This window comes from Microbacterium sp. NPDC089695 (assembly GCF_044749085.1).
Taxonomy (GTDB): domain Bacteria; phylum Actinomycetota; class Actinomycetes; order Actinomycetales; family Microbacteriaceae; genus Microbacterium.
Map to the genome: position 1 here is coordinate 166125 of NZ_JBIVHG010000001.1, position 54985 is coordinate 221109.

Sequence of the window (54985 nt, forward strand, 5' to 3'; positions counted from 1 at the left end):
CCGCCCCGATCGTCGTGGCCGTCGCGGTCGATGCGCCGGCCGGACCCCTCATCGACTGGTGGGAGCATCGGCGCGCCGAAGACGGTGTCGCCTCGTTCCTCGCCGAGTCGGACGAGGGCGTCACGGTGTGCGTGTCGGCGGGCGACGAGGCGCTGCTCGACGACGCGGCCGCGCGGTTCGGCCTGCGCATGGGCGCTTCCGGCCCCGAATCCTACGACGCGTTCTCGCGTGCGCATGCGCAGGCCGTGACCGCGCTGCTGCAGCAGTCGGATGCCGGGGTCTTCCGCTACGCGGACGCGGTGAGCACCAGCATCCTGGGCGCGCTGGCGACAGACGAGGCCCGCCTGCTCGCGGACTCGCGTCTCGCCCCGGTGCGCGAGAGCGACGCGCGTTCGGGGAACGATCTCGAAGGCACGCTGCGCACCTGGTTGGAGCACGACGCGAAGGCGGAGTCGGCGGCGGCGGCGTTGGGCATCCACCGGCACACCCTGCGGGCACGCATCGCGCAGGCGGGGACTCTGCTCGGCGCCGACCTGTCGTCGTTCCCGGCCAGGGCCGAGCTCTGGGCGCTGCTGCAGACCGCCCGCGACTGACGCGCCGTTCGGCCTCGGCCGGATGGCTGACGATTCCCCGGGCGGCCGGCCACGGCATCCTGTTCGTCCAGCCATGCGGGGATCGGTCAGCCGCCCGTCCCGGGCATCGGCAGCAGATACCGGGCCACGAACTCCTCGAACAGCGCGACCATGTCGACGGTGTCGTCGAGCAGCCACTGCAGCTGGATGCCGTCCATCACCGCGCTGATGAGCCGCGCGGCGTGCGCGGGATCGATCTCCGGTCGTACTTCCCCGGCTGCCTGGCCGAGGCGGAGGATGGCCTCGGCCTCGGCCGCCCGGTCGCGGTAGCGCGCGGCGAAGTCGTCGTGCGAAGGATGCTCGGGGTCGGTCGCCTCGGCCGAGACGATCACGTACAGCGATGTGAGGCCGCGGGAGGTCCGGTTGTATGCGACCACGCGCGTCGCCTGCTCGAGCAGTGCGTGCTCGGCCGGGTCGCCCGCGGCGGCCCGCACCTTGGCGTCGCGCTGCTGGAGCACCTCCGCGAAGAGCTCCTCCTTGTCGGCGAAGTGGTGCAGCAGACCCGCCGGCGTCACGCCGACGCGTTTCGCGATCTCGCGCAGGGATCCGCCGCGGAATCCCGTGCGGGAGAACACCGAGAGCGCCTCGTCGACGATCGCCTGCCGTCGCGCCTGCCCTGCGGCATAGGGGCCGCGGGGCTTGCGCCCCGCGGCCCGCTGCTCATCCGCGCCCATCGTCCCGCTCCTGTCCTTCGACGAGGGCCGAGCCGGGATCAGCCGCCGTGGCCGTGTCCCGCTCCCCACGACGAGCCGAATACCTGCTGCTTCATCGCGGGCCGCAGCGTCTGCTCCATCTCGCGGTCCACGAAGTAGTCCTTGAGTGTATCTTTCGTCAGCTCGTTGCCGATCGCCGCCATGATCATCGACTGGTCGAGTGAGAGATAGCGCTCGGCGATCGCGCCGCTCTTCACGGCGACCGCGTCGTAGAAGCCGCCGGGACCGTAGGCGCCGAGATCCTGCTCGATGCCCTCGAGGTTCGCGATCGCGCCGTCGCGGTCGTAGGGCAGGGCGAGGAACGCCGCGTGCGGGGTGACGACGCCGTCGCCGAATGCGGGCTCGGGGTTCGTGCCCGTGGAGCATCCGGGCCGGTCGACGTCGACGTCGGTCTGCTCGGCATCCGAGGTGTAGCCGTCTGCCCGCATGCCGGCGATGTCGACGCCGTACTCGGCGTATCCGCCGAACGGGTTGCTGGCGGGTGAGAAGCCCCAGTACCCGTAGCCGGCCTCATCGAGCCCGTGCTGCTTCTGCACCGCGACCGTGATCGCGTGGTTGAGCTTCCACGACTTCGGACCCCACTTCGCCTCGGGCACGAGGAGGTCGGGCATCAGCGACTCGAACATGCTGCCGCCCCAACTGGGCACGAACGACATTCCGTCGTACTGGTACGTGCCCTCCCAGACCTCGACGCCGTCGTAGGTGCGGTACTCGCCCTGCGGGAGCTGCTCCTGCCAGGCCCAGTCGCATCCGGGCGGCATCGTGCGATGTGTGCCGTACAGCGCGGTCGCGGGGATCTGCCCGTTGGCGATCCCGAGGTAGGTCGCGATGCGGCTCTCGCTCACGGTCGTGTCGTAGTGGTGGCACGTGTAGTACGCGGTCTCGCCGGAGCCGTTGTACATCGGCGCCTCGACGCTGCAGTCCGGCGGCGCGGCATCCCAGAACCCTCCGCGGTTGGTGCCTGCCGGAAGGCCCGCGGCTCCGGCGGGGTCGAAGAACGCCCCGAAGTCCATCGAGTCGTACAGGGCGTCGGCCTCTGCCGCGAGCGCGGGCTCCGCCTCGCGCACGATGCGCAGGGATGCCGCAAGCCATCCGTTGTCGACCGTGCTGAGGAAGGGGTACACCGGATCGCCGGAGTCCGGCCACGTCGTGAGCTTCTCGCCCGTCGTCGGGGAGTACCAGTTGTAGAACATGCCGCTCGCATCGTTGCGCTCGAGTCCGGCCAGGGTGTCGAGGGTCGTGGCCATGCGGTCGTGCGCCTCATCCTCGCCGATGATGCCGAGGTCGCGAGCCGTCACGGTCGACCACAGGTACCCGCCGATGTTCGTGGGCGACGTGTAGGCGCCGATCGTCTGCAGATCACCCGAGGCGTTGTCGGACGGCAGACCGGTCGCCTCGTCGGTCATGGCGTCGAGGGAGGTCCAGGTGTCGACGGCCCAGCGGTTCAATTCCTCCGTGCCGGGCGTGCCACCGCCGTGCCCGCCGTTGCCGCCGGCCGCCGCCGGGCCTGCGAGTGCCAGCGCCGAGACGACCAGTCCCGCGGTCGCTGCCGCGCTCATCCATCGCTTCATCGTGTCTCCTCATCGAGAACGGCGCCGCCGATCGCAGCGCTCCGATTCGCGAAAACCTAACACGTGTTCGGTGTTGGCTCAACCCCCTCCGCGGAGATGGCCTGGTCCGGATGGCTGACGATTCCCCGCCCGGCGGGAGAACGGATGCCGGATCGGCGGCCATCCGGGCAACAGCCAGCCATCCGGCACGCCGCGACCGATCAGCGCGGGGCGTGCGCCTCGAGGAACTCGTACACGTCGGTCGTGTCGACGCCGGGGAAAGACCCGGTCGGCAGCGTCGCGAGCAGCGTGCGCGGCGTCTTGACGTTCGGCCAGGACTGCGCGCGCCACCGCTCCTCCAACTCGGCCGGAGCCCGGCGACAGCACACCTCGATCGAGTGCTTCGAGACGCCGCGATGCGGGGTGTCGCGCCCCACGAACCACTTCGTGTCGTCGAAGCGCACCCCCACGCTCACCGAGTGCAGTCCCTCGCTCGACGCCTCCACACGCGCGGTGCACCAATACGTGCCGTTGCCCGTGTCGGTGTACTGGTAGTACGGGTTGAATCGGTCGTCCTCCTCGAACACGACGCGGCTCGTCCACCGGCGGCAGCACATCTGCCCTTCGATGGCGCCGAGCCGATCGGTCGGGAAGTTCACGTCGTCGTTCTCGTACGCCTTCGTGATCGTGCCCGACTCGTGCACCTTGAGGAAGTGCACCGGGATGCCGAGATGGCGCGTCGCGAGGTTCGTGAAGCGGTGCGCCGCGGTCTCGTACGACACGGAGTAGGCGTCGCGCAGATCCTCGATCGAGATCGACCGGCGAGCCTTGGCGTCCTGCAGCGCGGGCACCACGTGCGCCTCCGGAATCAGCAGCGCCCCGGTGAGGTAGTTCGTCTCGACCCGCTGCCGCAGGAACTCGGCGTAGCTGCGGGGCTCCGAGTGCCCGAGGATGCGAGACGACAGCGCCTGCAGCACCGCGGTGCGGGCATCGCCCTTGGCCGGCACGGTGCTCGACAGGTACAGCCGCCCGTGCGCGAGGTCCGCGACGCTGCGCGTGGTCTGCGGCAGATCCGGTGCGTAGTGCAGCGTGAACCCGAGATGGGCCGCGATCTCGGATGCCGTGCGCTGCGTGAGCGGACCACCGGGGTGCCCCACGGCGGCGAGGATCTCGGACGCCTGGGCCTCGAGGTCAGCGAAGTGGTTGTCCTGCCGGCGCATCAGATGCCGCAGCTCGACGTTCGCACGCCGCGCCTCCTCGGGAGTGGCCGCGCGCTCATCGCGGAGGCGGTCGATCTCACCGTGCAGTGCGAGCATGGCCTTGAGCGCGTCGGTCGGCACGCTCTTGGCGATGCGGAACGGGTCGATCCCCAGAGCCTGGAACGTCTGTCCCTTCATGGCGCGCTCGAGGGCGATCTCGATCGCGCTGCGCTCGTCGAGCGGTTCCCCTTCGAGCAGCGCGTCGAGCGGGACGCCGAGCGCTCGGGCGATCGCCTGCAGCTGCGTGAGCTTGGGCTCGCGCTTGCCGGTCTCGATCATCGAGAGCTGACTCGGCGCACGGTCGACGGCCGCGGCGAGGTCGTCGAGTGTCATCCCGCGCGCGGTGCGCAGCTGACGGATGCGGCGCCCGATCGTGAGGGCGTCGGTGTCTTCCTCGTCCATGAGAGCCTCCTTCGCACGCCGGTCGTTGAGCGAGGAGCGGAGCGACGAGACGAAACGCGCGACGTTTCGTCTCGCTTCGCTCGCTCAACGACCGGGACTCGGGGCGATTCTGTCACAGAAACAGAATTTCGGCAGATCTTCACTCGCCGAATGGTCATTGTGGGCATCGATCTTCACACACAGTGGCTACACGCCATCCGGCACCGCCGCCGGCATCCGATGAAGGAGACAGCATGTCGAACACTGCCGAGAACCACACGCCCCGCCCCGCAGGACTCCGCGCCGGCGATCAGGTGCAGACGGCCGCCGAGCTGCAGGAGATCTGGGACACCGACCCTCGGTGGGACGGCGTCGAGCGCACCTACACGGCCGACGACGTCATCCGCATCCGCGGCTCCGTGCGTGAAGACGCCACGCTCGCCCACCGCGGCGCCGAGAACCTCTGGAACCTCCTGCACACCGAGGACTACGTCCGGGCGCTCGGCGCCTACACGGGCGGTCAGGCCGTGCAGCAGGTGCGCGCCGGCCTCAAGGCCATCTACCTCTCGGGCTGGCAGGTCGCGGCCGACGGCAACCTCGCCGGGCAGACCTACCCCGACCAGTCGCTCTACCCCGCGAACTCCGTGCCGGCCGTCGTGCGCCGCATCAACAACGCGCTGCTCCGCCAGGACCAGCTCGAGCACGCCGAGGGGAACGTCACGCAGGACTGGCTGGCACCGATCGTCGCCGACGCCGAGGCGGGGTTCGGCGGTCCGCTCAACGCCTACGAGCTCGCGCAGTCGCTCATCCAGGCCGGCGCCGCCGCGATCCACTGGGAAGACCAGCTGGCCAGTGAGAAGAAGTGCGGGCACCTGGGCGGCAAGGTCCTCGTGCCGACGCAGCAGCACATCCGCACCCTGAACGCGGCTCGCCTCGCGGCCGATGTCGCCGGCGTTCCGACCGTCATCATCGCGCGGACGGATGCTCTCGCCGCCGATCTCCTCACGAGCGACATCGACGAGCGCGATCAGGAGTTCACGACCGGCGAGCGCACCCCCGAGGGCTTCTACCGCATCCGCGCCGGTATCGAGTCGGTCATCAGCCGCGGCCTCGCGTTCGCCCCCTACGCCGACCTGCTGTGGGTCGAGACCGGCGAGCCCGACATCGAGCTGGCCCGCGAGTTCGCGGCGGCGATCCACGCCGAGTTCCCCGGCAAGATGCTCGCGTACAACTGCTCGCCGAGCTTCAACTGGAAGCGCCACCTCTCGGATGCCGAGATCGCGACGTTCCAGCAGGAGCTCGCCGACCTGGGCTACCGGTTCCAGTTCATCACCCTGGCCGGGTTCCACGCCCTGAACCACTCCATGTTCGACCTCGCCCGCGGCTACGCCGAGCGCGCCATGAGCGCGTACGTCGAGCTGCAGGAGGCCGAGTTCGCCGCCGAAGCCGACGGCTACACCGCCACCAAGCACCAGCGCGAGGCGGGCACCGGCTACTTCGACGTGATCTCGACGGCGCTCAACCCCGACAGCGTCACCCTCGCCCTCGCCGGCTCCACCGAGACCGCGCAGTTCCACTGACTCTCAAAGGACACCGATCATGACCACTCCCACCATCACCCAGCAGGGCCCGGCGATCACGGTCACCGGCCCCCTCCGCGAGCGCTACAGCGAGATCCTCACCCCCGAGGCGATCGCGTTCCTCACCGAGCTGCACCACCGTTTCGCCGCGCGACGCCACGATCGTCTCGCCGACCGGATGCGCCGGCGCTTCGAGATCGGCAACGGTCACGACCCGCGCTTCCGCGACGACACCCGGCACATCCGCGAGGACGCGTCCTGGCGGGTCGCCGGCGCCGGCCCCGGGCTGGAGGACCGCCGCGTCGAGATCACCGGGCCCACCGACCCGAAGATGACGATCAACGCGCTGAACTCCGGAGCGCGGGTCTGGCTCGCCGACCAGGAGGACGCCACGAGCCCGACCTGGAAGAACGTGATCGAGGGACAGTTGTCGCTCCGCGACGCCATCCGCGGCGAATTGTCGTTCACGGGCCCCGCGAGTGCCGACGGCCCCGGCAAGGAGTACCGCGTCACCGCCGAGCGCACCCCCACGATCGTGATGCGCCCGCGCGGCTGGCACCTGCCGGAGAAGCACGTGGAGTTCATCGACCGCGCGGGGCGCCGCACCGCGGCATCCGGTTCCCTCGTCGACTTCGGCCTGTACTTCCTGCACAACGCGCAGGAGTTGATCACCCGTGGGCGCGGCCCGTACTTCTACCTCGCGAAGATCGAGTCGAGCGAGGAGGCGAAGCTGTGGGACGACGTGTTCTCGTTCAGCGAGGAGTACATCGGGATCCCGCACGGCACGATCCGCGCGACCGTGCTGATCGAGACCCTGCCCGCCGCGTTCGAGATGGACGAGATCCTCTACGAGCTGCGCGACCACTGCGCGGGCCTCAACGCCGGACGCTGGGACTACATCTTCTCGATCATCAAGAACTACCGCGGTCGCGGTGCGCGCTTCGTGCTCCCCGACCGCAGCGAGGTCACGATGACGGTGCCGTTCATGCGGGCCTACACCGAGCTGCTCGTGCAGACGTGCCACAAGCGCGGGGCGTATGCCATCGGCGGCATGAGCGCCTTCATCCCCAATCGGCGCGATCCCGAGGTGACGGCGCGGGCGATCGAGAAGGTGTCGGCCGACAAGAAGCGGGAGGCCGGAGACGGCTTCGACGGCACCTGGGTCGCGCATCCCGACCTGATCTCCACGGCGCAGGCCGAGTTCGATGCGGTGCTCGGAGAGCGCCCGAACCAGCTCGACCGCCTGCGCCCCGAGGTGTCGGTCGCCCCGGAGGATCTGCTCGACCTGCACATCGGCCGCCCCATCACGGCGCAGGGCGTGCGCGACAACGTCTCGGTGGCGATCCGCTACCTCGAGGCGTGGCTGCGGGGCCTGGGCGCCGTGGCGATCGACAACCTCATGGAAGACGCCGCGACCGCCGAGATCAGCCGCTCGCAGGTGTGGCAGTGGATCCACCAGGACCGCACCACTGAGGACGGCACGCCGATCACCGCGGAGTACGTCGAGGGACTGATCGGGAGCGTGCTGGCGCAGGCGACGCGTTCGGCCGGCGACCGCTTCGACGACGCCGCCGAGGTGTTCCGCGAGGTGGCCCTGCAGCCCGAGTTCCCGGCGTTCCTCACGGTCGGCGCATACTCACGGTTCCTGATCGACGAGGCCTGACCCGATCGAAGGAGGGCCCGGATGCCGATGGCATCCGGGCCCCTTCCGCGTCGGCCCTCGACTCTCCGCACGGGCGTAGCCTGAATCCATGACCGACGTCTGGACCGGGGTCGCCTCGGAGTTCCTGCACCTCTACCCGCGCGGGAAGCGTCTGCTCGCGGTCGCCGGAGCGGATGCCGAGCGCTCGCGCCGTGCGGCCGACGACCTCGCCGCCGCTCTCGTCGCGGCCGGGCATCCGGTGGAGCGCGCGCACACCGCGGACGGCGACGGCTCCGCGCTGCGCGCCGACGCGATCGCCCCGTTCCGCGCCGACGGAGCCGAGGGCGCGGTGCTCGTCGTGTCGGGCCCGGCAGCGCTGCTGAACGAGGGCACCCGCGGCCTGTGGAACTTCACGCTGTGGCAGCTCGCCGGCGACGAGCAGCCGCACTCCGTGGCATCCGCCCTGGTGGACGTCACCGACCCCGAGCATCCGACCCGGCGCTTCGCCGACTACTGCGCCCTGCCGGCATCCTTCGGCGCTTGAGAGAACTGCCCCGCTCAGATGCATGCCCGATCGACGGATGCAGGTCGGACGCCGTCGGCTCGACCTGCATCCGCGGAATCGGCATGCAGGTGAGCGCCCCGCGACCGTCAGCGGAACGACGCGGCGACCGAGTTGCGGTGGTAGTCGAACACGATGCTCGTGCGGGTCGAGGCGACGCTGGCCTGCGCCGAGAGGTGCTCGAGCACGAACTCCCGCATCTCCGACGAGTCGGCGACCGCGATGTGCAGCAGGAAGTCGTCGTCGCCCCCGAGGAAGAACACCTGGATGACCTGCGGCAGCACCCGCACGCGGTCGGCGAACTCCACGATGCTCTCGCGTCGGCCGCTCGGTCGCAGCGTGACGCCGATCACGGCCTGCAGGCCTGCACCCAGCATCCGCTCGTCCACACTGGCGTGGAAGCCCGTGATGACCCCGCGGTCGACGAGCGCTCGGAGTCGCGCATGAGCCGTCGACGGGGCGACGCCGAGGTGGCCCGCGAGCTCCGCGTTGGTCATACGCCCATCGGCGCTGAGCAGCTGCACGATCCGCGCGTCGACGCGGTCGAGGGCGGGCGCCCGAAGACTGTTCGGCTCCGGGGCCTCGGATGTCGTCTCCATGCGAACGATTATGCAGGATCTGACTGTGCGGCGAAGCTTCTTCAGTGAATCTGTCACTGAGGCGATGTTTCTGCGATTCTGGTCGCACGAATCGTCACCAGGAGGATCGATGAAGATCGGCGTGCCCACCGAGGTCAAGAACAACGAGAACCGCACGGCGCTCACCCCCGCCGGGGCCGACCGTCTGGTACACGAAGGCCACCGCGTGCTCGTGCAGTCCGGTGCCGGCGTCGGCTCGGGGATCTCCGACGACGCCTACCGCGCCGCGGGCGCCGAGATCGTCGCGACCGCCGAGGAGACCTGGGGCGAGGCCGAGCTGCTCATCAAGGTCAAGGAGCCGATCGCCCAGGAGTACGGGTTCCTGCGCGACGACCTCATGCTCTTCACATACCTGCACCTCGCCGCCGACCGCGCTCTCACCACGGCGCTCGTCGACGCGGGCACCACCGCGGTGGCCTACGAGACCGTGCAGCTCCCCGACCGCAGCCTCCCTCTCCTCATCCCGATGAGCGAGATCGCCGGACGCCTCTCCGTCACGATGGGCTCGTACTCGCTGATGCGCTCGGCCGGCGGCCGCGGCGTGCTGATGGGCGGCATCGCGGGAGCGCCGCGCGCCCGCACGGTCGTGATCGGCGGCGGCGTCGCGGGCGAGCACGCGGCCGCGAACGCCCTGGGCCTCGGCTCGCAGGTGACCGTGATCGACATCTCTCTGCCGCGTCTGCGCGAGCTGGAGCACCGGTACGGCGGTGCGCTCGAGACGCGTGCCTCCAGCCGCTACGACATCGCCGAAGCCCTCACGACCGCCGACCTCGTGATCGGCTCGGTGCTGATCCCGGGCGCCGCCGCGCCCAAGCTCGTGACCGACGAGATGGTCGCGAACATGAAACCCGGCTCGGTGCTCGTCGACATCGCGATCGACCAGGGCGGATGCTTCGAGGGCTCGCGCCCCACGACGCACGACGATCCCACGTTCGCGGTGCACGACTCGATCTACTACTGCGTCGCGAACATGCCGGGCGCCGTCCCCGAGACCGCGACGCGCTCGCTCACGAACGCCACCCTCCCCTACGTGTCGGCGATCGCCGGCAAGGGCTGGGAGCGCGCGGCAGCCGAAGACCCGGCGCTCGCGAAGGGTCTGAACGTGCAGGGCGGACGCATCACCCTGGATGCCGTCGCGCAGGCGCACGGCTTCGCCACCGCCTGACGCGCTCGCCCGCGAAAGAACCGCGGTTCTTGATGACGACTCACCCCGCACTGCGCAGGTCTTCCCGAGTACGCTCGTAACCGTGACCGAACGCGCTCCCCTCTCCCGCAAGCTCTCCGCCATCGCCGAGTCGGCGACCCTCAAGGTCGACGCCAAGGCCAAGGCCCTCAAGGCCGAGGGCAAGGACGTCATCTCCTACGCCGCGGGCGAGCCGGACTTCTCGACGCCGCAGTTCATCGTCGATGCCGCCGCCGAGGCGCTGGCCGACCCGGCGAGCTACCGCTACACCCCGGCCACCGGCCTCCCGGCGCTGCGCGAAGCGGTCGCCGCCAAGACTCTCCGCGACTCGGGCCTCGAGATCTCGCCGTCGCAGGTCATCGTGACGAACGGCGGCAAGCAGTCCGTGTACCAGGCCTTCCAGGCCGTGGTGAACCCGGGCGACGAGGTGCTGCTGCCGGCGCCGTACTGGACGACCTACCCCGAGGCGATCCGTCTCGCCGACGGCATCCCGGTCGAGGTGTTCGCGGGCGCCGACCAGGAGTACAAGGTCACGGTCGAGCAGCTCGAGGCCGCACGCACCGACCGCACCACGGTGCTCGTCTTCGTCTCGCCGTCGAACCCGACGGGCTCGGTCTACACCGCCGAGGAGACGAAGGCCATCGGCGAATGGGCGCTCGAGCACGGCATCTGGGTGATCTCCGACGAGATCTACCAGAACCTCACGTACGAGGGTGCGTCGGCGACGTCCATCGTCGCGGCTGTGCCCGAGGTCGCCGGTCAGACCATCCTCGTGAACGGCGTCGCCAAGACGTACGCCATGACCGGATGGCGCGTGGGCTGGATGGTGGGCCCTGCCGACGCGATCAAGATCGCCGGCAACCTGCAGTCGCACCTGTCGAGCAACGTCAACAACGTGGCGCAGAAGGCCGCGATCGCCGCCCTGAACGGCCCGCAGACCGAAGCCGAGCAGATGCGCGAGGCGTTCGACCGCCGCCGTCGCCTGATCGTGTCGGAGCTGTCGAAGATCGACGGCCTCGTCGTGCCGAACCCGCTCGGCGCGTTCTACGTCTACCCCGACGTGCAGGGCCTCCTCGGCCGCACCTGGGGCGGCGTGACGCCGACCACCTCGCTGGAGCTCGCCGACCTCATCCTCGAGCAGGCCGAGGTCGCGGTGGTGCCGGGCGAGGCCTTCGGCCCCTCGGGCTACATCCGCATGTCGTACGCGCTGGGCGACGACCAGCTGTTCGAGGGCGTGCAGCGCCTGCAGCGGCTCTTCGCCTCCTGAGGCGCGCGCTCACACCACGATGTCGATGGTCGACGCCAGAACGCTGACGAGGGAACAGGCGCGAGACGCGGCGCAAGATCATCTCGACGGTGCGCGCACGCTGATCCCGAACGAGATCCCTGACGAGCTTCCCGGCTTCGTGAACTCCGAGGGTGTCTACATCCCCGGTTATCACGACTTCGAGCACACGCTGTGGCGGGTCGGCGCCGACATCTGGGAGATCCTCATCGCACATCCGTCGTTGCGGAAGGATGATGTCCTGTGTGCACAGATCGTCGCCGTCGCGACGAACCGTGCGGCGATGCGCGGCAGACGGTCATTCATCCTCGCGTGCGGGTCCGTGAAGCATGCGCGATACGCACCGCAGCTGGTCGCTCACCTCGACGACAACGCCGTCGACGGACAAGTCCTCGACACGCTCTTGAAGATGCGCGTCGGCGAGTACACGACGGAAGTGCGCCCGCTCCTCGACTCCCCTACGGCTTTCATCCGCCGACTCGCGAAGCGCTACGTCGAGAGGTACCCCGACACGCCCGCCCCCTGAGGCCGCCTCACTCCTCCTGGAAGCCGATCAGCCAGCGGATGCCGTAACGGTCGACGAGCGTGCCGTCGTAGTCGCCCCACGGACGCTTCTGCAGCGCGTCGATCACGCGGCCTCCCGCCGACAGCTGATCGAACCAGCTCGTGAGGGTCGTGGCGTCGGCGGTGCCCAGCAGCGACAGGAACATGCCGCTCATCTGCACCGCGTCGTCGTCGGCCCCGGCGTCCGCTCCGGCGAGCGCGACCGGTCCCGACAGCTGCCCGTGGGCGACCGCGTCGCCCGGACCGTCGTGCCGACCGGCATCCGCGTAGCTCATGGTCTGGAGCTCGCCGCCGAAGACGGTGCGGTACAGCTCGAGCGCCTCCGCGGCGTTGCCGGGGAACAGCAGGTACGGGATCAGTCCGCTCATCCCGCGAGTGTACGGCGAACCTCCGACGCGGGCTACAGCTCCACGCCGAGCAGCACGGGCTCGGGTTGCAGCACGAGACCGAACTCGGCGTGCACACGGCTCTGGATGAACCGGGCGAGCTCCGAGACCTCTGCGGCGGTCGCGCCGCCGCGGTTCGTGAGGGCGAGCGCGTGCTTGGTCGACACCGAGGCGCGCGAGCGGGGCAGCTTGAACCCCTTGCGGATGCCCGCCTGCTCGATCAGCCACGCCGCGCTGACCTTGACGTCGGGCGCCTCGGTCTTGGCCACCGGCACGAGGCCCTCGTACGACGACAACGGGATCACCGTGACCGCGTCGAGATCGGGCGCGACGGGCCACCGCGGGCATTCGGGCGGCAGCGTGCGCGCGACGGCGTCGGTCACGATCGCGTTCTGGAAGAACGACCCCACGCCGTGCGTGTCGGGGTCGTCGGCATCGAGCAGCATGCCCTTGGAGGCCCGCGTGGCGAGGATGCGCTCCCGCACCCAGGTCAGCGGCACGGGGTCGTCGGAGGCGAGCCCCAGGGCGCGACGCAGCTGCTCGCCGCGCACGACCCGCTCGCTCGCGACCAGAAGGTCGACCGTGACGGAGAGGATGACCGCGCGGCGCTGCGGCTCATGACCGTAGTGGTGCTTGAGCACCGAGGTGCGGAAGCCGAGTCCGAGATCGGCGGCGGGGACCGTCGAGACCGCGCCCGTCGACTCGTCGATGAGCTCGACCTCGACCAGGGTCTCCTGGATCTCCTGACCGTAGGCGCCGATGTTCTGCACGGGGGCCGCGCCGACCGTGCCGGGGATGCCGCTCATGGCCTCGAGACCCGCGTAGCCGTGCTCGACCGCGTAGGCGACCAGGTCGTCCCATCCGTGCCCCGCCTCGACGCGCAGACGGATGCGACCGGCGTGCGGCGACGGCAGTTCCTCGATGCCACGGGTGAGCACCCGGATGACGGTGCCCTCGAACGTCTCATCGCCGACGAAGAGGTTCGAGCCGCCGCCGAGCGCGAGCCACTCGTCGCCGCGTACCCACACGTCGGTGAGAGCGTCGACCAGTTCGTCGCGCGTGCGCGCTTCGACCATGCGCTCGGGCGCACCCCCCGTGCGGAGCGTCGTGAGCGTCGACAGCCGCAGCGGCTCGACCGCGTTCACCGAGCCCATCACGCGGCGATGCGCAGCTGCGCCTTGACGAGCACGGTGGTCTCGCCGAACGTGACCTTGAGGTCGACCCGCGTCGCGGTCTCGTCGACCGCACCGACCGTGGCGATCACGTGCAGGTCGGCACCGTCGACCGGGTCGACGACCACGGGCTTGGTGAACCGCACGCCGTAGTCGAGCACGCGCGCAGCGGGGTCGAGTGCCGCGACGACGACCGACGAGGCGATGCCCATGGTCAGCATCCCGTGCGCGAGCACTCCGGGCAGGCCGACCGAGGCGGCGACGTCGTCGCGGTAGTGGATCGGGTTGAAGTCGCCGGAGGCGCCGGCGTACCGCACGAGCGACTCACGGGTCAGGTGCACGGTGCGCTCGGCGATCACGTCTCCGACGGCGTACGACATCACTCTGCTCCCTCTTCCGCGCCGACGAGCAGCACGCTGGTGGCGGTCACGACGTGCGCGCCCTCGGCATCCGCGATCTCGGCCTCGCTCGTGATCATGGCGTTGCCGCCCATCATGCGGATGCCGGTGACCCGGAGCTGCGCGGTGAGCTCGTCGCCCGCGACGATCGGGCGGCTGTAGGCGAAGCGCTGCTCGGCGTGGATCGTGCGGGCGAGCACGATACCCGAGTCCGGCTCGCCGAGGAGCTGCTGCAGCGTGAGGTCCTGGATGACCATCGCGAACGTCGGCGGCGCCACCACATCGGCGAAGCCCGCCGCGCGTGCGGCCTCGACGTCGGTGTGCTGCGGGGCGTCGGCGAACACGGCGCACGCGAACTCGCGCACCTTCTCGCGTCCGACGAGGTACGGGGTGGTCGGCGGGAACTCCCGGCCGACGAGATCTTGGTTCACTGCCACCCCTCGATCCTACGTTCTCGACCGTCGGAGCGATGCCGGACGGCCGGACGAAACCGGCGGTTCAGGACGTCTTGCGCCCCTTGATCGCCTTCATCGCCATCTGCACCGCGATCACGACGAGGTAGGCGGCGAACAGCATGTTCGCGAGCATCGGATCGATGATCGTCGCGAGCCACGCACCGAGCGCCGTCGTGGTGCACGCCGAGACGCCGACCATCGCGGCGGCCACCAGATCGACGTTGCGGTTGCGCAGATTGCCGATCGTGCCCGAGATCGCGGTCGGGATCATCATGAGCATCGACGTGCCCTTCGCCACGAGGTCGCTCGTGCCGAAGGCGAGCATGAGCACCGGCACGACGACGATGCCGCCGCCGACGCCGATGAGCCCCGCGAGGATGCCGGTGCCGACGCCGACCGCCACGAGGGCGATACCCGTCAGCAGCGTGAGCTCGAAGACGGCCTCGCGCGACGGGATCACGAGGAACAGGCTGACGATGACGACCACCAGGAAGCCCACGAAGAACCACCGGAGCACGGGCTGCGAGATCCGGGGCAGCAGTCGCGTGCCGATCTGTGCGCCCACCACGGACCCCGCGGCGAGGATGAGCGCGGGAATCCAGGCGACCGAGTCGTGGAGTGCGTACGACACGACGCCGACGGTCGCGGTCGGCACGATCGCCGCCAGCGAGGTGCCCGCACCGAGGCGCTGGTTGAAGTGCAGGAACAGCACGAGCAGCGGGACGATGACCGTGCCGCCGCCGACGCCGAACAGACCGGAGAGGAGGCCCGCGAGGAGGCCGATCCCGATGAAGGATGCGTAGGCACGAGGCCCTCGGTTCAGGGTCTCTGCGTCGCTCACCGGATCAGCCTACTCCCGCGGGCCTCCTCTGCTCGTTCGCGTGTCGGTCGGGGTCAGACCTCCGCGTCGCTCTTGATCGGCACCGCGATCGACTCGGTGAGCGCCTGCTCGTACCGGCGCTGACGGCGGCGCAGCCACAGCCCGCCGACGACGAGCAGCGCGAGCACGGCGTACGCCACGGCCGCGAACGGCTGCGCCACGAGCGTCGTGAGGTCGCCCTGGCTGAGCTGCAGGGCCTTTCGCAGGTACTCCTCCCCCATCGGCCCGAGAATCATGCCCACCACGAGCGGCGCCACGGGATACCCGTAGCGCCGCATGAAGTAGCCGAGCACGCCGATGATCAGCAGGATCAGCACGTCGACGACCGCGAAGTTCAGCGCGTAGGCGCCGAAGGCGGCGAACAGCAGGATGCCGGCGTACAGGTACGGCCGCGGGATCTGCAGCAGCTTGACCCACATGCCCACGAGCGGGAGGTTGAGCACGATCAGGATGACGTTGCCGAGGTACAGGCTCGCGACCAGGGCCCACACGAGCGCGGGCTGGTTCTGGAAGAGCTGCGGCCCTGGCTGCAGACCGTACGACTGGAAGGCCACGAGGATGATCGCCGCGGTCGCCGTGGTCGGCAGCCCGAGAGTCAGCAGCGGCACGAGCACACCGGCGGCGGCGGCGTTGTTCGCCGATTCCGGACCGGCGACGCCCTCGATGGCTCCACGGCCGAACTCCTTGCGGTGCTTCGAGAGCCGCCGCTCGGTCGCGTACGACAGGAAGGTCGCGACATCCGCACCGCCGGCGGGGATCGTGCCGATCGGAAAGCCGATCGCGGTGCCCCGCAGCCACGGCTTCCACGACCGCTTCCAGTCGTCCTTCGTCATCCAGCTGCGCCACCCGCGCGCGACCGGGATCACATCGACGCCGCCGTGCCGCAGGCGCGCGGCGATCCAGAGCGTCTCTCCGACCGCGAAGAGCCCGACCGCCACCAGCACGACGTCGATGCCGTCGGACAGCGGCAGCAGCCCCAGCGTGTACCGTTGCTGCGCGGTGAGGGTGTCGGTGCCGACGAGGCCGAGGAAGAGACCGACGCCGAGCGAGGTCATGCCGCGCGGCACCGAGTTCCCGATGAGGGCGCCGACCGTGATGAAGGCGATCACGATGAGGGCGACGTAGTCGGCCGGACCGAGGTTCACGGCGAACTGCGCGAGCACCGGCGCGAGCAGCGTCAGGCCGATCGTCGCGATCGTCCCCGCGATGAACGAGCCGATCGCCGCGGTCGCGAGCGCCGCGGCACCACGGCCGAGCTTGGCCATCTTGTTGCCCTCGATCGCCGTCACGATCGACGCGGATTCGCCCGGGGTGTTGAGCAGGATGCTCGTCGTGGACCCGCCGTACATACCGCCGTAGTAGATGCCGGCGAACGTGATGAGAGCGGCGGTCGGATCGAGCGTGTAGGTCAGCGGCAGCAGCAACGCCACCGTCATCGCCGGGCCGATGCCGGGCAGCACGCCCACCGCGGTGCCGATCAGCACTCCGAGGAAGGCGAAGATGAGGTACTGGGGCTGGATCGCCGTGGCGAAGCCCTCCATCAACAGCGACAGGCTGTCCATCAGAACATCCCTCCCAGCCACCCGAGCGCGGGACCCCACGGCAGCGACAGCCCCATGAGGCCGCCGAACACGACCTGAACCACGAGACCGACCGCGAGGCCGATCACGAAGCCCATCCACCAGCGCTTCGCGCCGAGGGCCCACGCGACCACGCCGAAGAGCACGGCGGCGGCCGGCGCCCAGCCGATCACGTCGATCAGCAGCAGATGGGCGAGCACCGCGCCGACGATCTTGGCGAGCGCGAGCCAGTCGACCGAGGCGTCAGGATCGATGTCCTCCCCCTCCTCGACTTCGACGCGTCGACCGCGGAGCACGGAGACGAGCACCGCTGCCGCGGAGGCGAGCAGCAGGATCGCGACGAACAGCGGGAAGACCGTCGGACCGACCTGCACGCCGACCGGCACATGGATCGTGAAGACGCCGACGAGCGCGAAGACGCCGAGGGCGAGCATGAGCAGGGCGAAGACGAGTTCACCGAGGGGAACCCGCGGGACGGGCCGAGTCGCCTCGGCCCGTCCGCTCGCCCCGAGGATCGGGGCGCCCATGTCAGATCAGTCCGATGTTCTTCAGGGTGCCGGTCACGTCGGCGATGTCGCCCTCGAGGAAGTCGTCGAACTCCGCCCCGGTGAGGAAGGCATCCGTCCACCCCTTCGTCTCGAGCTCATCGGTCCAGGCACCGAGGTCGTGCATCTCGGTGACGATGCGCTCGAGCTCGGTGCGGTCGGCGTCGGAGATCCCGCCGGGGGCGACCACGCCGCGCCAGTTCGTGAGCACGACGTCGTACCCGGCATCCGTGATCGTCGGCACGTCCTCCAGCGACGGCACCGCTTCTGCCGACGACACCGCGAGCGCGCGCATCGACCCGTCCTCGATGTACTGCAGGAACTCCCCGACGCCCGAGATGCCGGCGGAGACCTTGTCGCCGATGAGCAGCGACACGGCCTCGCCGCCCCCGGAGTTGGGTGTGTAGTTCAGCTTCTGCGGGATCTCCGCACCCTCGACGCCCGCGGCTTCGAGCAGGAGCCCGGCGAGGATGTGGTCGGCGCCTCCGGCCGACCCACCCGTGACCGTGACCGACTGCCCGTTGTCGACGATGTCCTCGACCAGGTCTTCCAGGGTGTCGTACTTCGAGTCGGCGGGAACGACGACCACGAGCGGCTCGTCCGTGAGGCGCGCGATCGGGGTGGTGTCCTCGAGCCGCACCGCCGAGGCGTTTGTCTCGATGGCGCCGACCATCACCAGGCCCATGACCATCAGCGTGGCCGGGTCCTTCTCGTTCGCGAGCTGCGCGAGCCCGACGGTGCCACCGGCTCCGCCGACGTTGGTCACCGGCGCGGATCCGACGACGTCGTCGGCCGTGAGCACCTGCGACATCGCACGGCCGGTCTGATCCCAGCCGCCACCCGGATCGGCGGGGACGATGATGTTGACGCTGTCGAAAGCGGACGCCTCGTCGCCGCCTCCGCCTGCAGCCGGGGCGCTTCCGCCCGAGCAGGCCGTGAGAGCCAGGGCCGCGGCCGCGAGTACTCCACCGGCCGTGGCGATACGTGAGTGCTTCATTGCGCTCCTCCTTGAGCGTTCGCGTTGCTGTCCGTCCACCCTGGGATCGCGCACCTGCCCGCTCAAGCTTCGGAAACCATTGGTCGCGTTCCGAAACTATTGGTCGCGAACGCCCGGATGCCGATCTCGCGGAGCGCGCGGAGTGCGAGGACAATGGTCGGGTGGCCTCGAAGATGACGCTCCGCATGCAGCTGCTCGCGCTGCAGGCGCTGATCGTGTTCCTGGTGACGCTCGCCACGGGGATCGTCGCCGGAGCCTCTCAGGAGCACGCCCTGCGCGAGGCCTACAAAGACAGGATGCAGGCGGTCGCCCAGTCGATCGCCGCGCTGCCTACCGTGCTCGACGCGTTCGACGACCGCGATCCGTCGGCCGTGATCCAGCCGATCGCCGAGGTGATCCGCGAGGCGTCCGATCTCGCCTACGTCGTCGTGGCGAACGATCAGGGCATCCGCTACTCGCATCCGAATCCCGACCGCATCGGCGAGAGGGTCTCGACCGATCCGTCCGTGCCCCTGTCCGGCGAGATCTACGTCGGCACGCAGACCGGAACCCTCGGCACCTCGTGGCGCGTCAAGGTGCCGATCCGCGACGACGCGGGCACGGTGATCGGCACGGCATCCGTCGGGATCCTCGAATCCGAGCTCAACGAGGAGTTCACGGGCACCCTGGTGTGGCTCATCTCGGCCATGCTCGCGGCCGCGGTGCTCGGGGTGTTCGGGTCGGCGTGGGTGACTTCCGTCATCCGTCGGCGCATCTACCGGCTCGAACCGCACCAGATCGCGGCGCTCGTGAAGAATCAGGAGACCACGCTGCACCGGCTCAGCGAGGGCGTCATCACGGTGAACGGCGCGGGCCGCATCACGCTCGCGAACGACGCCGCGGCGCGGCTGCTCGAGAAGGATGCCGGCGAGCTCGACGACGCCCCGGCCGAGGACGTGCTCGACGCCGAGCTGCTCTCGGTGCTGCGCGAGGGCGAGGACGCCGGGCGTCCGGTGATCGTCGGTGCGCACGTGCTGGTGGCCCGCAGCACCGGGAGCGTGCACGACGGCGCCGGCGTCGAGGCGACGCTGCTGCTGCGCGATCACACCGAGCTCCACGACGTGGTGCAGCGGGTGGAGGCCGCCGACGCGATCATCGCGTTCCGCGAGCGTTTCGGCCTCCCCAAGGGGCTGAGCGCCGAGACGCTCGACCGGGTCGCTGCGGCGCTGGCCGCACGCCCCGACGCCTCCGCGACCGAGATCGGCGACGACCTGCAGATGTCCCGGGTGAGCGCGCGGCGCTACCTCGAACATCTGGCGAGCACCGGGCGGGCCGTGCGTTCGCTGGACTACTCGACCAAGGGGCGCCCGGGCACGCGCTACCGCGAGACCGGCGCCTGAGACGCCCTGGACGCACGACACCCTGGGACCCGATGCCCGTCTGTGCGACACTGAATCGCATCGGACGACGCCGTCGCCGACCCGGATCGAAGGAGATCTCATGGTTCGCAGCACGTATCCCGATGTCGAGGTCCCCGCGGTCTCGATCCACGAGTTCCTGTTCGGAGACATCGACCCGTCGCGGCTCGACGCGGTCGCGCTCATCGACGGGGTCAGCGGTGCGACCACCACCTACCGACAGCTCATCGGGCAGATCGACCGGTTCGCCGGAGCCCTGGCCGCGCGCGGGGTCGGCGTCGGCACCGTGGTCGGCGTCCTGTGCCCGAACGTCCCCGCCTTCGCGACGGTGCTGCACGGCATCCTCCGCGCGGGAGCCACGGCCACGACGATCAACTCGCTGTACACCGCCGACGAGATCGCGAACCAGCTGACGGATGCCGGGGCGACGTGGCTCTTGACGGTCTCGCCCCTCCTGCCGGGAGCGCAGGCCGCCGCGGAGCGCCTCGGCGTCGACGCGGACCACGTGATCGTGCTCGACGGCGCCGAGGGCCACCCTTCGCTCGGAGCACTGCTCGCCGAGGGCCGCGGCGCCCCGGATGTGTCGTTCGACCCGGCCACGCACATCGCGGTGCTCCCCTACTCGTCGGGCACGACCGGGCGCCCGAAGGGCGTGATGCTCACGCACCGCAACCTCGTCGCAAACGTCAGCCAGTGCCGCTCGAGCATCTCGCTCGTCGACGACGACCGCGTGCTCGCCGTGCTCCCCTTCTTCCACATCTACGGGCTCACCGTGCTGCTGAACTTCGCCCTCCGACAGCGCGCGGCGCTCGTCACGATGCCGAAGTTCGATCTGGCCGAGTTCCTGCGCGTGGTGCAGGAGCACCGCACGAGCTGGATCTTCATCGCACCGCCCATCGCGGTCGCGCTCGCCAAGCATCCGCTGGTCGACCAGTACGACCTGTCGGCGATCAAGGTCGTGTTCTCGGGGGCGGCGCCGCTCGACCGCGCCCTCGCCTCCGCGGTCGCCGCACGCCTCGACTGCATCGTCTGCCAGGGGTACGGGATGACGGAGACCAGCCCCGTGACGCACGCGATCCCCTACGACCGCGCCGACATCGACCGCTCGACGGTCGGGATGCTGCTCGCGAACACCGAGGCGCGGCTCGTGGCCGAGGACGGCGGCGACGTGGAGGTGCCCGCCGACGGCGCGAGCGATCCGGGCGAACTGCTCATCCGCGGCCCGCAGGTCATGGCGGGGTACCTCAACCGTCCGGACGCGACGGCCGAGATGCTCGACGCCGACGGCTGGCTGCACACGGGTGATGTCGCCACGGTCGACGCCGACGGCGTCTTCCGTATCGTCGACAGGCTCAAGGAGCTCATCAAGTACAAGGGGTACCAGGTGGCGCCGGCCGTGCTCGAGGCGGTGCTGCTCGAGCATCCGTCCATCGCCGACGCGGCCGTGATCGGCACCCTCGACGACGACGGGCAGGAAGTCCCCAAGGCCTACGTCGTCGTGCAGCCCGGAGCCGATCTCGACGCGGATGCCGTGATGGCTCACGTCGCCGCGCATGTCGCGCCGCACGAGAAGGTGCGCCAGGTCGAGTTCATCGAGGCCATCCCGAAGTCGGCCTCCGGCAAGATCCTCCGCAAGGACCTCCGCGCCCGCGCCTGATCCCGGACACGACGAAGCCCGCCACCCCGAGGGGATGGCGGGCTTCGTGCGATGCGAGATTACTTGTTCTCGACGGCGTCCTCGGCGGCGGCCTCAGCGGCCTCGCCCTCGGCCTGCGACTCGGCACCGGCGTCCGCGACGGTCTCCTCTGCGGGAGCGTCCTCGGCGGCGGTCTCCTCGACCGGAGCCTCCTCGGCCGGCTTCTCAGCCTTCTCGGCCTTCGGAGCGGCCTTGGCAGCCTTCTTCTTGGGGGTGACGGGCTCGAGGACGAGCTCGATCACGGCCATGGGCGCGTTGTCGCCCTTGCGGTTGCCGACCTTCGTGATGCGCGTGTAGCCGCCCTCGCGCTCCGCGACCAGCGGGGCGATCTCGGCGAACAGCGTGTGCACGACGTCCTTGTCACCGATGACCGAGAGAACGCGACGACGAGCGTGCAGGTCTCCGCGCTTGGCGAAGGTGATCAGACGCTCGGCGAGCGGACGCAGGCGCTTGGCCTTGGTCTCGGTCGTCTTGATGGACTTGTGGGTGAACAGCGCAGCGGCGAGGTTGGCAAGCAGCAGACGCTCGTGGGCGGGGCCGCCTCCGAGGCGGGGACCCTTGGTGGGCTTGGGCATATTGATCTAACTCCTGGTCAGAAGGTCGGGTATCAGAAGGACTCGTCTTCGCTGCCGCCGTAGAAGTGGGCGCCGTCGAAACCGGGCACCGAATCCTTGAGCGACAGACCGAGCGAGATGAGCTTGTCGCGCACCTCGTCGACCGACTTCTGGCCGAAATTGCGGATGTTCATGAGCTGCGTCTCCGACAGGGCGACGAGCTCCGAAACGGTGTTGATGCCCTCACGCTTCAGGCAGTTGTACGAACGCACCGACAGGTCGAGGTCCTCGATCGGCATCGACAGCTCGCTGGAGTTCACTGCCTCCACCGGCGCCGGGCCGATCTCGATGCCCTCGGCCTCGACGTTCAGCTCGCGGGCGAGACCGAACAGCTCGGTGAGCGTCTTGGCGGCCGACGCGACGGCGTCGCGGGGGCTGATCGCCGACTTGGTCTCGACGTCCAGGACCAGCTTGTCGAAGTCGGTGCGCTCACCGGCACGGGTGGCGTCGACGCGGTAGCTGACCTTGAGCACCGGCGAGTAGATCGAGTCGATCGGGATCTGACCGGCCTCGGCGTACTCGTTGCGGTTCTGCGTCGCCGAGACGTAGCCGCGGCCGCGCTCGATCGTGAGCTCGAGCTCGAACTTGGCGGTGTCGTTGAGCGTCGCGATGACGAGCTCGGGGTTGTGCACCTCGACACCGGCCGGAGCCGAGATGTCGGCGGCGGTCACTTCGCCCGCACCGGTCTTGCGCAGGTACGCGGTGATCGGCTCGTCGCGCTCGCTCGAGACGACGAGCTGCTTGATGTTGAGGATGATCTCGGTGACATCCTCCTTCACGCCGGGGATGGTGCTGAACTCGTGCAGCACGCCGTCGATGCGGACGCTGGTGACAGCGGCGCCGGGGATCGACGACAGCAGGCTGCGACGGAGCGCGTTGCCGATCGTGTATCCGAAGCCGGGCTCCAGAGGCTCGATGACGAACCGGCTCCGGTTCTCGACGATCTTTTCCTCGGTGAGTGTGGGACGCTGTGCAATGAGCACTCTGTGTTCCTTTCGATCACATGACCGCTATATGACATGTGGTGGGTGAGGTCTTGAGTTGTGACGTTTCCGTCGGCCCGCAGAGCGGGCGGACCCGCGAACGGGCATGTGAGGGATGCCGTGGCACCCCTCACATGAGCCGGATCAGACGCGGCGGCGCTTCGGCGGGCGGCAGCCGTTGTGCGCCTGCGGGGTGACGTCCGAGATGGAGCCGACCTCGAGGCCTGCGGCCTGGAGCGAGCGGATCGCGGTCTCGCGGCCCGAGCCCGGACCCTTCACGAGGACGTCGACCTTCTTGACGCCGTGCTCCGCAGCCTGGCGGGCGGCGGACTCGGCCGCCATGCCGGCGGCGTACGGGGTCGACTTGCGCGAGCCCTTGAAGCCCACGCCACCCGACGATGCCCACGCGATGACGGCGCCGGACGGGTCGGTGATCGAGACGATGGTGTTGTTGAACGTCGACTTGATGTGGGCCTGGCCCAGCGCGATGTTCTTCTTCTCCTTGCGGCGCGGCTTGCGCGCGGCGGCCTTGGGTGCAGCCATGAAAATGTTCTCCTAGTCCCTGGGGCCGCGCTTAGCGGGCCTTCTTCTTGCCGGCGACGGTGCGCTTCGGGCCCTTGCGGGTACGGGCGTTGGTCTTGGTGCGCTGACCACGGACCGGGAGGCCACGACGGTGGCGGATGCCCTCGTAGGAGCCGATCTCGACCTTGCGGCGGATGTCTGCGGCGACCTCGCGGCGCAGGTCACCCTCCACCTTGTAGTTGCCTTCGATGTAGTCGCGGAGTGCGATGAGCTGGTCGTCCGAGAGATCCTTCACGCGGATCGACTCGTCGATCTCGGTGGCCTTGAGGATCTCGACCGAGCGGGTACGGCCGACGCCGTAGATGTAGGTAAGGGCGATCACCACGCGCTTGTCGCGCGGGATGTCAACGCCGGCAAGACGTGCCATGCGATTCTCCTGAGTGTGGTGGAGGTGTGGAGCAGGATCGGTGCTCGGGCCTCCGCCCCGAGGTGTCCCCCACCGGAGTGGGATCTGATCCTGCCGTTAGATATTGAGTTGTGAGTCAGATCTGGTGGGATCAGCCCTGGCGCTGCTTGTGGCGCGGGTTGCTCTTGCAGATCACCATGACGCGGCCGTGACGGCGGATCACCTTGCAGTGATCGCAGATGGGCTTGACGCTGGGGTTGACCTTCATGATGTTTCCTGTTCGCTGTCTTCACCGGGCAGGCACGGATGCCTGGGGTGTTACTTCTCGACCGATCAGCGGTAGCGGTAGACGATGCGGCCGCGGGTCAGGTCGTAAGGGCTGAGCTCCACGACCACGCGGTCCTCGGGGATGATGCGGATGTAGTTCTGCCGCATCTTTCCGGAGATCGTTGCCAGGACCTTGTGCCCGTTGGTGAGCTCAACGCGGAACATCGCGTTGGGCAGAGCCTCGGAGATCACGCCCTCGATCTCGATGACACCGTCTTTCTTAGCCATAGCCTCGCTTGCGCTTCTGCAGACCGGTCGATCTGCGTTGTGAGTGGGATTGCGGTGTCTCGCCGATTCGGAACACGCCGAATCAAGGCGCAAGGCACCAAAGATCTATGTTAGACGACGACGGGAGTTCCGGCAACCTGAGCAGGATGCCGGAACTCCCGGAATCGGTGACACTCGATCAGCTGATGAGGTCGGTGAACTTCTTCAGATCAGCCTGGTCCTGCAGGTTCAGGCGCTCGCCGTTGATCTCGACGGTCGGCGTGCCGCCGATCTCGTTCGACTTCGCCTGCGCGGCGCCGAACTTGCGGTAGGTCTCGTCGGTGATGCACGACACGGCGTCTGTCGCGCCGACCTGGGTGGCGAAGTCCGCGAGCTGGTCGGTGGTCAGACCGCTGGAGTTCTCCTGCGGCTGGTTCTCGAACAGAGTCTTGGCGTAGTCCAGGTAGAGATCGGGGTTCGACTCGGCGACGCACACGGCCGCTCCTGCGGAGCGAGAGGAGTACTCGGTCCCCTGCGAGAAACGGTCGAGGATCGCGATCGGGTGGTACTCGAGGGTGATGCGACCGTCGGCCGCTGCGGCCTCGAGCGCCGGGCCGAACTGGTCCTCGAAGCTCTTGCAGACGGGGCACTGGAAGTCGACGAAGACGGCGACCGTGTCCTCACCGTCGCCGAACGAGATCGACCCCGTCTCGGAGTTGAACGAGTCGTTGCTCTCCGGCGCGGCACCCGGCGCCGTGGCCTGGTTGTTGAGGGACACCACGACGAACGCGAGGACGGCCAGGACGACCACCACAGCCGCCGAGACGCCGATCACGAACCAGTTGGGACTGCTGCTCTTCGCGGCTGCCATTGCTTTCCGTTTCTGTCGAGGCCCGCTCACGGCGAGTCCGGCCTGAAGTCTGCGGGTGCAGTCGCACCCAAGCATCTATTCTGCCCGGAGAAACCTATGCGCCGGTTGTGACGGCGGTGACGATACGGCGTCGTTATGCGAACGCGTCGTCACGCGATGGGCGTCGGCGTGACACCGAAGGGGGCGAGGCCCGCCGCTCCCCCGTCGTCGGCCGTGAGCACCCAGATGCCGTCGGCGTGCAGGGCGACGCTGTGCTCCCAGTGCGAGCCGTCGGTGCCGTCGACGGTCGACACCGTCCAGTCGTCCTCCTCGACGAACGTCTCCTCGCCGCCGGCTGTGACCATCGGCTCGATCGCCAGCACGAGACCGGGCTTGACCTCGGCGCCGGGATCGGGCGTGCGGTAGTTGAAGACGCTCGGCGCCTCGTGCATCTTGCGTCCGATGCCGTGGCCCACGTACTCGCGCAGGATGCCGTAGGTCTTCCCCGACACGGCGGAGGGACCCTGGGTTTCGATGTAGCCCTGGATCGCCGCCCCGAGGTCGCCCAGGTGCGAGGCGGAGGCCATGGCGGCGATGCCCGCCCACATAGACCCCTCGGTGACCCGGGAGAGCTCTTCACGGCGAGCGACGACCTCGGGCCGTGTCTCGTCGGGAACGACGACCGTGATCGCGCTGTCGCCGTTCCAGCCCTGATACTGGGCTCCGCAGTCGATCGACACGATGTCGCCGGCCTGCAGCACCCGCTCGCCGGGGATGCCGTGCACGACCTCCTCGTTCACGGAGATGCAGGTCGTGTGGCTGTAGCCGCGCACGAGCTGGAAGTTCGACTCCGCGCCGCGCTCCACGATCAGCCGGTTCGCCGCGGCATCCAGCTCCAGCGTCGTGACGCCGGGGCGGACGAGCGGACGCACGGCGTCGAGCGCCGCGGCCGTGATGAGACCCGGCTCCACCATCGAGCGGAGCTGGGCCTGCGTCTTGTAGATCGACCGGCGGAACATCGCAGGCGTCAGGCCGCGAGGCGCAGACCGCGGGCGGTCAGTGCCGCGAACACGCGCTCGGTGATCTCGTCGAGCGTGCCGACGCCGTCGATGCGGTCGACGATCCCGCGCTCCCCGTACACCTCGAGGATCGGCGCGGTCTCGTGCTCGTAGATGTCCAGACGGTGCGCGATCGCCGCGTCGGTGTCATCCGAGCGCCCCTGCTCCGCCGCGCGGAGCTTCAGGCGGGCGATGCTCTCCTCGCGCGGCACGTCGAGCAGGATGACCGCGTCGAGCGACTCGCCGCGACCCGCGAGGAACTCCTCGAGGTGCGCGACCTGCGCCGTGTTGCGGGGGTACCCGTCGAGCAGGAAGCCGTTCACGGCGTCGTCCTGCGACAGGCGGTCGCGCACGATCTCGCCGGTCAGGGCGTCGGGAACGAGGTCGCCCTTGTCGAGGATCGCCGTGACCTGCTGACCGAGGTCGGTGCCCTCCTTGATGTTCGCGCGGAACATGTCGCCGGTCGACACCACGGGGATCCCGTAGGACTCGGCGATGCGGACGCCCTGCGTGCCCTTGCCGGAGCCCTGCGGGCCGACGATCAGGAGACGTGCGGATGCTGTCATCGGAGGAGCCCTTCGTAGTGACGCTGCTGCAGCTGCGCATCGATCTGCTTGACCGTCTCGAGACCCACACCGACGATGATGAGGATGGAGGCGCCGCCGAACGGGAAGTTCTGGTTGGCGCCGACGGTGGCGAGGGCGATGAGCGGGATCAGCGCGATCAGACCGAGGTAGATCGAGCCGGGCAGCGTGATGCGGGTGAGCACGTAGTCGAGGTACTCGGCGGTCGGACGACCGGCACGGATGCCGGGGATGAACCCGCCGTACTTCTTCATGTTGTCGGCGACCTCGACCGGGTTGAAGGTGATCGCGACGTAGAAGTAGGTGAATCCGATGATCAGCAGGAAGTACGCCGCCATGTAGATGGGGTGGTTGCCCGTGGTGAAGTACGTGCTGATCCAGGTCACCCACGCGGCCGGCTCGGAGCCGTCCTGCGGGGTGTTGAACTGCGCGATCAGCGCCGGGATGTACAGCAGCGACGAGGCGAAGATCACGGGGATCACACCCGCCATGTTGACCTTGATCGGGATGTATGTGTTGGTGCCGCCGTAGGTGCGGCGACCGACCATGCGCTTGGCGTACTGCACCGGGATGCGGCGCTGGGACTGCTCGACGAAGACGACGAGTCCCATCACGATGATGCCGACCAGCAGCACGAGCAGGAAGACCTCGAAGCCGCGGCTCTCCCAGATCAGCCACATCGCGCCGGGGAACGTCGCGGCGATCGAGGTGAAGATGAGCAGCGACATGCCGTTGCCGACGCCGCGCTCGGTCACGAGCTCGGCGAACCACATGATGAGGCCGGTGCCGGCGGTCATCGCCATGATGATGAGCAGCTGCGCCCACCACACGTCGTTCGTGAGGAGGTTCTGGCACGCGGCGACGTCGGTCTGGCCGAAGAGCTGTCCGCTGCGGGCGACGGTGACGAGCGTGGTCGACTGCAGCAGCGCGAGCGCGATGGTGAGGTAGCGCGTGTACTGGGTGAGCTTGGCCTGGCCGGCCTGACCCTCCTTGTGCAGCGCCTCGAAGTGCGGGATGACCACGCGGAGCAGCTGCGTGATGATCGTCGCGGTGATGTACGGCATGACGCCGAGCGCGAAGATCGACAGCTGCAGGAGCGCGCCACCGGAGAAGAGGTTGACGAGCCCGAGGAGCCCTTCGGTACCCGAGTTGAGTGCCAGACACTGCTCGACGTTCGGGAAGTTCACGAACGGAGCGGGGACGTTGGAGCCGAGTCGGTAGATCGCGACGATGGCGAGGGTGAAACCGATCTTCCGACGCAGGTCTGGCGTGCGGAAGATCCGCGCGATGGCGCTAAACAAGGGACGTTCCTCCTGAAAAGGTTGCCGATCCGCGAAGGACGGCTGAAAGAACAGGCTAACGCATAAGAGGGGCCGGAGAATCTCCGACCCCTCTCATGACGTGGTTACTTGACGGATCCGCCCGCGGCCACGATCTTCTGCTCGGCAGAACCCGAGACCTTGTCGACCGCGACGGTGAGCTTCACGGCGATGTCGCCGTTGCCCAGAACCTTGACCTTCTCGTTCTTGCGAACGGCACCCTTGGCGACGAGGTCGCTGACGGTGACGTCGCCACCCTTGGGGTACAGCTCCGCGAGCTTCTCCAGGTTCACGACCTGGTACTCGACGCGGAACGGGTTCTTGAAGCCGCGCAGCTTCGGGGTGCGCATGTGCAGAGGCATCTGCCCACCCTCGAAGCCGACGCGCACGGTGTTGCGCGCCTTCGTGCCCTTGGTGCCACGACCGGCGGTCTTGCCCTTGGAGCCCTCACCGCGACCCACACGGGTCTTCGCGGTGTTGGATCCGGGGACCGGACGCAGGTGGTGCACCTTCAGGACGCCGGGGCGGGATGCCGGAGCATCCTTCTTCGGCGCGGCCTTCTTGGCGGCGGGCTTCTTCGCAGGAGCCTCGGCCTTGGCGTCGGCCGCAGCGGCCGGTGCCTTCTTGGCCGCGGGCTTCTTCTCGGCGGCAGCCTTGGGAGCGGCAGCCTTCTTCGGGGCCTTCTCGGCCTCGACGGCGTCGTTCTTCTCAGCCATTAGTCGATCTCCTCAACCTTCACGAGGTGCGCGACGGTCTTGACGTAGCCGCGCGTCTGCGCGTCGTCGGGGCGGACGGTGCTGTCACCGATCCGCTTCAGACCGAGCGAACGCAGCGTGTCACGCTGGTTCTGCTTCTCGCTCACCTTGGACTTCACCTGCGTGACCTTGAGCCGGGCGGCCATCAGGCACCTACCTTCTGTGCGGCGATGGCGTCAGCCTCGGCGCGGACGAGACGCGCGGGTGCGACCTGGTCGAACTCGAGGCCACGACGCGCGGCGACCGCACGGGGCTCCTCGAGCTGCTTCAGGGCGGTCACCGTCGCGTGCACGATGTTGATCGTGTTCGACGAGCCGAGCGACTTCGACAGCACGTCGTGGATGCCGGCGCACTCGAGCACGGCGCGCACGGGACCACCCGCGATGACACCGGTACCGGCGGCGGCGGGACGCAGCAGCACGACACCGGCCGCAGCCTCACCCTGCACGGGGTGCGGGATGGTGCTGCCGACGCGCGGCACGCGGAAGAAGTTGCGCTTGGCCTCTTCGACACCCTTCGAGATCGCCAGGGGGACCTCGCGGGCCTTGCCGTAGCCGACGCCCACCAGACCGTTGCCGTCGCCGACGACCACGAGAGCGGTGAAGCTGAAGCGACGACCACCCTTCACGACCTTCGACACGCGGTTGATGGTCACGACGCGCTCGAGGAACTGGTTGTCACCACGGTCGCGCGAGTTGCGGTCGCGGCCACCCTGGTTGCGGTCACCACGGCCGCCGCGGCGACCGTCGCGCTGGTCACGAGCCGGCTCGGCCTGCGTGGTGCCGGCAGCCGTCTCGGAAGTGGCAGCAGCCGCTTCGGTCACTTCGTTCTCCTTGTTGTCACTCACAGTGCCAGGCCTCCCTCACGAGCGCCATCGGCGATGGCGGCGACACGACCGGCGTAGCGGTTGCCGCCACGGTCGAACACTGCCTCGGAAACGCCGGCGGCCTTCGCGCGCTCGGCGAGCAGCTCGCCGACCTTGCGTGCCTTGGCGGTCTTGTCACCCTCGAGCGAGCGCAGGTCGGTCTCGAGCGTCGAAGCCGACGCGACGGTGTGACCCTTGCTGTCGTCGACAAGCTGCACGAAGACGTGGCGAGCCGAACGGTTGACGACGAGGCGCGGACGCACCTCGGTGCCGACGACCTTCTTGCGAAGGCGGGCGTGACGACGCGCGCGGGCGTCAGACTTTGACTTGAGAGCCATGGTTACTTACCACTCTTTCCGGCCTTGCGACGCACGTTCTCGCCGGCGTAGCGCACGCCCTTGCCCTTGTACGGCTCGGGCTTGCGGATCTTGCGGATGTTGGCAGCTGCCTCGCCGACAGCCTGCTTGTCGATCCCGCTGACGGTGAGCTTGTTGGTGCCCTCGACCGTGAGCGTGATGCCGGCGGGAGCGTCGATCAGGACCGGGTGCGAGAAGCCGAGGGCGAACTCGACCGAGCTGCCCTTCTGCTGCACGCGGTAACCGGTGCCGACGACCTCGAGACCCTTGGAGTAGCCCTGGGTCACGCCGATGATGTTGTTGCTGATGAGCGTGCGGGTCAGGCCGTGGAGAGACCGCGACTCGCGCTCGTCGTCGGGACGGGTGACGAGAACCTGGTTCTCCTCGACCGCGACCTCGATGGGGCTGGCGACCGTCAGGGTGAGCTCACCCTTGGGGCCCTTCACCGCGACCTCACGGCCGTCGACCGAAACGGTCACGCCCGCGGGAACGTCGATGGGAAGTCGTCCGATACGCGACATGTCGAATTACCACACGTAGGCGAGAACTTCTCCGCCCACGCCCTTCTGCTCAGCCTGACGGTCGGTGAGAAGACCGGAGGAGGTGGACAGGATGGCCACGCCGAGGCCGCCGAGGACCTTGGGGAGCTCGGTGGACTTCGCGTACACGCGGAGTCCGGGCTTCGACACGCGCTTGATGCCCGCGATCGAACGCTCCCGGTTGGGGCCGTACTTCAGCTGCAGCGTGAGGTTCGTGCCGACGCGAGCGGCAGCGGTCTCCCAGCTCGCGATGTAGCCCTCCTGCTGGAGGATCTCGGCGATGTGCGTCTTCAGCTTGCTCGACGGCAGCGTCACGGAGTCGTGGTGCGCCGAGTTCGCGTTGCGCAGACGGGTCAGCATGTCTGCGACCGGGTCTGTCATTGTCATTGTTGTTTTCCTTCGTTCATGAGGTTCCGGCTGCCGTTACACGACAGACGGCCTGCGATGAGCACGCAATCTTCAATTGTACGGGCACTTCGACGGGCTCAGTGACCGGATGGTCGCCGAGCCCGTCGAGGTGTCACGCCTGTGCGTCGTCCGAGCGGAACGGGAAGCCGAGGTGGCGCAGCAGGGCGCGACCCTCGTCATCCGTCTTCGCGGTGGTGACGACGGTGATGTCGAAACCGCGAACCCGGTCGATCTTGTCCTGGTCGATCTCGTGGAACACGCTCTGCTCCTGGAGACCGAACGTGTAGTTGCCGTTGCCGTCGAACTGCTTGCCCGAGAGACCGCGGAAGTCGCGGATACGGGGCAGTGCGAGCGACACCAGACGGTCGACGAACTCCCAGGCGCGGTCGCCACGCAGCGTGACGTGCGCGCCGATGGCCTGACCCTCGCGCAGCTTGAACTGCGCGATGGACTTGCGGGCCTTCGTGACGATCGGCTTCTGACCGGTGATCTTGGTGAGGTCGTCGACCGCACCGTCGATCACCTTGCTGTCGCGAGCTGCCTCGCCGACACCGGTGTTCACGACGACCTTGACCAGGCCGGGGATCTGCATGACGTTCGAGTAGCCGAACTCGTCCTGCAGCGCCTTCTTGATCTCGGAGTTGTACTTCGCCTTCAGGCGGGGCTGCACCTTGACAGCCTCCGCAGCGTCAGTAGCTGCCATCAGAGGTCCTTACCGCTCTTCTTCGCGTAGCGCACGCGGACGGTGCGCTTCACGCCGTCCTTGGTCTGCTCCTCGACCCGGTGGCCGACCTTGGTCGGCTTCTTGGTCGAGGGGTCGACGAGTGCGACGTTCGAGATGTGGATGGGAGCCTCGACAGTCTCGAGGCCACCCGTCTTGGTGCCACGCTGCGTCTGACCGACGCGCGTGTGCTTGGTGACGTAGTTCACGCCCTCGACGACGACGCGGTTGCGCTCGGACAGGATCTCGAGGACCTTGCCCTGCTTGCCGCGCTCGTCCTTCGGCCCGGTGATGACCTGGACCAGGTCACCCTTCTTGATCTTCGCCATGACTTAGATAACCTCCGGCGCCAGCGAGACGATCTTCATGAACTTCTTGTCGCGAAGCTCACGACCGACCGGCCCGAAGATACGGGTGCCGCGGGGCTCCCCGTCGTTCTTCAGGATCACGGCGGCGTTCTCGTCGAACTTGATGTACGAGCCGTCGGGACGGCGCGTGGACTTGACGGTGCGGACGATGACGGCCTTGACGACGTCGCCCTTCTTGACGTTTCCGCCGGGGATCGCGTCCTTGACGGTCGCGACGATGGTGTCACCCAGGCCGGCGTACCGACGACGCGAGCCGCCGAGCACACGGATGGTGAGCAGCTCCTTCGCGCCGGTGTTGTCGGCGACCTTGAGGCGAGACTCCTGCTGAATCACTTGGCCTTCTCCAGAATCTCCACCAGACGCCAGCGCTTCGTGGCGCTCAGCGGGCGGGTCTCGTTGATCAGGACGAGGTCGCCGATGCCGGCGGTGTTCGCCTCATCGTGCGCCTTGACCTTCGAGGTGCGGCGGATGACCTTGCCGTAAAGCGGGTGCTTCACGCGGTCCTCGACCTCGACCACGATGGTCTTGTCCATCTTGTCGCTGACGACGTAGCCGCGGCGGGCCTTGCGGTACCCACGGGCGTCCGCGTCGCGGACGTCGTGCGCGGCGTGCTCGACCTCAGCGGCTGCAGCCTTCTTCTCAGCCATCACTCGGCCTCTTCCTTCACGGCGTCGTCAGCGGCATCCGCCTTCTTCGCCTTCGACTTGGACGCCTTCTTGGCCGGAGCCTCGACGGGAGCGGGCGTCGCACGGATGCCCAGCTCGCGCTCGCGGATCACGGTGTAGAGGCGCGCGATGTCGCGCTTGACGGCGCGGATGCGGCCGTGGCTCTCCAGCTGGCCGGTGGCCGACTGGAAACGGAGGTTGAACAGCTCCTCCTTGGCCTTGCGCAGCTCCTCAACGAGGCGCTGGTCTTCGAACGTGTCGAGCTCTGCCGGAGCGAGCTCCTTGGTGCCGATCGCCATTACGCGTCGCCCTCCTCGCGCTTGATGATGCGTGCCTTGAGCGGCAGCTTGTGGATTGCTCGGGTCAGTGCCTCGCGAGCGAGCTGCTCGTCGACACCCGCGACCTCGAAGAGGACGCGGCCCGGCTTGACGTTGGCGACCCACCACTCGGGCGAGCCCTTACCGGAACCCATGCGGGTCTCAGCCGGCTTCTTGGTGAGCGGGCGGTCGGGGTAGATGTTGATCCACACCTTTCCACCACGCTTGATGTGACGGGTCATCGCGATACGAGCGGACTCGATCTGACGGTTCGTCACGTACGCGGGCGTCAGCGCCTGGATGCCGAAGTCGCCGAAGGAGACCTTCGTGCCACCGGTGGCCTGGCCATCACGCTTGGGGTGATGCTGCTTGCGGTACTTGACCTTGCGGGGGATAAGCATCAGGCAGACGCTCCTTCTGCGACGGGAGCCTCGTTGCGCGGCGCGCGGCGGCGGTCGCCACCACGGTCGTCACGACGGGACTTCGGTGCGTTGGCCTGCTCGCGGGCAAGCTCCTTGGCGGTGAGGTCGCCCTTGTAGATCCAGACCTTCACGCCGATGCGGCCGAAGGTGGTCTTCGCCTCGTAGAAGCCGTAGTCGATGTTCGCGCGCAGCGTGTGCAGCGGCACACGACCCTCGCGGTAGAACTCCGACCGGCTCATCTCGGCGCCGCCGAGGCGGCCGGAGACCTGGATGCGGATGCCCTTGGCGCCAGCGCGCTGCGCGCCCTGGAGACCCTTGCGCATCGCGCGACGGAACGCCACACGAGCAGAGAGCTGCTCGGCGATGCCCTGCGCGACGAGCTGAGCGTCGGCCTCGGGGTTCTTGACCTCGAGGATGTTCAGCTGGATCTGCTTGCCCGAGAGCTTCTCGAGGTCTCCGCGGATGCGCTCGGCCTCGGCGCCACGACGACCGATCACGATGCCCGGACGGGCGGTGTGGATGTCGACGCGGACGCGGTCACGGGTGCGCTCGATCTCGATGTTCGAGACGCCGGCACGGTCGAGCTGCGTCTGCAGCAGACGACGGATCTTGATGTCCTCGGCGACGTAGTCGGCGTAACGCTGACCCGGCTTCGTCGAGTCCGAGAACCAGCGCGACACGTGGTCCGTGGTGATGCCGAGGCGGAAGCCGTACGGGTTTACCTTCTGTCCCATTACTTGCTCGCCTTCTTGTTGCTGTCACCCGCAACGGCCGGAGCCGCCTCGGGCGTGGAGAGCACGACCGTGATGTGGCTCGTGCGCTTCTTGATCTGGAAAGCGCGACCCTGTGCACGGGGCTGGAAACGCTTGAGCGTCGTGCCCTCGTCCACGTACGCGTTCTTCACGTACAGGTCCTGCTCGTCGAGGAACTCGCCGTCACGATCCGCCTTGACCTGTGCGTTGGCCATGGCCGACGCGACAAGCTTGTAGATCGGCTCGCTGGCCGACTGCTGAGCGAACTTCAGGATCGCCAGAGCCTCTTCGGCCTGCTTGCCCTTGATGAGGGCGACGACACGACGAGCCTTCTGCGGGGTCACGCGGATGTGCTTCACGCGTGCGATGGATTCGACCATTAGCGGCGCCGCCCCTTCTTGTCGTCCTTCTCGTGGCCGCGGAAGGTGCGGGTGGGCGCGAACTCGCCCAGCTTGTGACCGACCATGGTCTCGGACACGAACACGGGGATGTGCTTGCGTCCGTCGTGGACCGCGATCGTGTGACCCAGCATGGCCGGGATGATCATGGACCGACGGGACCAGGTCTTGATGACGTTCTTCGTGCCGGCTTCGTTCTGCACGACCACCTTGCGAAGCAGGTGCTCGTCGACGAAGGGGCCCTTCTTAAGACTGCGAGGCATCTTCTCTTACTCCTACTTGCGCTTCTTGCCGGCGTTACGACGACGCACGATGTACTTGTCGCTTTCCTTGTTGGCGTGACGGGTACGACCCTCAGCCTGACCCCAGGGGGTGACGGGGTGACGACCACCGGACGTCTTGCCCTCACCACCACCGTGCGGGTGGTCGACCGGGTTCATCGCGACACCACGGACCGTGGGACGCACGCCGAGCCAGCGCTTGCGACCGGCCTTGCCCCAGTTGATGTTCGACTGCTCGGCGTTGCCGACCTCGCCGATGGTCGCGCGGCAGCGCGCATCGACGTTGCGGATCTCGCCCGAGGGGAGACGCAGCTGGGCGTAGGGGCCGTCCTTCGCGACGAGACGGACGGACGCGCCGGCCGAACGTGCGAGCTTGGCACCGCCACCGGGACGGAGCTCGATCGCGTGGATCACCGTACCGGTCGGGATGTTCTTCAGCGGGAGGTTGTTGCCAGGCTTGATGTCAGCCCCGGCACCCGACTCGACGATGTCGCCCTGCTTCAGCTTGTTCGGCGCGATGATGTAGCGCTTCTCGCCGTCGAAGTAGTGCAGCAGCGCGATGCGCGCGGTGCGGTTGGGGTCGTACTCGATGTGAGCGACCTTGGCGTTGATGCCGTCCTTGTCGTTACGACGGAAGTCGATGACGCGGTACTGGCGCTTGTGGCCACCACCGATGTGACGGGTCGTGATGCGGCCCTGGTTGTTGCGACCACCGGTCTTGGCGAGCGGGCGCAGCAGCGACTTCTCCGGCGTCGATCGCGTGATCTCGGCGAAGTCAGCCACCGACGAGCCGCGGCGGCCCGGGGTCGTGGGCTTGTACTTGCGAATAGCCATGATTGTCCTTTATCCCCCGGATCAGCCGATTGCCGTGAAGATGTCGATGGTGCCCGACTTCAGGGTCACGATGGCGCGCTTGGTGTCCTTGCGCTTGCCGGTGCCGAAGCGGGTGCGACGAGCCTTGCCGACGCGGTTGAGGGTGTTGACCCCTGCGACCTTGACGCCGAAGATCTTCTCGATGGCGAGCTTGATCTCGGTCTTCGAAGCGCGCGGGTCGACGAGGAAGGTGTACTTGCCTTCGTCGATGAGCCCGTAGCTCTTCTCGGACACGACCGGCTTCAGGATGATGTCGCGCGGGTCCTTGTTCAGGGCCGTCTGGAGAACAGATGCCTGCTCGCTCATGCGGAGACCTCCTGGTTGGCGCCGGACTTCGAGGCGATGAAGCCCTCGAGAGCGGCCTGGGTGAAGACGATGTCGTCGGAGACGAGCACGTCGTAGGCGTTGAGCTGGTCGAACGTCAGCACGTGGACGTGGCCGAGGTTGCGCAGGCTCTTGAGCGCGAGCTCGTCGCCGCGCTCGGTGACCACGAGGACGTTCTTCGACGTGGCGACCTGGGCGAGGAAGCTCGCCGCGGCCTTGGTCGAGGGCGTGCCCTCGGTGCCGAACGTGTCGATCGCGTGCAGGCGGTCGCCGCGGAAGCGGTCGCTCAGCGCGCCCAGCAGGGCGGCGGCGATCATCTTCTTGGGGGTGCGCTGCGAGTAGTCGCGCGGCTTGGGGCCGTGCACGATGCCACCACCGGTCATGTGCGGCGCGCGGATCGAGCCCTGACGGGCGTTACCCGTGCCCTTCTGCTTGAAGGGCTTGCGGCCGGCACCGGAGACCTCGCCACGACGCTTGGTCGAGTGCGTGCCCTGGCGAGCCGCCGCGAGCTGCGCGACGACGACCTGGTGGATGAGCGGGATGTTCGTCTTGACGTCGAACAGCGCGGCGGGAAGCTCGACAGAGCCTGCCTTCTTGCCGTCTGCCTTGAGGACGTCGAGCGCGAGAGTCGAGTCAGCCATGATCAGGCACCCTTCACTGCGTTGCGGACGTAGACGATGCGGCCACGAGCACCGGGGACGGCGCCCTTGACGAGCAGCAGACCCTTCTCGATGTCGACGGCGTGCACCGTGAGGTTGAGGACGGTCACGCGCTCGCCACCCATACGGCCGGCCATGCGCATGCCCTTGAAGACGCGGCTCGGGGTCGACGACGCGCCGATCGAGCCGGGCTTGCGGTGGTTGCGGTGCGCACCGTGCGAAGCCGAGACGCCCTTGAAGTTGTGGCGCTTCATGACACCGGCGAAGCCCTTGCCCTTGCTCGTGCCGACGACGTCGACGAGCTGGCCGGCCTCGAAGGTGCCGTCGACCGTGAGCTCCTGGCCCAGCGAGTAGTCGCCGGCGTCCGCGGTGCGGATCTCGGTGACGTGACGACGCGGCGTGACGCCTGCGGCCTCGAAGTGGGCGGTCAGCGGCTTGTTCACCTTGCGCGGGTCGATCTGGCCGTACGCGATCTGCACGGCGTTGTAGCCGTCCTTCTCGGGGGTACGGATCTGCGTGACCACGTTCGAGGCGAGCTCGATGACGGTGACGGGAACGAGCTTGCCGTTCTCGTTCCACACCTGGGTCATGCCGAGCTTCGTGCCGAGCATGCCCTTGGAAATCTTGGAGTTGATGTCAGCCATGTCGAACCTCAGAGCTTGATCTCGATGTTGACATCGGCCGGCAGGTCGAGACGCATCAGCGAGTCGACGGCCTTGGGCGTCGGGTCGACGATGTCGATCAGACGCTTGTGGGTGCGCATCTCGAAGTGCTCGCGGCTGTCCTTGTACTTGTGCGGCGACCGGATGACGCACACGACGTTCTTCTCGGTCGGAAGGGGCACGGGACCGACGACGGTGGCACCGGCACGGGTGACGGTGTCGACGATCTTGCGTGCGGACGTGTCGATGACCTCGTGGTCGTACGACTTCAGGCGAATGCGGATCTTCTGTCCCGCCATTGTCTGCTCTCTCTCTTTAAGCGTCTTACCGACCGGGGCCGGGTGACCCTGGGGCATTGGACGCACGTCGGCGCTGTTCGCGCCTCGGCACTCGAACGGCTCCGGGGAGCCGGTCTGCGCACCACTGTTCTGCTGTCAGCCCGCACGCCTCTCGACGAGCGGATGCCGACCCCCGCCGCGCACGGCAGGGCCCTCATGATGAAGGTGTCGGGGGTGTTCTGCCACCCGCGGCCTAGGTCCCTGCGCTCTGCGCCGCCTATGCACTGCCCTGGTGGTGATCCGGCGCACGCGCGAGCGCCGCCGAAATGTCGAACCTGACTATTCTGCCACGGCTGATTTCCGTTCTGCAAACCCGGGCGTGTCGCGGTTGCTGGGCATCCGCTGAGCATCGTCGGACGTCGCCTCCGCCGGCATCCGCACGGGGTCTCGGTCGACGCGGGACGGGCCTCGTCCGCGAACGTTCAGCCGCGCGAGGAGAGCGGGGCGAGGCATCCCCATGCCTCGCCCCGCTTGGGGAGGGCGTTCAGTGCGAGGGGGCACACCGAACGCGAGGACTCCGACGTGAAGGGACGCCGGATTCCTCGACCGAGGGCGCGGCGAGAAGACCGCCGCGCAGGCGGGAAGACGCCTGAGCGCACAGAGTGCGCGCGTCGCACGATGATCCCCAAAATCGCTTCCCCAGTTTGACGCGGCGAACCGCGTGGATTCAGAATGTCGAACCCCTTCGACATTCCTCGACCGCAAGATCCCCAGGCGGTCGATCTTCATCATAGACGACCGGAGCCTCGAAACGCGAGAGCGCGGTCGGGAATGTGTCGCACGCCGGACACGGCGACGGCGGCCCTCCCTGGGGAGAGCCGCCGTGTGCAGCGGTGGGACGGGACTACTCGTTGCCGATGGCCTTGTCGGCCTGGTCGCGGATCTCGTCGATCTTGTCCGCGGCGCCCGGCGCGATCTTCTTCGCGAAGTCCGCGACGCCGTCGAGGACCTTGTCGCTGATGTCCTCGGCCTGGTCGCTCTTGACCGCCTCGGCGATCTTGTCCTTGTTCTGCTCGTACAGGTCCTTGCCCTTGTTGACGGCGTTGCCGACGGTTTCCTCGATACCCATGCGGGCCCCCTTCGATGATGCGGTCAGAAGCGCCGGTGGTCCCGCGCCATGTTCATTCTGCACTCACGCGACGTCCCGCGGAAGAGCGGCAGCGACCACCCGACGGCGACGACGCACGAGCAGCAGCCCGCCGCACACGAGCATCAGCAGCGCCAGGAGCGCGAGCGCCCAGGCGGGTGCCGCGCCCGTCGTGGCGAGCGGGTCCGCCGGAGCGACGTCCGCCCCCGCGTTCGACACCAGCTCCGCGTCGCCCACCTGCTCGGTCGGCGAGTCGACCGACACGATGTTCATGACGGCCGGGTACGTCGCCTGGCCCACGCGCACGTGGAGCGTGAGCGTGACCTCGCCGTCGACCGGGATGCCGTCGGCGAGAGTCCAGGTGACGACGCGACCGTCGACGCGCACACCGGCATCCGGAGAGCTCGCGAACGTGAGCCCGTCCGGGAGCGCGTCGGTGACGGTGATCGGGCCGGGATCGGCCGTGGGGCCGATGTTGCGGACGACGATCTCGTACGTGCCCTCCTTGCCGACCTGGAACAGCCCCAGGGCGGTCTTCGTGACGACCAGCGCCGCCATGGCCGGCACGTCGACGGCATCCTCGACGCGGTTGTCCTCCGGCGTGCGATCCGGATGCGCGTCGGTGATCTCCTCGGCCGTGACCTCGGCGACGTTGACGACCTCGGGGTACGCGCCCACGAGGACGCGCGTCCCGATCACGAGGTCGGCGGTCTCGTCACCCGGCGACAGCGGCGGTGCGTAGCGCGCGACCACCCGCGTCCCCGCCTCGGGGACGTCCCCGTCGACGGGCTCGACGGACTCGAGGGTCCAACCGGTGCCGACCGCGTCGCCGACCGCGGTCACGACCTCGAGCCCTGCGGGCACCGTGTCGACGATCACGACGCCGGTGGCCTCGGAGGGGCCGACGTTGCGGACCTGGAGGGTGAAGGGCAGCTCGTCGCCGATGCGCACCGCGTCGGCGTCGTGCCGCTTGACGACCGCCAGATCGACCTCGCGGGCCACCGTGACGTCGGCCGCGTCCGTGTCGTTGTCGGCGTGCGCATCCGGTGTCCCCGACGAGACGGTCGCGGTGTTGCGCAGGATGCTGTCGTGCGCTGCCGCCGGATCCACCAGGGCGGCGAACTCGATCGCGGGCGCCGAGACGCCGCTCGCGAGACCCGTCGTCGACGGCGCCAGGGTGAACGTCACCAGCTGTGCGTCGTTCTCGTCGACGACCGCGGTCCACAGGTCTGACGCGTCATCCGTCAGCGCGAGGAACGACGTGCCGTCGGGCAGCCGGTCGGTCACCGTGACCGGACCGACGGCATCGCTCGAGCCGAGGTTCTCGACGTCGACGCGGTAACGCAGGCTCTCGCCCGCGATCGCCGTCGACGTCTCATCGCCGTCAGCCGTGATCGCCGTCTTCACGAGTCGGAGGTCGGCATCCGTCGTCACGTCGATCCGCGCCGTGTCCTCGTCTTCGTGCGGCGACGTCGAGCGACTGTCGGTCCACGTCAGCGTCGCCGTGTTGGTGAGCGCGGTGCCGGTGGGCACGTCGGATCCGATCAGGGCGACCACGGTGATCGTGCTCTCGCCCAGAGGATGCTCGGAGCGCGAGCACGTCTGCGCCGCGTCGTCGCACGTCCATCCCTCCCCCGCGATCGACACCGGCGTCAGGCCCGACGGGAGGACGTCGGCCACGAACGCGTCGGCGACCGACGGTCCGGCGTTGTCGACCGTGAGCGTGTAGACGACCTCGGTGCCGGCGATCCACGGTCCGGCCGCCGCCTCCTTGACGATCGTCATCTCGGCGAGGCGCACGACGTCGATCGACGCCTCGTCATGGTTGTCGCTCGGGTCGACGTCGTCGGGGCCGGTCACGTCGGCCGCGTTGACGAGGCGCTGCGGGCGCAGGTCGGCGGACACCGCCGTCGTCACCTCGATCACGATCGTGGCCCCCGAGGCGAGCGTGTCCGTGCCGCCGAGCGCCGCCCAGGAGAGCGTGCGTCCGTCGTCCGACACCACGGCGTCGGCGTCCACCGCGCCGGACCCGGCCACGGCGATCGTGGACGAGACGTAGTCGAGACCGGCCGGCAGCCGGTCGGAGATGTCGATCGGAGCGCCCGAGATGCTCGGTCCGCGGTTGGTCACTGTCAGCAGGAAGCGCGTCTCGGTGCCCGCGACGACCTCGGGCACGACGTCGTCGGCCACCGGGGCGCCGTCGGCGCCGATCGCCTGCTTGACGATCGACAGGTCGGCCACCCGATCGGATGCCGTCGTGTCGCCGTCGCGCGGGGCGTTGGTCGCGTTCGTCGCCGACGCCTGCGCCCAGTTCTCGACCTCCGACCCGGGTACGAGCGCGGCGTCGACCGTGTAGGTCACGATGAACGAGCGCGTGCTCTGCCCCGACGCGGCGGGCACCGTGCCGTCCACCGCGAAGGTGTCGGATGCTCCCGGACCCGCCGTGCGCGTCCAGGCGCCGGACTCGTCCTCCACCGAGGCGTAGGTCAGCATGCCGGGCACCTCGTCGACGACGCGCACATCGCGCGCGTCGGCCGGGCCGTTGTTGGTGACGATCACGCGGTAGCTGACCGTGTCACCCGCCACCACGTCGGGGAGGGCGGCGCCGAGGTGCGCGGCATCCTTCCACTCGCCGTTGTCGCGCACGACGCGCGTCTTCGTGATCGCGAGCGTGGTGGCGTCGCCCGGGGTGACCGCGGCCTCGCCGGTGTTGTTCGACGACGTCGGATCGGTCGTCGCGCCCGGCACGACCGATGCCGCGTTGCGGATCTCCCCGCCCGTCCACGACGCGTCGATCGTCCCGGTGAGCGCGAGGCTCTGCGCCGGACCCACCGGCATCTGCGATCCGACGAACGTCCAGGTGACGATGTCGCCGGCTGCGGCCGGCCATCCGTCTGAGGCCGAGACGGTCCAGGCCGACAGCCCGGCCGAGGGATCCTGCACCTCCGAGACCCCCGCGGGGATCGTGTCGGTCACGGTGATCGGCGTGGCACCCGTCGAGAGCGCGACGGACGGACCGTTGTTGCGCACCGCGATGCTCCAGGTGATCGGGCGGCCCGCGGTCGGCTCGACCGTGTTCGCGGTCTTGGTCACCGCGAGGTCGGCGGCCGTCGCGATCACGGTCGACGCGGAGGACGCGTTGTCCTTCGTGACGTCGGCGGGGCGCTCGTAGGTGCGTCCGTTCGCTGCGGCGGTGTTGGATGCCGTGCCGGTGGCGGATGCCGCGACCGAGACGTTCGCGAGCAGCACGATGCGATCCGTGCCGTCAGCCTTGAGCGTGCGCGCGCGGCCGCCCACGACGAACGGGTCGTCTGTGGTCCCGCTGCCGGTCAGGGTCAGGGCGACCCCCGTGGTGTCGGAGGCGGACGCGTGGTAGCGCGCGGTGAAGGCACCGGTCGTGACGCCGTCGGGCAGGTCGACCGCGTCGGTCACCGTGAACGGTCCGCTCGCGGCATCCGGTCCCTGGTTGCTGATCGTGATGCGCCACTGCGGCTGCGCGTAGCCCGAGCGCGCCGTGTCGCCCGCGGTCCACACGCCCTGCACGCCGCCGATCGCCTGCTTCACGACCCGGAGGTCGGCGCGTGCGATGTGCGCGGATGCCGAGGCGTCGGCGCCGACGTAGGCACCGGACGCGTTGCGCGTCGAGCCCGTCGTGTCGGTCGCACTGCCGCCGACCGTGTTGCGATGGTCGACGGAGAGCCCAGCGCCGGCATCCGTCACCGCACCCGGGTGCGGAACGGTCGAGAACGTCACGAGAAGCGTGCGCTGCGCGTCGGTCGCTCCCGACGAGGTGCCCGCGAGCAGCGGCTGGCCGCTCGACGACCCGAGCGTCCAGGTCAGCACCTGGCGTCCGTCCTTCGCCGTGATGACCGGCGCTGCCAGATCGACGGGCTGCCGGGTGCCGACCGTCAGGCGCGGCACGACCGTGGCGTCGTACTCCCAGTTGGCGGGGAGCGTGTCCGTCAGCGTGATCGTCTGGGCCGCGCCCGTGCCGGAGTTGCGGGCCTGCAGCGTCCACGAGAAGGTCTCGCCGACGAAGGCCTCGCTGCCCGAGGTCGCGCGCTTGCTCAGTGCGACCTGGGGGAACCGGGGCGTGATGTCCGCGGCGCCCGAGGTGTTGGTCGACAGGATCGCGCCGCCGCCGGGGCGCGTGCCGGTGCCCGGACGGTACGTCCATCCCCCGGTCTCGGCGGACTCGTAGCGGGTGACGACCGCGCGGTTGCCGAGCGCGCCGGTGCCGAGGGCCTCGGCGGGCACGAACGTGCCGTCGTACACGAGGTCGACGACCTCGGAACCCGGTCGGTCGCCGAGCGGACCTGCGAGCGTCCAGGTGATCACGCCGCCGCGTCCCTCCCGCAGCGCCGCGCCGTCGGAGAATGTCGCGTCCGCGAACACCGGCTGCGCGGTGTCGATGCGGATGCCGGGGTCGACGGTGTCGGTGACGACGACGCCGTACGCGGGGGCGGTGCCGACGCCGGTCGCGGCGGTGACGCGCACGCGGTACGTGAACGACTGCTCGGGGCCGCCGGTGGAGGCGGAGCCGTACGCGGTGTCGTCAGCGCCGGCGTTCTTGACCGCCTTGGCGATCGTCACGCTCGGGTTGAGGATCGTGATCGGGGCGGTCGCGGTCTGGGAGCGCCGCTCGGCGTCGGACGTCGAGCCGTCGACCCTGCTCCAGGCGAAGGTCGCGCTATTCATCGGCGCGGCCACCGCCACCGAGGTGGTGAGTCGGGCCTGGTAGGTCACCGTGATGGTCCTGATGCCGTTCCAGGCGACCACGTCGTTCGGCGCGATGCTCCACGAGAGCGTGCGGCCCGAGAGCGACGGCGCCCCGACGGTCGGCGTGTTCGGACCGCCGGCCCACTGCACGGTCTGGGTGCTCGTGCCCTCGGCGACGTACTCGACGCCCACGGGCAGCGTGTCGGTCAGCGCGACGTCGTAGAAGTTGGTGCTCGACGGGAGGGTCGTGGTCACGGTGTACGTGACCACCTCGCCGACCGCGGCCGACGCGGGGGCGACGGTCTTCTCGATCGACGCCTCCGGCATCCTCACCGTCGCGTTCGCGGTGCGCGTGTAGGTGCCGCGGCGATCCGCGGTGTCGGCGTCCGCCCCGACGGCGAGCGGGAGGGTGTGGCCGGCCAGCTCGGCGCGGTTGACGAACTCGGATCCACCGCCCGGGTGCTCCTGCACCGTGCCGAGGTACGTGAGCGTGGCGGTGCTCGCGTCTCCGCGGAGCGCGGAGATCGTCCACTCGATCAGGGTGCCGGTGCCGCTCCCGCGTGTGATGGCGGTGTCGGCGGTGCCTTCGCACGCCTCGTCGAGGATGCGTGCGGTGCCGGTGGACGCGCGGAGATCGCTCGGGGTGATCTCCTTCGGCACACAGTCGATCACGACGGCGTCGTACAGCGCGGGACGCCCGGAGGCGTTGGTCGCCGTGAGGGTGTAGGTGACCGTGCCGCGCGACGAGACCGTGGCGGAGGACGAGGTCTTGCGCAGCGTCGGCTCGGGCTCGACGAACTGCACGGATGCCGTGTCGGTGCGCGTCAGTCGCGCGTCTCCCCCGGCGTTCGGGTCGCGGAACACGAGCCGTGCGGTGTTGGTGAGCTGCGCACCGTTCGCGATGTCTCGCACGGACGGCCCCGCCGCGGAGTCGCGATCGTGCACCCACGTGGTGATGCGCACGCGGAACGTCTGCGGCTGCGCCGTGTCGTTCGTGTAGGTGTCGGGGAAGGTGAGCACGCCGTGGGTAGCTCCCGCGGTCTCGGACGCGCGGAAGTCGTCAGCGCCGTCGCCGATAGCGAGCGGAGCACCATCGGGGCCGATGTAGGCCGCGCTGCCCGCGACGTACTGGTAGGTCACGGAGCCGGAGGCGAGCCCGAAGGCGCCGTCGTCGGCGAGGACCGCGCCCGCGATGGTCGTGCGTGCGGGGATAGTGACGGCGTACTCGAACGTGGCGTACTCGCCCTGCACGATCTGCGTCGCGCTGTTGCGCGCGCCGTCGCCGAGGTCGACGATGCCCGCGGAGGAATCGGCGGTCGGCGCGACCGCGGTCGAGACGAGCTTCTTCTCGATCACGACGTCGGGCAGGTGCACCTCCGCACTGTCGACGGTGCCGGCGTCGCCGGTCGCGACCTCCCCGTCACGGGGCGTGCGCGTGGTGAGTTGCTGGCCGCCACCGTCGGTCTGCGGCACCACCGTGGTGGTGCGCGACGGCGTGTTCTCGATCGCGTAGCTGACGATGCCGGCCGTGTTGGTGTAGCTCTGCGTCAGCTGTGCGGCGTCCCCGCCGCCGGCGACACCCGCCGGCACGGTGAGCGTGTAGCCGAGGCTGACGCCGCGCACGACCGCGGGCGCGGCCTCGGTCGCGGGCGCGCTGCCGGCGACGGATGCGGATACCGTCCACGCGATCACCGAGCGGTCGGTGAGACCACGCGCGGGTGCGATGCCGTCGGGGAGCGTCTCGCCGGCGTCGTACGCGGTCGCCGAGAACTCGCCGGCCGCGAGGGGCACTGATGCTCCCGCATCCTGCCGTTCCGCGGTGAAGCCCGACACATCGGCCTTCGTGACGCCTGCGGGGAGCACGTCCCACACCACGTAGTCGGTGGTGGTGTTCTGCGGTGCGGTGACGTCGATGCGGTACTCGACCTCGTCGCCCTGCACGACCTGGCGCGTCTCGATGCGCGACCCGAACCCGGCGCCGATGACGTCGCCGTCGACCGCGCGGATGCCCTTGGTCAGCGTCGCACCCCAGTCGAGGTCGATGCCGGCGTCGTCGCGCAGGAACGAGATCTCCCCGTCGACGTTGACCTGCTGGTACTTGGCGTGGTTCAGCGGGCTGTCGACGTCGTCGCTCGACGCCGACTGCGCGCTGACCTCACCGCGCAGATAGACCGTGACCGTGCTGCCCGCGGGCATGAACCGGTCGTCGCTGCCGCTGCGGTTGCGTGCGCCGAACTCCCATGACAGCGCGGTTCCGTTCGCCGTGGTGTTCGGGATGTACTCGCTCGGGAAGGTTCCGGATCCCCAGGCGACGGGGCCCGTGACGTCGGCGACCCCGGGGATCCCACGGTACCCGTATGCGACCTCTGCGATGTCGACGCCCTCGGGGAGATAGTCGGTGAGGATCGGGTCTCGGGTGTCGATGCCGGCGGCGAAGGGCACCACGATGCGGTACCAGACGTCGTCGCCCGGCGAGAACGGCGTCGCGCTCTCGGCCGACCACACGGCATCCGTGTCGGTCGGCGCCTGTCCGCGTTCGAGCACCGTCTTCTCGAGTCCGGTGTAGCGCGAGGCGATGACGGCCGAGGAGTCGTCGAGCGCGTGCCGGACTCCGCCGACGCGGTCACTCAGGTCGGGGTCGTCGGCGATGGCGGCGATCGGGGTCGTCTGCGCCGCGACGTGCACGGTGTTGACGAAACGGTCGCCCGAGCTCGTGCCGCCGTTCGCCCCCGTGTAGTCGGGGCGCTGCATGGCCGCGTACCGGCCCGTGTACGACGCTCCGGCGGCGAGGTCCGCCACCGCGAAGGTCACCGTGAACGTGCCCTCGGCCGGCGCGTATGTCATCGACGTGAGCGTGAGGCCCTCCGAGACATCGGCTCCCCGCACCGCGGTGGGGAAGTCGCACGCGTCTCCCGCGATCTGGGCGTTCCACTCGTCTCCCGTGACCTCGCGGTCGCCGATCTTCAGCGTCACGTCCGACCCGGAGGCGGGGAAGGCGGGGCAGAGACCGTTCGGGATGACATCGGTGAGCACGATCTCGGAGGCGTCGACGTACTCGCTGACGTCGACGCGCACCGAGTAGGTCGCGACAGCGCCGGTGTCGAACATGCCGCCGCTCTCGACGCCCTTCACGACACGGACGTCGACGGCCTCGATCACCTCGTCGTCGTCATCGTGCGCGGCACGGTGCGCGGGGTCTCCGCCGAGCACGGCGCCCTGGTACGTGCCGGCGACGGCGGCCACGTTGCGGAAGGACTGCGCGGCCTCCGCGGAGTCGGCGCCGCCGTGGCGCGTGGACGCACCGGTGTTGTTGTCGAGGTTCGCCGCCTGACCGCCCGCGGCGGCCGCCGGGGCGGACCCCTCGGCCCACAACTCGTTCGCGAACAGGGGCACGGCCGCGTGGTAGCGGATCTCGGCCGTGGCACCGGCGGCGAGTTCGCCGAGCGTCCACACGACGACCGTGTACACCCCGGCGCCGGGGAGGCCCAGGGCAGCGGCGCGTGCGGCGTCTACGCGCACGGTGTCGACGGACTCCGCTGCCGTGACACCGCCGGTCAGCGCGGGCGCCCCCGGGTACTCGATCCCGGTGGAGTTGTCTCCTGCGGCGAGGCCGAGGTACTCGAGGCCCGCGGGGAGGTAGTCGGTGACGGTGACGCCGGTGGTCGCACCACGGGTCGTGTTCTCGACGCGCAGGGTGTAGGTCGTGACACTGCTGTGCACACCGCGCAGCAGCTCGCTCTCGACGCTCGGCTCGTTCTTCACGATGCGCAGCGCCTGCACGGGCACGTCATCGGTCGCGGTACCGGCACCCGAGGTGTGCGCGGTCGTGCGTGCCACGCTGGGCGATCCGTCGTACGTGGGCAGACGCGACGGATCGTTGCTCGTGTAGGCGCGGATCGAGAACCCGATCTCGCCACCCACCGGGTAGAGGTCGCTGACGGGGGCGATCACGATGCTCGACGACACGGTGGCCCCCTGCGGGAGGTCGTTGACGTTCGACCAGACCCAGACCTGCTGTCCCGCCGGCACAGCGCACAGCGGCGTCTCGGCGGCGGCGACGAGGCCGAGGGCCTCGCAGCCGGTCGCGACGGTGCGCGACCGGTTCGGAAGCGTCTCGCCCTCGGCGTACACGACGGGTGCGCCGAAGGCGCCTCCTGACACATACTCGACGGATGCCGGCAGCATCGCGACCAGGCTGAGGTTGAACTGCGCACCGCCGTCGCCGTTTCGCACGGCGACGTCGAAGGTCACGTCCTCGCCGGCGAGGACGAAGTCCTTCCCCGCTCCGGACGGGTCGGCGCTCTGCGCCGTGACCGAGGGCGCCCACGGGGCGGCGACCGCCGTCTGCGCCGTGACGCCGAGGGCGAGAGCCCCGGCGATGAGCGAGACGACAGCGGTGACCGCCGTCAGTCTCCGGGCGCGCTGATCGAACTTCCGACGCAGGGTCGAACGCATGCTGAAACTCCCCTATGACCCCGCACACCACTCCCCGATGTGCGGGCACTCCCCTCTCGCATGCACCGGGTGCGCGGTCGGAGGAGGTTCGGGTTCCCCAGATCACCCACGTCGGCTGTCGATCCGCCCTTGACCGCGGAACGACGCATACGGGCCGCACGAAGTGCAGCACCCCTCACCGTATACGACACTTCGTGTTGTATTCAAAATCATGCATCGGCGAGTCGTGCTCGAATACGAGCAGATCTCGCCCTGCCCACATCGCCCCGGGCACGACAAAGGGGCCGGACCCGAAGGTCCGACCCCTGTGCCAGGAAGCAGATGCTTACTTGATGATGCTGGTCACCGTACCGGCGCCGACCGTACGACCACCCTCACGGATGGCGAAGCCGAGGCCCTCCTCCATGGCGATCGGCTGGATCAGCTCGACCGTCATGTCGGTGGTGTCGCCGGGCATGACCATCTCGGTGCCCTCGGGCAGCGAGATGACGCCGGTGACGTCGGTGGTGCGGAAGTAGAACTGCGGGCGGTAGTTCGTGTAGAAGGGGTTGTGACGGCCACCCTCGTCCTTGGACAGGATGTACGCCGTGCCCGCGAAGTCGGTGTGCGGCGTGACCGAACCGGGCTTCACGATGACCTGGCCGCGCTCGACGTCCTCACGCTTGGTGCCGCGGAGCAGCAGACCACAGTTCTCGCCGGCCCATGCCTCGTCGAGCTGCTTGTGGAACATCTCGATACCGGTGACGGTCGTCTTCTGCGTCGGGCGCAGACCCACGATCTCGACCTCGGAGTTGATGGCCAGCGTGCCACGCTCGGCGCGACCCGTGACGACGGTTCCACGACCGGTGATCGTGAAGACGTCCTCGACGGGCATCAGGAACGGCTTGTCGCGGTCACGCTCGGGGTCCGGGACGTTGTCGTCGACGGCCTGCATGAGGTCGAGGATCGCCTGGGTCCACTTCTCGTCGCCCTCGAGGGCCTTGAGAGCGGAGACGCGGACGACAGGAGCGTCCTCGGCGAAGCCCTGAGCCGCGAGCAGCTCGGAGACCTCGAGCTCGACGAGCTCCAGGATCTCCTCGTCGTCGACCATGTCGGCCTTGTTCAGCGCGACGAGCAGGTACGGCACGCCGACCTGCTTGGCGAGCAGCACGTGCTCACGCGTCTGAGCCATGGGGCCGTCGGTGGCGGCGACCACGAGGATCGCGCCGTCCATCTGCGCCGCACCCGTGATCATGTTCTTGACGTAGTCGGCGTGGCCGGGGGCGTCGACGTGAGCGTAGTGGCGCTTCGGGGTCTCGTACTCGATGTGCGAGATGTTGATGGTGATTCCGCGCTGGCGCTCTTCCGGCGCCGAGTCGATGGAAGCGAAGTCGCGCTGCACGTTGGTGTCGGACGGGTACTTGTCAGCAAGCACCTTCGAGATCGCTGCGGAGAGCGTGGTCTTGCCGTGGTCGACGTGACCGATCGTTCCGATGTTGACGTGCGGCTTGGTCCGCTCGAACTTGGCCTTAGCCACTTGGTCCTCCTCAGGACGTCGTTGTAGAGGTGCCGGGCACTGGATTGCGACCGGTTCTCTACGGGTGATGTTCTCAGTTTAGTAGAGAGGGAATGTGAAGTTGTAGGTGACCTGGGAGCCGAGCCGGAACCCGGCTCCCAGGAAGTGTTACTCGCCCTTGGCCTTCTGGACGATCTCGTCGGCCACGGCGCGGGGAACCTCAGCGTAGCTGTGGAACTCCATCGAGTAGACGGCGCGACCCGAGGTCTTCGAGCGCAGGTCGCCGATGTAGCCGAACATCTCGGACAGCGGCACCTGAGCGCGCACGACCTTGACGCCTGCGGCATCCTCCATCGACTGGATCTGACCGCGACGCGAGTTCAGGTCGCCGATGACGTCGCCCATGTACTCCTCGGGCGTACGGACCTCGACGGCCATGAGCGGCTCGAGCAGAACCGGGCTGGCGCGACGAGCGGCCTCCTTGAAGCCCATCGAGCCCGCGATCTTGAACGCCATCTCCGAGGAGTCGACGTCGTGCGCCGCACCGTCGACGATGGTCGCCTTGACGCCCACCATCGGGTAGCCGGCGAGCACGCCGACGTTCATGGCGTCCTGGAAACCGGCGTCGATCGAGCCGATGTACTCACGCGGGATGCGACCACCGGTGACCGAGTTCACGAACTCGTAGGTCTTGTCGCCGTCGAGCTCGAGCGGCTCGATGGTGAACTGGATCTTGGCGAACTGGCCCGATCCACCGGTCTGCTTCTTGTGCGTGTAGTCGTGCTTCTCGACGGCCTTCTTGATCGTCTCGCGGTACGCCACCTGCGGCTTGCCGACGTTCGCCTCGACGCGGAACTCGCGCTTCATGCGGTCGACGAGGATGTCGAGGTGCAGCTCACCCATGCCCTTGATGGTCGTCTGACCGGTCTCGGGGTTGAGCTCCGTGCGGAACGTCGGGTCCTCTTCGGCGAGCTTCTGGATCGCGGTGCCGAGCTTCTCCTGGTCGGCCTTGGTCTTCGGCTCGATCGCGACCTCGATGACGGGCTCGGGGAAGGTCATCGACTCGAGGACGACGGGCGCGTCGATCGCGGCGAGGGTGTCACCGGTGGTGGTGTCCTTCAGGCCGATCACGGCGTAGATGTTGCCCGCGGTGAGCGAGTCGACCGGGTTCTCCTTGTTGGCGTGCATCTGGAAGATCTTTCCGATGCGCTCCTTCTTGCCCTTGGTCGAGTTGATGACGGCCGAGCCGGAGTCGAGGTGACCCGAGTAGACGCGGACGTAGGTCAGACGACCGAAGAACGGGTGAACGGCGACCTTGAACGCGAGGGCCGCGAACGGGTCCTTCGCGTCGGGGTGACGCTCGATGATCTTCTCCTCGTCCTTCGGGTCGTGCGCCTCGATGGCACCGACGTCGAGGGGGTTCGGGAGGTAGTCGACGACCGCGTCCAGCATCGGCTGCACGCCGCGGTTCTTGAACGCCGAGCCGCAGAGGACCGGGTAGATCTCCGAGGCGACGACCATCTTGCGGATGGCGCCCTTGATCTCGGCGACCGTGAGCTCCTCGCCGCCGAAGAACTTCTCGAGCAGCGCGTCGTCGGTCTCGGCGACGGTCTCGAGGAGCTGCTGACGGTACTCGTCGGCCTTGTCCTTGAGGTCGGCCGGGATCTCCTGGATCTCGTACGACGCACCCATGGTCACGTCACCCTTGGCGTCACCCGGCCACACCAGCGCGCGCATCTCGATCAGGTCGACGACACCGACGAAGTCGTTCTCGGCGCCGATCGGGAGCTGCAGCACCAGCGGCTTGGCGCCGAGGCGGTTGACGATCGTGTCGACCGTGAAGTAGAAGTCCGCGCCGAGCTTGTCCATCTTGTTGACGAAGCAGATGCGGGGGACGTTGTACTTGTCGGCCTGACGCCACACGGTCTCGGACTGGGGCTCGACGCCCTCCTTGCCGTCGAACACGGCGACGGCACCGTCGAGGACGCGGAGCGAGCGCTCCACCTCGACCGTGAAGTCCACGTGACCGGGGGTGTCGATGATGTTGATCTGGTTGTTGTTCCAGAAGCAGGTCACGGCGGCAGACGTGATCGTGATGCCGCGCTCCTTCTCCTGCTCCATCCAGTCGGTGGTCGAGGCGCCGTCGTGCGTCTCGCCCAGCTTGTGGTTGACGCCCGTGTAGAACAGGATGCGCTCGGTCGTGGTGGTCTTGCCGGCATCGATGTGAGCCATGATGCCGATGTTGCGGACCTTGCTCAGGTCCGTGAGCACGTCTTGTGCCACAGGAGTGTCCTTATCTTTTGGAGCAGGTGTGCTGCGAAGAGGGGGTGCCCGCTCCCGGCGAGTGGCCGGGAGCGGGCGAGGCTGTTACCAGCGGTAGTGAGCGAACGCGCGGTTCGACTCGGCCATCTTGTGCGTGTCCTCGCGGCGCTTGACCGCGGCGCCGAGACCGTTCGACGCGTCGAGGATCTCGTTCTGCAGACGCTCGGTCATCGTCTTCTCACGACGACCCTTGGCGTAGCTGACGAGCCAGCGCAGCGCGAGGGTGTTCGCGCGGTGCGGCTTGACCTCGACCGGCACCTGGTAGGTCGAGCCACCGACGCGGCGGCTCTTGACCTCGAGGGTGGGACGGACGTTGTCGAGCGCCTTCTTGAGCGTGGCGACGGCGTCCTGGCCGTTCTTCGCCTCGACGCCGCGGAGGGCGTTGTAGACGATCGACTCGGCGAGCGACTTCTTGCCGTCGACCAGGATCTTGTTGACCAGCTGGCTGACGATCGGAGCGCCGTAGACCGGGTCGTTGACGACGGGACGCTTCGGGGCGGGACCCTTACGAGGCATTGGACTCAGCCCTTCTTCGCGCCGTAGCGGCTGCGAGCCTGCTTACGGTTCTTGACGGCCTGGGTGTCCAGGGCGCCACGGACGATCTTGTAACGGACACCGGGGAGGTCCTTGACACGACCACCGCGCACGAGCACCAGCGAGTGCTCCTGCAGGTTGTGGCCCTCACCGGGGATGTACGCGGTGACCTCGGTGCCGTTGCGGAGCTTCACACGGGCGACCTTGCGCATCGCCGAGTTCGGCTTCTTCGGGGTGGTGGTGTAGACGCGGGTGCAGACCCCGGCCTGCTGCGGGTTCGACTTGAGCGCCGGAGCCTTGGTCTTCGAGACCTTGGGCGAGCGACCCTTGCGAACCAACTGCTGAATGGTTGGCACGTTCTCTCCTCATAGTGCTGCACGGTGACAGCGTGATGGGTTTCACATCATGACCCGCCGGCACGTCGGAACCGACGAGCTTCATGGTGGTGGGTATGCCGTGGGGGCGGACCGGCCATGGAGCCGGCGCCCAGCGCGCACGTCAAGACGTGCACACACCTGGTCAAGTGTAATGCCGCGTAACGTGCCGGTCAAATGAGCGGCGGCCCCGCAGCGACTACGGGACGTCGGGGTCGAAGGGCGAATCGAGCGACTGCGTCAGTTCGGCGAGCATGGCCTCGATCTGGGGCTCGACGTGCTGCGAGATCGCGGCCTGGATGCGGATGCGATGACGGAGCAGGATGCCGCAGATCTCGCGGCCCACCATGTTCGCGTACTCGTCGGCCAGCGCCACCTCCTGCCGCAACGCGGTCTTCGCCTCGTCGCTCAGCGGCGGCAGCGGGGGCAGATCCGCGGCCTCGTCGTCGGCGAGGCCCGCGATCGTGAACAGGAACGGGGCCCCCGGAACCGGCTCGGGGTCCAGCGGCAGTCCGTCGAACTCCGGGTCGAGGTCGTCGGCCGGGCGGTAGCTGCGGGCGCGGTTGCGCGCGGCCTGCTGGTCGAGTTCCTGCTGCAGCATCGGCAGATTGCGCGACGTGTACTCCGCGACGGCGTGGTCGACGATCGTCTTCATGCGGGTCGACAGACCGTGCTGCACGCCGTGCGGGGCGCCTCCACCGATGCCCGCAGCCGAGAGGATCGGGGAGCCGAGACAGCGCCGGCAGGGCGCGACGCGCCCCCGGTGGGTGGCCGGCTCCCAGCGCGGCACCCAGCGCAGCCAGGCCTCGACGGCCTGGTCGACCTGCGTCTCCAGCGAGCGCTCCACACTACGAGAGTACGGTGCGCAGGTCGCCGGCGCCGCGATTTCCGCGCCGGACGGCGGGGCGTCACTCCTCGTCGTCGCCCTCCCACGGCCACCGGGGATGCTGTGCACGGGTGCGCCGCAGCGCGATCCCGCTCCATGCCGCGACGACCGCGGCGCCGAGGAGGACGAGGCTCGCTCCCCCGCTCACGAGCCCTCCGGCCACCGCCGTCGCGATCACGAGGTCGCTGCTGCCCACCAGCACGCCGAGCCATACGCCTGCGAGATGCGCGAGCGCGGTCGCGAGCGCGACGATCGGTGCGGATGCGAACGACGGATGCCGCGAGCGCAGCGCCGCCCCGAGCGTCACCGCGAACGCGAGCAGCCCGAGGAGCATGCCGAACACCCCGGGGCCCTGGCCGAGACCCGGGATCGCGATGATGTCGGCATCCGTCGCGATACTCAGGGCCCCGAGACCGAAGACCGCGAGCGCGAAGAAGCCGATGACCGCGAGAACCAGCGCCAGGACGGCCGAAACCCCCGCGGGCTCGGGCCTGCGGGGGTTCGGCGAGGAGGTGTCCGTGATTACCTCGAGAGCGTCGGGCCCGCCTCGAGCGTGCGCTCGTACTCGCGCTGCGCCTCGGCGTTGAGCTCGGTCTTGCGGGCGCCGCTGCGAGCCACCCATGCCCCGAACCAGATGGTGAGCTCCCGCGCGAACACGAAGGCGGCGATCGCCAGCGGGGCGAACAGCTGCTCGCCGACCAGCTCGTTGCCCTCACGCGCCGTGAGGAGCCAGAACGGCGCCTCGAACAGCTGACCGAGCAGGTGACCGCCGTAGGCGATCAGCCCCACGATGATCCCGAAGACCACCCACAGGCCCCAGCGTCCGCGGTTGATGAACGCGCCGAGCAGCCAGAATCCGAGGAAGAAGACCACGACGGGAACCCAGTATCCCCACGTCATGAGCGGGGCGAGCGCCGCCTGACCGATGTTCTCACCCGTGACGTCGCCCATGAACGCGCCCAGCCCCAGGGTGGCTCCCAGGTAGAGCACGGCGAAGACCAGAGTGGCGAGCAGGCCGATGGCTCCGGCCGTGCCGCGGTTGCCG

At 68.8% G+C, this 54985-nt stretch carries 60 protein-coding genes (2 of these 60 only partly in view); 9 read left to right on the top strand and 51 right to left on the bottom strand.

Annotated features, from left to right (window positions below):
* Window positions 1–593, top strand: the 3' end of a protein-coding gene (locus ACIPYT_RS00865; protein ID WP_401069519.1) for a PucR family transcriptional regulator. It extends 916 nt beyond the left edge of the window; the window shows 593 of its 1509 coding nt (coding positions 917–1509); the start codon falls outside the window, past its left edge; the stop codon is at window positions 591–593.
* Window positions 594–679: 86 nt separating this feature from the next.
* On the opposite strand, the gene ACIPYT_RS00870 is transcribed toward ACIPYT_RS00865, so the two are convergent.
* The 3 genes from ACIPYT_RS00870 to ACIPYT_RS00880 all read right to left on the bottom strand — a co-directional run bounded on the left by ACIPYT_RS00870 (window position 680) and on the right by ACIPYT_RS00880 (window position 4556).
* Window positions 680–1306, bottom strand: a complete 627-nt coding sequence (locus ACIPYT_RS00870; protein ID WP_401069522.1) for a TetR/AcrR family transcriptional regulator — start codon at window positions 1304–1306, stop codon at window positions 680–682.
* Window positions 1307–1344: 38 nt separating this feature from the next.
* Window positions 1345–2916: a glucoamylase family protein gene (locus ACIPYT_RS00875; protein ID WP_401069524.1), complete on the bottom strand. Its 1572-nt coding sequence runs from the start codon at window positions 2914–2916 to the stop codon at window positions 1345–1347.
* Between the two features lie 200 nt (window positions 2917–3116).
* Window positions 3117–4556: a helix-turn-helix domain-containing protein gene (locus ACIPYT_RS00880; RefSeq protein WP_401069527.1), complete on the bottom strand. Its 1440-nt coding sequence runs from the start codon at window positions 4554–4556 to the stop codon at window positions 3117–3119.
* Between the two features lie 233 nt (window positions 4557–4789).
* Between ACIPYT_RS00880 and aceA the strand changes: the two genes are divergently transcribed.
* From aceA to ACIPYT_RS00895, 3 genes are all read left to right on the top strand, one after another.
* On the top strand, window positions 4790–6115 hold the full coding sequence (aceA, locus tag ACIPYT_RS00885) for an isocitrate lyase (RefSeq protein WP_401069530.1): 1326 nt from the start codon (window positions 4790–4792) through the stop codon (window positions 6113–6115).
* 19 nt (window positions 6116–6134) lie between these two features.
* Window positions 6135–7778: a malate synthase A gene (aceB, locus tag ACIPYT_RS00890; RefSeq protein WP_401069533.1), complete on the top strand. Its 1644-nt coding sequence runs from the start codon at window positions 6135–6137 to the stop codon at window positions 7776–7778.
* An 88-nt stretch (window positions 7779–7866) separates the two neighbouring features.
* Window positions 7867–8301: a hypothetical protein gene (locus tag ACIPYT_RS00895; RefSeq protein WP_401069536.1), complete on the top strand. Its 435-nt coding sequence runs from the start codon at window positions 7867–7869 to the stop codon at window positions 8299–8301.
* A 107-nt stretch (window positions 8302–8408) separates the two neighbouring features.
* Here the strand turns inward: ACIPYT_RS00895 and ACIPYT_RS00900 are convergent, their stop codons facing one another.
* Window positions 8409–8918, bottom strand: coding sequence for an Lrp/AsnC family transcriptional regulator (locus tag ACIPYT_RS00900; protein ID WP_401069539.1), 510 nt, complete (start codon window positions 8916–8918; stop codon window positions 8409–8411).
* A 109-nt stretch (window positions 8919–9027) separates the two neighbouring features.
* Here ACIPYT_RS00900 and ald point away from each other — a divergent pair, with 109 nt between their 5' ends.
* The 3 genes from ald (at window position 9028) to ACIPYT_RS00915 (ending at window position 11951) form a co-directional block, all read left to right on the top strand.
* Window positions 9028–10122, top strand: a complete 1095-nt coding sequence (ald, locus tag ACIPYT_RS00905; RefSeq protein ID WP_401069542.1) for an alanine dehydrogenase — start codon at window positions 9028–9030, stop codon at window positions 10120–10122.
* 82 nt (window positions 10123–10204) lie between these two features.
* Window positions 10205–11407 (top strand): pyridoxal phosphate-dependent aminotransferase, encoded by a 1203-nt coding sequence (locus ACIPYT_RS00910; RefSeq protein WP_401069544.1) that lies wholly within the window; start codon window positions 10205–10207, stop codon window positions 11405–11407.
* A 25-nt stretch (window positions 11408–11432) separates the two neighbouring features.
* Window positions 11433–11951, top strand: a complete 519-nt coding sequence (locus ACIPYT_RS00915; protein ID WP_401069547.1) for a hypothetical protein — start codon at window positions 11433–11435, stop codon at window positions 11949–11951.
* 7 nt (window positions 11952–11958) lie between these two features.
* On the opposite strand, the gene ACIPYT_RS00920 is transcribed toward ACIPYT_RS00915, so the two are convergent.
* From ACIPYT_RS00920 to ACIPYT_RS00955, 8 genes are all read right to left on the bottom strand, one after another.
* Window positions 11959–12357 (bottom strand): VOC family protein, encoded by a 399-nt coding sequence (locus tag ACIPYT_RS00920; RefSeq protein WP_401069550.1) that lies wholly within the window; start codon window positions 12355–12357, stop codon window positions 11959–11961.
* Window positions 12358–12389: 32 nt separating this feature from the next.
* Entirely contained in the window at window positions 12390–13529 is a 1140-nt protein-coding gene (locus ACIPYT_RS00925) for a UDP-N-acetylmuramate dehydrogenase (RefSeq protein ID WP_401074708.1), read from the bottom strand.
* Window positions 13529–13927: a MaoC/PaaZ C-terminal domain-containing protein gene (locus ACIPYT_RS00930; RefSeq protein ID WP_401069553.1), complete on the bottom strand. Its 399-nt coding sequence runs from the start codon at window positions 13925–13927 to the stop codon at window positions 13529–13531. Before ACIPYT_RS00930 ends, ACIPYT_RS00925 begins: the two co-directional genes overlap by 1 nt.
* Complete coding sequence (locus ACIPYT_RS00935) at window positions 13927–14382, bottom strand: MaoC family dehydratase N-terminal domain-containing protein (protein ID WP_401069557.1); 456 nt, start codon at window positions 14380–14382, stop codon at window positions 13927–13929. The genes ACIPYT_RS00930 and ACIPYT_RS00935 overlap by 1 nt, the downstream gene beginning before the upstream one ends.
* Window positions 14383–14443: 61 nt before the next feature.
* Window positions 14444–15241 (bottom strand): sulfite exporter TauE/SafE family protein, encoded by a 798-nt coding sequence (locus ACIPYT_RS00940; protein ID WP_401069560.1) that lies wholly within the window; start codon window positions 15239–15241, stop codon window positions 14444–14446.
* Between the two features lie 53 nt (window positions 15242–15294).
* Window positions 15295–16842, bottom strand: a complete 1548-nt coding sequence (locus ACIPYT_RS00945) for a tripartite tricarboxylate transporter permease (protein WP_401069562.1) — start codon at window positions 16840–16842, stop codon at window positions 15295–15297.
* Window positions 16842–17387, bottom strand: a complete 546-nt coding sequence (locus tag ACIPYT_RS00950) for a tripartite tricarboxylate transporter TctB family protein (RefSeq protein WP_401069565.1) — start codon at window positions 17385–17387, stop codon at window positions 16842–16844. The genes ACIPYT_RS00945 and ACIPYT_RS00950 overlap by 1 nt, the downstream gene beginning before the upstream one ends.
* Before the next feature lies 1 nt (window position 17388).
* Window positions 17389–18402 carry a Bug family tripartite tricarboxylate transporter substrate binding protein gene (locus ACIPYT_RS00955; RefSeq protein ID WP_401069568.1) on the bottom strand — a complete coding sequence of 338 codons (1014 nt, stop codon included), beginning with the start codon at window positions 18400–18402 and terminating at the stop codon, window positions 17389–17391.
* 161 nt (window positions 18403–18563) lie between these two features.
* Here ACIPYT_RS00955 and ACIPYT_RS00960 point away from each other — a divergent pair, with 161 nt between their 5' ends.
* Both ACIPYT_RS00960 and ACIPYT_RS00965 read left to right on the top strand, forming a co-directional pair.
* On the top strand, window positions 18564–19781 hold the full coding sequence (locus ACIPYT_RS00960; protein WP_401069570.1) for a hypothetical protein: 1218 nt from the start codon (window positions 18564–18566) through the stop codon (window positions 19779–19781).
* 100 nt (window positions 19782–19881) lie between these two features.
* The gene (locus tag ACIPYT_RS00965) at window positions 19882–21456 is read left to right on the top strand and encodes an AMP-binding protein (protein ID WP_401069573.1); all 1575 of its coding nucleotides are present in this window, start codon (window positions 19882–19884) and stop codon (window positions 21454–21456) included.
* Window positions 21457–21515: 59 nt separating this feature from the next.
* Here ACIPYT_RS00965 and rplQ read toward each other — a convergent pair whose 3' ends face one another.
* From rplQ to ACIPYT_RS01160, 39 genes are all read right to left on the bottom strand, one after another.
* Window positions 21516–22070 carry a 50S ribosomal protein L17 gene (gene rplQ, locus ACIPYT_RS00970; protein ID WP_401069576.1) on the bottom strand — a complete coding sequence of 185 codons (555 nt, stop codon included), beginning with the start codon at window positions 22068–22070 and terminating at the stop codon, window positions 21516–21518.
* 32 nt (window positions 22071–22102) lie between these two features.
* A complete protein-coding gene (locus ACIPYT_RS00975; RefSeq protein ID WP_050722516.1) occupies window positions 22103–23092 on the bottom strand; it encodes a DNA-directed RNA polymerase subunit alpha in 990 nt (329 codons plus the stop codon).
* A 144-nt stretch (window positions 23093–23236) separates the two neighbouring features.
* Entirely contained in the window at window positions 23237–23635 is a 399-nt protein-coding gene (gene rpsK / locus ACIPYT_RS00980; RefSeq protein ID WP_050722515.1) for a 30S ribosomal protein S11, read from the bottom strand.
* A gap of 31 nt (window positions 23636–23666) precedes the next feature.
* Window positions 23667–24041, bottom strand: coding sequence for a 30S ribosomal protein S13 (rpsM, locus tag ACIPYT_RS00985; protein WP_047524098.1), 375 nt, complete (start codon window positions 24039–24041; stop codon window positions 23667–23669).
* Window positions 24042–24171: 130 nt separating this feature from the next.
* Complete coding sequence (gene rpmJ, locus ACIPYT_RS00990) at window positions 24172–24288, bottom strand: 50S ribosomal protein L36 (RefSeq protein ID WP_005050492.1); 117 nt, start codon at window positions 24286–24288, stop codon at window positions 24172–24174.
* Between the two features lie 65 nt (window positions 24289–24353).
* On the bottom strand, window positions 24354–24575 hold the full coding sequence (gene infA / locus ACIPYT_RS00995) for a translation initiation factor IF-1 (RefSeq protein WP_028496510.1): 222 nt from the start codon (window positions 24573–24575) through the stop codon (window positions 24354–24356).
* 178 nt (window positions 24576–24753) lie between these two features.
* Window positions 24754–25425, bottom strand: a complete 672-nt coding sequence (locus ACIPYT_RS01000) for a DsbA family protein (RefSeq protein WP_401069579.1) — start codon at window positions 25423–25425, stop codon at window positions 24754–24756.
* A gap of 149 nt (window positions 25426–25574) precedes the next feature.
* Complete coding sequence (gene map / locus ACIPYT_RS01005; protein ID WP_401069582.1) at window positions 25575–26423, bottom strand: type I methionyl aminopeptidase; 849 nt, start codon at window positions 26421–26423, stop codon at window positions 25575–25577.
* Between the two features lie 8 nt (window positions 26424–26431).
* Window positions 26432–27028, bottom strand: coding sequence for an adenylate kinase (locus ACIPYT_RS01010; protein ID WP_401069584.1), 597 nt, complete (start codon window positions 27026–27028; stop codon window positions 26432–26434).
* Window positions 27025–28347 carry a preprotein translocase subunit SecY gene (secY, locus tag ACIPYT_RS01015; RefSeq protein WP_401069587.1) on the bottom strand — a complete coding sequence of 441 codons (1323 nt, stop codon included), beginning with the start codon at window positions 28345–28347 and terminating at the stop codon, window positions 27025–27027. The genes ACIPYT_RS01010 and secY overlap by 4 nt, the downstream gene beginning before the upstream one ends.
* Window positions 28348–28451: 104 nt before the next feature.
* Window positions 28452–29081: a 50S ribosomal protein L15 gene (gene rplO, locus ACIPYT_RS01020; protein WP_401069590.1), complete on the bottom strand. Its 630-nt coding sequence runs from the start codon at window positions 29079–29081 to the stop codon at window positions 28452–28454.
* Window positions 29081–29266 (bottom strand): 50S ribosomal protein L30, encoded by a 186-nt coding sequence (rpmD, locus tag ACIPYT_RS01025; RefSeq protein ID WP_042538783.1) that lies wholly within the window; start codon window positions 29264–29266, stop codon window positions 29081–29083. The genes rplO and rpmD overlap by 1 nt, the downstream gene beginning before the upstream one ends.
* On the bottom strand, window positions 29266–29943 hold the full coding sequence (gene rpsE, locus ACIPYT_RS01030; RefSeq protein WP_220174217.1) for a 30S ribosomal protein S5: 678 nt from the start codon (window positions 29941–29943) through the stop codon (window positions 29266–29268). Before rpsE ends, rpmD begins: the two co-directional genes overlap by 1 nt.
* 20 nt (window positions 29944–29963) lie before the next feature.
* Window positions 29964–30323, bottom strand: coding sequence for a 50S ribosomal protein L18 (gene rplR, locus ACIPYT_RS01035; protein ID WP_029260926.1), 360 nt, complete (start codon window positions 30321–30323; stop codon window positions 29964–29966).
* A gap of 2 nt (window positions 30324–30325) precedes the next feature.
* Window positions 30326–30862 carry a 50S ribosomal protein L6 gene (gene rplF, locus ACIPYT_RS01040; protein WP_401069595.1) on the bottom strand — a complete coding sequence of 179 codons (537 nt, stop codon included), beginning with the start codon at window positions 30860–30862 and terminating at the stop codon, window positions 30326–30328.
* 6 nt (window positions 30863–30868) lie between these two features.
* Window positions 30869–31267: a 30S ribosomal protein S8 gene (gene rpsH, locus ACIPYT_RS01045; RefSeq protein ID WP_401069597.1), complete on the bottom strand. Its 399-nt coding sequence runs from the start codon at window positions 31265–31267 to the stop codon at window positions 30869–30871.
* A gap of 133 nt (window positions 31268–31400) precedes the next feature.
* Window positions 31401–31991: a 50S ribosomal protein L5 gene (gene rplE / locus ACIPYT_RS01050; RefSeq protein WP_401069600.1), complete on the bottom strand. Its 591-nt coding sequence runs from the start codon at window positions 31989–31991 to the stop codon at window positions 31401–31403.
* A complete protein-coding gene (gene rplX, locus ACIPYT_RS01055; RefSeq protein ID WP_401069603.1) occupies window positions 31991–32338 on the bottom strand; it encodes a 50S ribosomal protein L24 in 348 nt (115 codons plus the stop codon). Before rplX ends, rplE begins: the two co-directional genes overlap by 1 nt.
* Before the next feature lie 3 nt (window positions 32339–32341).
* Window positions 32342–32710, bottom strand: coding sequence for a 50S ribosomal protein L14 (gene rplN / locus ACIPYT_RS01060; protein WP_053097479.1), 369 nt, complete (start codon window positions 32708–32710; stop codon window positions 32342–32344).
* On the bottom strand, window positions 32707–33024 hold the full coding sequence (rpsQ, locus tag ACIPYT_RS01065) for a 30S ribosomal protein S17 (RefSeq protein ID WP_401069606.1): 318 nt from the start codon (window positions 33022–33024) through the stop codon (window positions 32707–32709). Before rpsQ ends, rplN begins: the two co-directional genes overlap by 4 nt.
* Entirely contained in the window at window positions 33024–33341 is a 318-nt protein-coding gene (gene rpmC / locus ACIPYT_RS01070) for a 50S ribosomal protein L29 (RefSeq protein ID WP_050722500.1), read from the bottom strand. Before rpmC ends, rpsQ begins: the two co-directional genes overlap by 1 nt.
* The gene (gene rplP / locus ACIPYT_RS01075) at window positions 33341–33760 is read right to left on the bottom strand and encodes a 50S ribosomal protein L16 (RefSeq protein WP_401069609.1); all 420 of its coding nucleotides are present in this window, start codon (window positions 33758–33760) and stop codon (window positions 33341–33343) included. Before rplP ends, rpmC begins: the two co-directional genes overlap by 1 nt.
* Entirely contained in the window at window positions 33760–34515 is a 756-nt protein-coding gene (rpsC, locus tag ACIPYT_RS01080; RefSeq protein WP_401069612.1) for a 30S ribosomal protein S3, read from the bottom strand. Before rpsC ends, rplP begins: the two co-directional genes overlap by 1 nt.
* Entirely contained in the window at window positions 34515–34913 is a 399-nt protein-coding gene (gene rplV / locus ACIPYT_RS01085) for a 50S ribosomal protein L22 (RefSeq protein ID WP_401069615.1), read from the bottom strand. The genes rpsC and rplV overlap by 1 nt, the downstream gene beginning before the upstream one ends.
* The gene (gene rpsS / locus ACIPYT_RS01090; RefSeq protein ID WP_017201589.1) at window positions 34913–35194 is read right to left on the bottom strand and encodes a 30S ribosomal protein S19; all 282 of its coding nucleotides are present in this window, start codon (window positions 35192–35194) and stop codon (window positions 34913–34915) included. Before rpsS ends, rplV begins: the two co-directional genes overlap by 1 nt.
* Window positions 35195–35206: 12 nt before the next feature.
* Window positions 35207–36046, bottom strand: a complete 840-nt coding sequence (rplB, locus tag ACIPYT_RS01095; RefSeq protein WP_401069618.1) for a 50S ribosomal protein L2 — start codon at window positions 36044–36046, stop codon at window positions 35207–35209.
* 21 nt (window positions 36047–36067) lie between these two features.
* Entirely contained in the window at window positions 36068–36391 is a 324-nt protein-coding gene (rplW, locus tag ACIPYT_RS01100; protein WP_017829206.1) for a 50S ribosomal protein L23, read from the bottom strand.
* Entirely contained in the window at window positions 36388–37050 is a 663-nt protein-coding gene (gene rplD, locus ACIPYT_RS01105) for a 50S ribosomal protein L4 (RefSeq protein WP_401069621.1), read from the bottom strand. Before rplD ends, rplW begins: the two co-directional genes overlap by 4 nt.
* Before the next feature lie 2 nt (window positions 37051–37052).
* Entirely contained in the window at window positions 37053–37712 is a 660-nt protein-coding gene (rplC, locus tag ACIPYT_RS01110) for a 50S ribosomal protein L3 (protein WP_401069624.1), read from the bottom strand.
* Window positions 37713–37720: 8 nt separating this feature from the next.
* Window positions 37721–38029: a 30S ribosomal protein S10 gene (gene rpsJ / locus ACIPYT_RS01115; RefSeq protein WP_017201594.1), complete on the bottom strand. Its 309-nt coding sequence runs from the start codon at window positions 38027–38029 to the stop codon at window positions 37721–37723.
* 883 nt (window positions 38030–38912) lie between these two features.
* Window positions 38913–39137 (bottom strand): hypothetical protein, encoded by a 225-nt coding sequence (locus ACIPYT_RS01120; protein WP_401069627.1) that lies wholly within the window; start codon window positions 39135–39137, stop codon window positions 38913–38915.
* A 63-nt stretch (window positions 39138–39200) separates the two neighbouring features.
* On the bottom strand, window positions 39201–48329 hold the full coding sequence (locus tag ACIPYT_RS01125) for an isopeptide-forming domain-containing fimbrial protein (RefSeq protein WP_401069630.1): 9129 nt from the start codon (window positions 48327–48329) through the stop codon (window positions 39201–39203).
* Between the two features lie 325 nt (window positions 48330–48654).
* Window positions 48655–49845 carry an elongation factor Tu gene (gene tuf / locus ACIPYT_RS01130; RefSeq protein WP_050722492.1) on the bottom strand — a complete coding sequence of 397 codons (1191 nt, stop codon included), beginning with the start codon at window positions 49843–49845 and terminating at the stop codon, window positions 48655–48657.
* Between the two features lie 147 nt (window positions 49846–49992).
* Entirely contained in the window at window positions 49993–52107 is a 2115-nt protein-coding gene (gene fusA / locus ACIPYT_RS01135; protein WP_401069632.1) for an elongation factor G, read from the bottom strand.
* Window positions 52108–52191: 84 nt separating this feature from the next.
* A complete protein-coding gene (gene rpsG / locus ACIPYT_RS01140) occupies window positions 52192–52662 on the bottom strand; it encodes a 30S ribosomal protein S7 (protein ID WP_050722490.1) in 471 nt (156 codons plus the stop codon).
* A 5-nt stretch (window positions 52663–52667) separates the two neighbouring features.
* Window positions 52668–53036: a 30S ribosomal protein S12 gene (rpsL, locus tag ACIPYT_RS01145; protein ID WP_013584051.1), complete on the bottom strand. Its 369-nt coding sequence runs from the start codon at window positions 53034–53036 to the stop codon at window positions 52668–52670.
* Window positions 53037–53253: 217 nt separating this feature from the next.
* The gene (locus ACIPYT_RS01150; protein WP_401069636.1) at window positions 53254–53901 is read right to left on the bottom strand and encodes a spermidine/putrescine ABC transporter substrate-binding protein; all 648 of its coding nucleotides are present in this window, start codon (window positions 53899–53901) and stop codon (window positions 53254–53256) included.
* A gap of 61 nt (window positions 53902–53962) precedes the next feature.
* A complete protein-coding gene (locus tag ACIPYT_RS01155) occupies window positions 53963–54562 on the bottom strand; it encodes a hypothetical protein (protein ID WP_401074860.1) in 600 nt (199 codons plus the stop codon).
* Window positions 54463–54985: the 3' portion of an ABC transporter gene (locus ACIPYT_RS01160; RefSeq protein ID WP_401069638.1), read on the bottom strand. It continues 464 nt past the right edge of the window; 523 of the gene's 987 nt are visible here — the last part of the coding sequence; the start codon falls outside the window, past its right edge; its stop codon occupies window positions 54463–54465. Before ACIPYT_RS01160 ends, ACIPYT_RS01155 begins: the two co-directional genes overlap by 100 nt.

What these genes read in the sequence shown, in the direction of transcription:
- rpsS (WP_017201589.1), bottom strand. Translation starts at nt 35,194, where the DNA reads ATGCCTCGCAGTCTTAAGAAGGGCCCCTTCGTCGACGAGCACCTGCTT.
- rplB (WP_401069618.1), bottom strand. Translation starts at nt 36,046, where the DNA reads ATGGCTATTCGCAAGTACAAGCCCACGACCCCGGGCCGCCGCGGCTCG.
- rpmD (WP_042538783.1), bottom strand. Translation starts at nt 29,266, where the DNA reads ATGGCCGCCCGGCTCAAGGTCACGCAGGTGAAGTCCAAGGTGAGCGAG.
- rplV (WP_401069615.1), bottom strand. Translation starts at nt 34,913, where the DNA reads ATGGTCGAATCCATCGCACGCGTGAAGCACATCCGCGTGACCCCGCAG.
- rplE (WP_401069600.1), bottom strand. Translation starts at nt 31,991, where the DNA reads ATGGCAGCTACTGACGCTGCGGAGGCTGTCAAGGTGCAGCCCCGCCTG.
- rpsG (WP_050722490.1), bottom strand. Translation starts at nt 52,662, where the DNA reads ATGCCTCGTAAGGGTCCCGCCCCGAAGCGTCCCGTCGTCAACGACCCG.
- rplO (WP_401069590.1), bottom strand. Translation starts at nt 29,081, where the DNA reads ATGGCTGAGAAGAACGACGCCGTCGAGGCCGAGAAGGCCCCGAAGAAG.
- ACIPYT_RS01155 (WP_401074860.1), bottom strand. Translation starts at nt 54,562, where the DNA reads ATGGGTGGCTCGCAGCGGCGCCCGCAAGACCGAGCTCAACGCCGAGGC.
- ACIPYT_RS00895 (WP_401069536.1), top strand. Translation starts at nt 7,867, where the DNA reads ATGACCGACGTCTGGACCGGGGTCGCCTCGGAGTTCCTGCACCTCTAC.
- infA (WP_028496510.1), bottom strand. Translation starts at nt 24,575, where the DNA reads ATGGCTAAGAAAGACGGTGTCATCGAGATCGAGGGCGTGATCTCCGAG.
- ACIPYT_RS00880 (WP_401069527.1), bottom strand. Translation starts at nt 4,556, where the DNA reads ATGGACGAGGAAGACACCGACGCCCTCACGATCGGGCGCCGCATCCGT.
- rplP (WP_401069609.1), bottom strand. Translation starts at nt 33,760, where the DNA reads ATGCTTATCCCCCGCAAGGTCAAGTACCGCAAGCAGCATCACCCCAAG.
- rplX (WP_401069603.1), bottom strand. Translation starts at nt 32,338, where the DNA reads ATGGCGAAGATCAAGAAGGGTGACCTGGTCCAGGTCATCACCGGGCCG.
- rpsJ (WP_017201594.1), bottom strand. Translation starts at nt 38,029, where the DNA reads ATGGCGGGACAGAAGATCCGCATTCGCCTGAAGTCGTACGACCACGAG.
- ACIPYT_RS00875 (WP_401069524.1), bottom strand. Translation starts at nt 2,916, where the DNA reads ATGAAGCGATGGATGAGCGCGGCAGCGACCGCGGGACTGGTCGTCTCG.
- aceB (WP_401069533.1), top strand. Translation starts at nt 6,135, where the DNA reads ATGACCACTCCCACCATCACCCAGCAGGGCCCGGCGATCACGGTCACC.
- rpsQ (WP_401069606.1), bottom strand. Translation starts at nt 33,024, where the DNA reads ATGGCTGAGAAGAAGGCTGCAGCCGCTGAGGTCGAGCACGCCGCGCAC.
- rplR (WP_029260926.1), bottom strand. Translation starts at nt 30,323, where the DNA reads ATGGCTCTCAAGTCAAAGTCTGACGCCCGCGCGCGTCGTCACGCCCGC.
- ACIPYT_RS00870 (WP_401069522.1), bottom strand. Translation starts at nt 1,306, where the DNA reads ATGGGCGCGGATGAGCAGCGGGCCGCGGGGCGCAAGCCCCGCGGCCCC.
- ACIPYT_RS00930 (WP_401069553.1), bottom strand. Translation starts at nt 13,927, where the DNA reads ATGTCGTACGCCGTCGGAGACGTGATCGCCGAGCGCACCGTGCACCTG.
- aceA (WP_401069530.1), top strand. Translation starts at nt 4,790, where the DNA reads ATGTCGAACACTGCCGAGAACCACACGCCCCGCCCCGCAGGACTCCGC.
- ACIPYT_RS01000 (WP_401069579.1), bottom strand. Translation starts at nt 25,425, where the DNA reads ATGGCAGCCGCGAAGAGCAGCAGTCCCAACTGGTTCGTGATCGGCGTC.
- ACIPYT_RS00925 (WP_401074708.1), bottom strand. Translation starts at nt 13,529, where the DNA reads ATGGGCTCGGTGAACGCGGTCGAGCCGCTGCGGCTGTCGACGCTCACG.
- ACIPYT_RS01010 (WP_401069584.1), bottom strand. Translation starts at nt 27,028, where the DNA reads ATGACAGCATCCGCACGTCTCCTGATCGTCGGCCCGCAGGGCTCCGGC.
- rplF (WP_401069595.1), bottom strand. Translation starts at nt 30,862, where the DNA reads ATGTCGCGTATCGGACGACTTCCCATCGACGTTCCCGCGGGCGTGACC.
- ACIPYT_RS01120 (WP_401069627.1), bottom strand. Translation starts at nt 39,137, where the DNA reads ATGGGTATCGAGGAAACCGTCGGCAACGCCGTCAACAAGGGCAAGGAC.
- rplC (WP_401069624.1), bottom strand. Translation starts at nt 37,712, where the DNA reads ATGGCTGACATCAACTCCAAGATTTCCAAGGGCATGCTCGGCACGAAG.
- rpsM (WP_047524098.1), bottom strand. Translation starts at nt 24,041, where the DNA reads ATGGCACGTCTTGCCGGCGTTGACATCCCGCGCGACAAGCGCGTGGTG.
- ACIPYT_RS00915 (WP_401069547.1), top strand. Translation starts at nt 11,433, where the DNA reads ATGGTCGACGCCAGAACGCTGACGAGGGAACAGGCGCGAGACGCGGCG.
- rplW (WP_017829206.1), bottom strand. Translation starts at nt 36,391, where the DNA reads ATGAGCGAGCAGGCATCTGTTCTCCAGACGGCCCTGAACAAGGACCCG.
- rpsK (WP_050722515.1), bottom strand. Translation starts at nt 23,635, where the DNA reads ATGGCTGCACCCAAGGCCGCCGCGCGCAAGCCGCGCCGCAAGGAGAAG.
- rplQ (WP_401069576.1), bottom strand. Translation starts at nt 22,070, where the DNA reads ATGCCCAAGCCCACCAAGGGTCCCCGCCTCGGAGGCGGCCCCGCCCAC.
- map (WP_401069582.1), bottom strand. Translation starts at nt 26,423, where the DNA reads ATGTTCCGCCGGTCGATCTACAAGACGCAGGCCCAGCTCCGCTCGATG.
- rplD (WP_401069621.1), bottom strand. Translation starts at nt 37,050, where the DNA reads ATGGCTGACTCGACTCTCGCGCTCGACGTCCTCAAGGCAGACGGCAAG.
- rpmJ (WP_005050492.1), bottom strand. Translation starts at nt 24,288, where the DNA reads ATGAAGGTCAACCCCAGCGTCAAGCCCATCTGCGATCACTGCAAGGTG.
- ACIPYT_RS00900 (WP_401069539.1), bottom strand. Translation starts at nt 8,918, where the DNA reads ATGGAGACGACATCCGAGGCCCCGGAGCCGAACAGTCTTCGGGCGCCC.
- rpsH (WP_401069597.1), bottom strand. Translation starts at nt 31,267, where the DNA reads ATGACAATGACAGACCCGGTCGCAGACATGCTGACCCGTCTGCGCAAC.
- ACIPYT_RS01125 (WP_401069630.1), bottom strand. Translation starts at nt 48,329, where the DNA reads ATGCGTTCGACCCTGCGTCGGAAGTTCGATCAGCGCGCCCGGAGACTG.
- ald (WP_401069542.1), top strand. Translation starts at nt 9,028, where the DNA reads ATGAAGATCGGCGTGCCCACCGAGGTCAAGAACAACGAGAACCGCACG.
- rpmC (WP_050722500.1), bottom strand. Translation starts at nt 33,341, where the DNA reads ATGGCGATCGGCACCAAGGAGCTCGCTCCGGCAGAGCTCGACACGTTC.
- ACIPYT_RS00955 (WP_401069568.1), bottom strand. Translation starts at nt 18,402, where the DNA reads ATGAAGCACTCACGTATCGCCACGGCCGGTGGAGTACTCGCGGCCGCG.
- ACIPYT_RS00965 (WP_401069573.1), top strand. Translation starts at nt 19,882, where the DNA reads ATGGTTCGCAGCACGTATCCCGATGTCGAGGTCCCCGCGGTCTCGATC.
- ACIPYT_RS00945 (WP_401069562.1), bottom strand. Translation starts at nt 16,842, where the DNA reads ATGGACAGCCTGTCGCTGTTGATGGAGGGCTTCGCCACGGCGATCCAG.
- rpsC (WP_401069612.1), bottom strand. Translation starts at nt 34,515, where the DNA reads ATGGGACAGAAGGTAAACCCGTACGGCTTCCGCCTCGGCATCACCACG.
- ACIPYT_RS00920 (WP_401069550.1), bottom strand. Translation starts at nt 12,357, where the DNA reads ATGAGCGGACTGATCCCGTACCTGCTGTTCCCCGGCAACGCCGCGGAG.
- ACIPYT_RS00950 (WP_401069565.1), bottom strand. Translation starts at nt 17,387, where the DNA reads ATGGGCGCCCCGATCCTCGGGGCGAGCGGACGGGCCGAGGCGACTCGG.